Raw genomic sequence first — 57,671 nt, forward strand, 5'->3', positions numbered from 1 at the left:
CTCGAGTACTACAACACTCGACGACGTCACAGCGCACTCGGAGGACTTCCACCGGTCAGCCGGCTGGCACCAACCTGATGGCCGGGTACATCTAGACCGGTTCCCGATCCGCGTCGGCCCGTCGGCCGGCGCGGATCCGGTCGAGGACGATCACGCACAGCAGGGACACCGCACCCCAGATCACGAAGGTGACCAGGTGGGAGCCGACGGCGTCGCCACCGAAGTACAGGATCGATCGAACCGATTCCACTGCAGCGGGCATCGGCAGAACGCCGTGCAGGAACCTGAACACCTCCGGCGTCATGTACATCGACATCGCACCGTTCGAGGCCGGGACACCGAGGAACATCAGCACACCGACCGCGGGAATCACCGCGAGCAGACCGAACAATCTCGACAGCACCAGGGTGAACAGCGAGGTCGCGAAGATCGCCACGATTCCGGTGCCGAACAGCGGCAGGAAGTGCCCGTCGACGGCTCCGGTGATCGGATCGGCGATCACCCAGAGCACGGCGGACATGAACACCGCCCAGCCGGCGGCGATCGGCAGGAACCGCCGCAGGACCACCGCTGCGGGCTGAGCACTGCCCGCGACGACGACCACCATGAAACCGGCCATGATCCAGCCCATCGCGACGTAGAGCGTCACCGTGCCCATCGAGTCGGATTCCGGCAGCGGCGCGAGATTCTCGACGGTGAGCGGCACCTGCATACCTCCGGCGACCTGCTCGAAAGTCTGCTGCACGACCTGCTGCTGGCTCATACCTGCAGCCTCACTGGTGACCAATGTCGCGGTGGGTGATTGCGCGGTGGGCAGCACGAAGGCCGCGACGATCGCGCGATCGCGCACCTCCTCGCGAGCAGCGTCCAGCGAGTCGGCGACCTGCAGATCGAACAGGCCGGACATGTTCTGTTCGAGGCCTGCGACCGTCTGTTCGGCCTGCTCGGTGGTCGAGGCTACGACGGCCACAGGCATGTCACGCGGCGTGGGCTGGTACATCGCACCGAGCATGATCGACAACATCAGCACGACCATCGCGAAGGGAAAGAACGCCAGCGTGAGGTAGCGGACGCGGTTGCTCCGGGGACGCGGTCCGGACGTGAGCGAGGGCAGGGTCACCTCGGGATCGCCCGCCTCGGGGTTGCGTCGCCGCTTCAGAGCATCGACACCGAGAGTCGCGGCGAGAGCGAGCAGCGTGCCGACGACGAGCACCAGCAGGTGTCCGCCGAGTCCCTCACCACCGAAATACAGGACCGATCTCAGGGACTCACCCGCGGCCGCGGTGGGGAGGAAGCCGTGGAGCTGGACGTAGATCGACGGCAACGCGTGGATCGACATCCCGAGATTCGACGCCGGGACGCCGAGCACCATCACGAAGAGCATGCCCACAAGGACCGCCATCGGACCGAAGATCCGCGTGAGGAACAGCTGGACGGATCCGACGGCGAAGATCGAAAGCCAGGAGATGCCCAGCACGGTGACAGCGCTGCCTTGAACAGCTCCCAGGACGGGCCCGGCGACGAGCCACACCAGGGTGCCGATCAGGACGGACCATCCCGCGAGGAGGGGCACGACGCGACGGAAACGCAGCAGCTCGGGGGAATTGGACAGCATGATGCTCAGCGGCATGTACCCGGCGAGCATCAGCGCCTGGGCCATGAACATCACGCCCAGCCCGGCCATGTCGTGATCCGGCAGCGGAGCCAGATCATCGAAGGTCGCGTCGATTCCCTGGCCGAGCAGGTGAGGTGCCAGCAGGCCGGTGACCATCGACGATTGCGACGCCCCGGCGGCACCCGCCGTGTACACGGTGGCAGCGCCGGAGTCCGAAAGGGAGACCGCACCGGCGACCTCCCGTGCGAGCACGAGGTCTCGCGCCTGCTCGTCGGTCTCGACGACACGCACGTCGACCGCGTCCGGATCGGCGTTCTCGAGCGCGCGGGCAACATCGTAGGCCTGCTGCGCCGAGCCGGCGACGGCGATCGGCATGTCGTCGGGCTCGGGCGCGTGCATCGCGTACAGATAACCGGTGATCATCATCCCGACCATCAGGAAGGGCAGCAGGATCATCGCCACATAGCGGCCGATGTGCTCCTTCCTCGCCCGGGCGAGCTCGGCCTCCGTGGGCCCACCTCCCGGCGGTTCGTTCCTCTCGGACGTAAGGGTGTCGACCACTGATGAGCTCCTCGATATCCGGACACGGACCGAACGCTTCCGCGCCGTCATCGGCTCCACGGAAATACGCTGACTGACTTAAAAAGCTACGCTGTGTGTCTTAAATCGACCAAGCTGGGACACTGGTGACCTTCGTCCCACCCCCACCGAAGTCGTTCGGCCGAGAAGAGAGCAGCACAAGAGCGTGAGTACCCACGGCGACCAGGCGCGGCGAGCGCTGCTCGATTCGGCGGAAGAGTTGTTCGCCACCCTCGGCATCGACGGGGTGTCCAACCGGCGCATCGCCGAACACGCGGGCAACGCGAACCATTCCGCCGTCAACTACCACTTCGGGAGCCGGGAGGAACTGGTCCGCGCGATGGTCACCCGCTATTCCGACGACACCCGCCGACGACGTGCCGAACTCGTCCGCCTGCTCGACCATGAATCGGGACTACGCGACTATCTGAGCTGCCTCATCCTGCCGTTCACCGATCAACTCGCCTCGATGCCGGTGCCGACCTGGCGCGCACGCTTCCTGCGGCAGCTCAGAGCCGTGCCATCGATGGTCGACATCGCCGCGACCGCCACCGTCGCGGATCCGTACCTCGACGATCTGATCAAGCGGGCCAGGTCGTGCGTCGCCGAATTGCCGGACGCCGTGATCACCGGGCGGTCGTGGCTCGCGGGAAAGCTCGTCCTCGATGCGTGCGCCGACTACGAGGCACGCCTCGAAAGCGAAACGATCGAACCCGACTGGACCGGCTTCTCCCTGTTCCTCGTCGATGCGTGTGCGGGAATGCTCGAGGCACCGGTGACGTGTGGCGGCGACTTCCTCGGATCGCGCGCCGCCTCCGTTTGGCCGTGACCGGTCAAACCGCGGCGAGGGCCTCGCGTAGTCCCGGCACGGTCGTCACCGGGCGATCGCACACGAATCCCCGGCAGACGTAGGCGGCAGGAGCACCGCCGATGAGGGGGCGCCCCGCGAGCAACGGCGACGATCCGGGGTCGCCGCCCGTCACGATCGCCCCACCGGGCGCCAGCCGGCGCGCGGCGTCGAGGAGTTCACCCCCACCCGCGACCGCTACCTGGATCGGACCGCGCACGGATGCCTCGGCGACCGTCAGCCAATGCCCTGCCGCCCGCGGCACGCGGTCGAGCAGGACCGATGCGACCGACAGGGACGAGGCTGCCGCATCCGCGTACCGCGAGTCGTCGTGCACCAGTGCGGACAGCGAGAGCAGTGCCTCGGCGATGAGCGAGGCCCCCGCCGGCGTCGCGCCGTCGACCGGATCTCGTGGCCTTGCTACGAGCGACTCGGCGTCGTCTGCGGTGTCGAACCAGCTCCCGGGACGTTCCGGGTCGGCGAACCGGTCGAGGGCGATGTCGGCGAGTTCCCGGGCCCCCTCGATCCAGCGCTCCTCCCCTGTCGCCTGATGCACGGCGAGTAGCGCGGTGACGAGGGCCCCGTAATCCTCGAGCACCCCCGCCGGTGTTCCGGCTACCCCGCCCAGCGATGCGCGGCGCAGACGTCCGTCCGCCAGGTGACGCTCGAGCAGGAACTGTGCACACCCCACGGCTGCGTCGATCCATGCAGGTTCGCCGAAGGCGACTCCCGCCTCGGCGAGCGCGGTGACCGCGAAGGCGTTCCAGGCGGTGACCACCTTGTCGTCGCGACCGGGTTGCGGGCGCTGCGCACGGGCGGCGAACAGGCGGGCCCGGACGTCGGCGAGACGCTCCGGATCGTCCGGCTCATCGAGCAGTTGCAGCACCGAGCTGCCGTGTTCGAACGTGCCGCCGGGAGTGACGGTGAACATTTCCGCAGCCCACCGGCCGTCGCCGGGACCGAGAACTTCGACGAGCTGCTCGGGCGTCCACACGTAGGTGAGCCCCTCGACGCCCTCCGTGTCGGCATCGAGCGCCGAGGCGAAAGCTCCCTCGGCAGTGAGCAGGTCGCGTAACAGGAACTCGACGGTCTCCCGCGCGACGCGCTGTGGCAGTTCGGCATCCGTCACTCGGGCGAGGTGGGCGTACAGACGCAGCAGCAGTGCATTGTCGTAGAGCATCTTCTCGAAGTGCGGCACCGTCCAGGCAGCATCGACGCTGTACCGCGCGAAACCCCCGCCGAGCTGGTCGTAGATTCCCCCTCGTGCCATCGCTTCCGCGGTCCGTTCGACGAGACCGAGGGTGTCGGCGGACCGGGTGCGCTCGTATCCGCGCAAGAGCCCCTCGAGCAGGTTCGAGGGTGGGAACTTCGGCGCCCCTCCGAAGCCACCGTGTTCACGGTCCTCGTCACCGGCGACGGTGGCTGCGGCTGCATCGAGCAGAGCGGCGTCGACGATGCGACCTCCGGCGGGCAGCCCACCGCTGCTCCGGCGCAGTTCGACGGCGACTGCTTCTGCCGCCTGCGTGACGTCATCGCGCCGGGTGCGCCACGTATCGTCGATCGCCTCGAGCACTTGCACGAAGGACGGCATGCCACCGCGCGGCGTATTCGGGTAGTACGTGCCGCAGTAGAAGGGCGCTCCGTCGGGGGTGAGGAAGCAGGTCATCGGCCAACCACCGTGACCTGCCATTGCGACGGTCGCATTCATGTAGATCGCGTCGATGTCCGGCCGTTCCTCGCGGTCGACCTTGATGCACACGAAGTGCTCGTTCATCACCGCGGCGGTGGCATCGTCCTCGAACGATTCGTGCGCCATGACGTGACACCAGTGGCACGCCGCATAGCCGATCGAGAGCAGTATCGGGACGTCGCGCTCCCGGGCCTCTGCGAGCGCCTCGTCACCCCATTCCTGCCAGTGCACCGGATTCCCGGCGTGTTGGCGCAGGTAAGGGCTGAGAGCGGCGGCCAGTCGATTCGCCATGCCCCCACGCTACGGAAGGAGCGCTTACGGCGAAGGCCAGTCGTCAGCTTCCCTTGGTCGGTTCCGGGCGCTCCGGCCCCGTCGCCTTCTGCGTCCCGTCGGCCTTCTGCGCCTCCGGGTCATCTCCCGGGATCGCACCCGGCAGCGTGCCGTCGTCGACGAACTGGTCGGGCTCCGGATTCTCCGGATGGAAGGTCTCGGGTAGTTGCTTCAACCGCTTGTTCATGTTCCAGATCAACAGAGCGGTCGCGACCAACAGGACCACCACGATGGCGAGACCGAGCGGAGATGCCTTGCCGAACTCGGGGCCGGTCGGCTCCTGAGCGAGAACCTCGACCGCGAGCGTGCCTATCGTCATTTGCCCTGTCCGTCCTCGATGCCCGCGAACAGATCCGTCTCGGGAATCTCCGTGCTCACGCGGGTCTTGGCCAACTCGAACTCCTCGGTCGGCCACACCTTCTGCTGGATATCCAACGGGACCGCGAAGAACGATCCGTTGGGGTCGATCTGGGTGGCATGTGCCCGCAGCGCATCGTCACGTTTCGGGAAGTAGTCGCCACAGGTGATCTGAGTGGTCACACGCCCCATGAGATCGCCCTGCTCGGTCCGCCACTTGTTCAGCCACTGCTCCATCGGGAACGGCTCGCCACGACGCTCGTACTCGTCACGGAAGAGTTCGAGACGCTTACGGATGAAACCGTGCGAATAGTACAACTTGCGCACCGCCCACGGCTCCCCGAGTTCGGGGTGGAACTCCGGATCGGCCGCCGCGTCGTAGGCCGCGACCGACACCTCGTGGCAACGGATGTGGTCGGGGTGCGGGTACCCACCGTTTTCGTCGTAGGTCGTCATGACGTGCGGACGGAACTCACGGATGGCCCGAACGAGTCGGCGGACCGGTTCGTCGAGGGGAATCGCCGCGAACGACCCCTCGGGCAGCGGAGGCTTGGGGTCGCCCTCGGGCAGGCCGGAGTCGACGAAGCCGAGCCACTGTTGCCGCACACCGAGGATGCGGGCAGCTTCGGCCATCTCCTCCTTGCGCACCTCACTCATGCGTTCGCGAATGCCCGGTACGTCCATGGCGGGGTTCAGGATGTCGCCGCGCTCGCCGCCCGTGAGCGTGACCACCAGGACCTCGTGCCCTTCGGCCGAGTAACGGGCCATCGTGGCCGCGCCCTTGCTCGACTCGTCGTCGGGATGGGCGTGCACGGCCATGAGCCGTAGTCCGCTCACGTGTTTTCCTCCACCTCACGTCGTCTGCTTCGCCGGAACCGTCCCTGCGCCCGCGTCGCGATCGCCACGGCTCCGTCCTCTATAGTTCCACCTGATAATTCCGTCGTCAGCCGTGACCCTGCGGCGACGCCTGATCCATCCCCTCGCTGCGAGAGCAAAGTGATGAGCAACACCCTCCCCACCGACCGGTACCCGTCCTCCCGGTACCCCGGCCAACGTGTGTCGACACGCGGCAAACGCTGGGGTTTCACCGTGGGCGGTCTCCTCGCGGGGCTCGCCGTGGCGTTCATGCTGTTCCAGAACAACACGACGCCGATCGAGTCGGAGGTCGTCGCCTTCGAAATCATCGACGACAGCACCATCGACATCCAGCTCAAGGTCACGCGCGACGATCCGTCCCAGGATGCCGTCTGCATCATCCGCGCTCGGTCGAAGGACGGCAGCGAGACGGGGCGTCGCGAGGTTCTCATCCCGGCGTCGGATTCGCAGACCGTCGTGCTCACCTCGACCGTGAAGACGTCACAGCGCCCCGGCATGGGCGACAACTACGGTTGCAGCACCGACGCCCCGGACTATCTGCGCGCACCCTGATCGTCTCCCGACAGCCCTCTTCCAGCGGTTTTCCGAAGAACCGACCGTCGAGATGCTAAAATAGCGAGATACACGGTTCCACCCTTTGGGGCCGTGTATTGCTGCATAAGAGCATCAACAGACAGTACGACTGCGTTCAGCCTGTGTGTAGGGGGGCGGCGGCGGTCGTGCTGTTGCAGTCGTTGCGTGTGCACGACTTGTCCACGGAGCCGGGGGCTCCAACCCGAAGGAAGTGATCGAGGATGACCGAGACCCAGGTGACCTGGCTGACGCAGGAGTCGTACGACCGGCTCAAGGCCGAGCTGGACCAGCTCATCGCGAATCGTCCTGTCATCGCCGCCGAGATCAACGAGCGTCGCGAAGAGGGCGATCTCAAGGAGAACGGCGGCTACCACGCAGCCCGCGAGGAACAGGGCCAGCAGGAAGCCCGCATCCGCCAGCTCCAGGAGCTGCTGGGCACCGCCAAGGTCGGCGTCGCTCCGACCGAGTCGGGCGTCGCGCTCCCCGGTTCCGTCGTGACCGTCTACTACGGAGGCGACGAGACCGACACGGAAACGTTCTTGATCGCGACCCGCGAGGAAGGCGCCCGCAACAGCGAGCTCGAGACCTACTCTCCCAGCTCTCCCCTCGGTGGCGCACTGATCGACGCGAAGGTCGGCGAGACCCGCGAGTACACGCTGCCCAACGGCAACACCATGAAGGTGACGCTCGTGAACGCCGAGCCGTACCACGGCTGATCGCCGAGCGCCGTACCACGGCTGATCGCCGAGCGCCGTACCACGGCTGATCTCGCACAGCGCGAGGGCCCGACCGGATTCCGCCGGTCGGGCCCTCGCGCGTTCACGCCGGTGTTCAGAAGATCCGTCGCGCCTTCATGTCGGGGAAGACGGGCCCCACCCGCACGACGTCGCCGGTGGTCGGCGCGTGCACCATCTGCCCGCCACCGATGTAGATGGCGACGTGACCCGGCCCGCCCGCCTGCCAGTTCCCGAACAGCAGATCGCCTGGGCGTGCCGCATGCAAAGGCACCTCGGTACCCACATGCCACTGGGTTTCGGACGTGCGCGGGAGTGTGATGCCGGTCGCGCCGAAGACCGCGTACGAAGTCAGACCCGAGCAGTCGAATCCGCCCCCGGAGGGGCCGCTGATATTGCCACCACCCCAGACGTAGGGCAGACCGAGATACTTGAATGCAAGGTCGACGATGCGATTGCCGAGATCACTCGATCCGCCGCCGATCCCCAGACCCAGGAACGGCGAGAGCATGCGCGCGAAGACGGGTTCGGCGGCACGGATCTTCGCGACGTAGGGCTTCGTCTGATTCTCGTAGTCGGGGTGACCGGACGGCATACCGCCGGACCGCTTCACAGCACCGACTCCGGCGTTGTACGCGGCCAAGGTCAGATCGAGGGTGTCGCCTTCGACCAGACCGCGTTTCTTCCAGCCGTCGATCAGCTTGTAGTTGTCGCACAGCAGATTGCCGGACGCCATCACAGGATCGGCGATGCCGAGCACATCTGCTCTGCCGTCACCGTCTGCGTCCTTGCCGTACTGGTCCCATGTGCCCGGCATGAACTGGCCCGGCCCCCGCGCCCCGACCGGAGAAACGGGCGCGGTCGGTCCGTACCGGAAGCCGTTCTCGGCGGAGTAGAGGGCCGCGAGCACCGGAGCCGAGATTCCGTCGCACAGCGCGCCGGCCTTCTTCAGCCACGGCGCAAATACCGCGATCGCTCCGATGGGAGCGAGCCTCGTGCCGGGGAGGATCGCCGGGATCGAGGGGAGCGTGACCGCGGATCCGGGAATCATGGGTTCGGTCTGCAGCGTCCCTGATCCGCCGTACCGGGGGGTTTCGGCTGCCCCACCGATCGCCGGTGGCTGCACCGGCATCCCGAAGGGGCCGGGCCGGGCGGCCGGCGGTTCGGGCACCAGAGGAGCCGCTTCCGGAACGGGGGGCCGCAGTACGGCGGCCGCCTCATCGGGAAGGTGCGGTTCGATCGCTCCTGCCACGGCTGCCGTCGCGTCCTCGACCGCTTGTTGTGCGCCCTGCTGCATCGGTTCGGGCAACGACGCCACGAAGTTCTCCACGTCGGTATCGGTGTTCTCCGCAGTTGCTTCGAACGACTCGATCGCCCCGTTGACCTGATCCTTGATCTCTGCTGGTATGTCCGCTCCTTGCACAAGAGCACCCGCTGCCGTAGCCACTGCCACGATGACCGCAGAAGGGTCCACCGACATCCGCTACCCCCACATCATCATCCACCACATTCACCGTAGCTGTGAGTTCGGTCACCAGTACGGCTTCCGGATGTTCTTATCACATATATTCAGGAACACGTTCTATTTTTGTTAACGGTGAGACTTCTGTAGTTTCGTGGGTTCAGAGTTACGGCTCCGGATAGAAATCGGCAGCATCGGGCCGGGTCAGAACATCCATGAGTTCCACCGGGTCCACCGAGCCTTCGGAGAACAGGGCGACGAGCGTCTCCCGCTGGTCCTCGGTGACCGGCTCACATCCTCCTGGCATCATCCATCGCCCCTCGCCTACCGGCACGACCCGTGCGCACAGGAGGGTCCCGGGCGGCACCTCGCCCGACAACCAAGGCGTGAATACCTCCACGCGTTCATCACGGCGAACGTCGCGCAGCGTCAGCGTCTCCCCCGGCGAACTCGTCTCCACTTCGAACACCGAGCGCTCGACATCGAGCCAAGCGCGGCCGAGTTCCGCCTCGTCCTCGGGCAACAGATCCCCGCGACGCGCGAGGAAGTCGGCGAACGCTCCGGAGTCGAACAGGAGAACGTCCTCCACGAGAGGATCGGCGACCGCTTCGGCCACGGCATCATCGTCTCCGTAGCCCGAACGCGCCTCCGCCAGCGCGACCCGCCGCTCTGCCCATACGGGCTCCAGCGCATGCATGGCAGCCTTCATGTACAGCCAATCCGATCGTTCCTCGAGCGAGTGCTCGGCGCGCCCGAGATGACAGGCCTTGTACTTGCGCCCCGACCCGCACCAGCACCGGTCGTTACGTCCGAGCCCGGGAACCTCCGCCGGCCGATAGCGCTCGAGCAACTCGTAGAGGGGGTGCTCGTCCCCACCCGGCACCCGGGCGAGCAAGGAGAGGCCGCGCACCGCATCCCCGCGGTCCGACGCGAAGCGCGCCAAATCGAACAACGGCAGGTCGAAGGCGCCGTCGAGATCGGCGGAACGTTCGTAATGTCGCTCGGCCTCCACGATGCGGCCGGTCGATTCGGCCGCACGGCCCGCGAACCAGTGCGCCGCCCCCGCCACTCGCCGTGGCGCACGGTCGAGGAGCCACAGGGCGGCTTGTTCGATCGCCTCTGGCGCGAGTCCCTCCCCCACCAGCTCGTCGTAGACGGTCTCGGCGATCTCAGGATCGGACAACACCGAGTACAGACCCGACTTGCCCACAGCAAAACGCTCTTCGAGCTCACTCTCGTCACCTCGATCGAGGGATTCGACCAGTGATGCGAACAGTGCCACACCCGGGACGGCATCGACGGGGATCCCCAGCTGTTCGGCGTAGGACTCGAACATCGCCCGGTCGGAGTAGGCGTCGAAGTCGAATCCCCGAGGCGCCACCAGATCCCCGCTGCGGACCAGCCCCGCCTCGTCGAGAAGCTCGCCGATCGGCAGGTTCGGTGCCTTGAACGCCTCCGGCGTGTTGGCCAGGACGTCGAAGAACGCGTTCTCGACGCTCGCCACCTGTCCGCGAGCGATGTCCTGCTCGAGAGCATCCACGAACTCGCTCACGCCGGTGCCCGGCTCGACGTCCACAGGCGCGAACGAGAGACGGCCGTCCCGCACGGTGAGAGCGAGGAGATCGCCCGGCACGCAACTCGACAGGGCACCTTCGGGAAGGACGACAGTCTCCACGGGAACGAATTCGCCCGAGTCCGAATCACTTTGCACGCCAGTATGTTCGGATTCACCGGGCTGCACGATATCGAAGTCGTCATCCTCCGACACCAGCAGCAGAAGCGGCTCGACATCGTCGCCCGGGATCGAGTTCCGGGCGAGGTCGTCGACCGTGAGGCGGTGCGTCAGTGTCCTGCCCTCGCACAGCGCGTCCAAGGCCGCGATACGGTCGTCCGACAGCCACACCAGCAGCGGGTGGGGTTGCGACTGTTCGAGGTCGGTCACCAGCTTGTCAGCGGGACCGAATCCCTTCTCCTCGAGCTGATCTGCCAGCTCGTCGGCCGTCATGGGCCCGAGAAGACGTATCGCGTCGAGCGCGGCTCCCCAGAGGTCGGATTCGGAATATGCACTGTCCGTCACCACGTGATCGTACGGCGAACAGCCCTTGCCCACGGGCGCTCGCGCCGTGGACCCGCACATCACGCCGAAGGATGTGTCCGATCGACGGGGCGTTCCCCGCGCGCCGTGTCGGTCAGTGATCGTCGTAATGATCGTTGTGAACCGCGTGCCGATGCCCGTCGTGGATGTAGTCCATGTGGTCACCGTGGGGAACGGCCACGTGCCCGCAGCCCTCTCCGTGAGTGTGCTCGTGAGGTTCGTGGACGCGGTGCTCGGTCTGCTCACACTCGTCGAAGTGCCCGCCGTGAGTGCGGTGCAGGTGCCCGTCGTGTACGTAGTCGACGTGGTCGCCGTGCGGAACGGCCACGTGCCCGCAGCTGCCGTTGTGGACGTGGTCGTGCCCCGGATGTTCGCGGTGCTCGGTCATCACAGAAGTCCTTTCGCCGATCCGGTCCCCTGCCGCGTCCAGTGTGGCACTGCGCCCAGGCGCTTTCACCGACTTCGGAGCAGCACGAGCTCGATCGACGGACACAACACTCGCCAAAGGGACGGCGAGGCGCTGTGGCTTCACGCGATACAGGCGAGACATACGAGAAGAAGGCGCCGGGAAGGCGCCTTCTTCTCGTGCGGATCGGTGTCCGGCCGCGTCAGCCGAGGGCCTGTTCGACGTCGGCGAGCAGGTCGGCGGCATCCTCGATACCCACCGACAGGCGGACGAGATCCTCGGGGACCTCGAGTAGGGAGCCCGCAGTGGAAGCGTGGGTCATCGCACCCGGATGCTCGATGAGCGACTCCACACCGCCCAGCGATTCCGCGAGGGTGAAGATCTCGGTGCGCTTACAGAAATCCAGCGCCGCTTGCCGGCCGCCCGCAAGTCGCAAGGAGATCATGCCGCCGAAGCGGCGCATCTGCTTGGTGGCGTACTCATGGCCAGGATGCGATTCGAGACCCGGGTACAGCACCTTCGTCACGGAAGGGTGCCCCGACAGGAAATCGACGAGCTTCTCGGCGTTGTCGGAGTGCTTCTCCATCCGCACCGCCAGCGTCTTGATGCCCCGCAGCGTCAGGAAGGCATCGAACGGGCCGGGCACGGCGCCCGCACCGTTCTGCAGGAACGCGAACGCGGTGTCGAGTTCCTCGTCGTTCGTCACCAGGGCACCACCGACCACGTCGGAGTGTCCACCGATGTACTTGGTGGTCGAGTGCAAGACGACATCGGCACCGAAACCGAGCGGCTGCTGCAGGTAGGGCGAGGCGAACGTGTTGTCGACGACGAGCTTGGCGCCTCCGCTGTGTGCGATGTCGGCCAGCGCCGAGATGTCACCGATGTTGAGCAGCGGATTGGTGGGCGTCTCGACCCACACGAGCTTGGTGTTCGGCCGCACCGCCGCGCGCACCTCGTCGGCGTCGTTGATCGCGGCCGGGGTGTATTCGATGCCCCACTGCGTGAACACCTTGTCGATCAGGCGGAAGGTGCCGCCGTAGGCGTCGTTCGGGATCACCAGGTGGTCGCCGGGACGCAGCACCGAGCGGAGCAGGCAGTCCGTGGCGGCCATACCCGAACCGAACGCCCGGCCGTAGGTGCCGTTCTCGAGCGCGGCGAGATTCGCCTCGAGTGGACGGCGAGTCGGGTTGCCGGTCCGGGCATACTCGAAGCCGTTGCGCATCTCTCCGACGCCGTCCTGTGCGAACGTCGACGATGCGTAGATCGGCACGTTGACGGCACCGGTCTGGGGGTCGGGTTCGTACCCGGCGTGAATGGCGCGGGTCGCGAAACCGTGCTGGTTCTGATCGGTCATGAAAATGTGTTCCTATCGGCCTTGGGAGATGAATCCGAGCAGGTCGTGGCGGGTGATCACACCGACGGGCTTGCCGTCGTCGATCACCATGAGCGCGTCGGTGTCGCCGAACGCCTTGGTCGCGGCGTCGAGGGATTCACCCACTCCGATATTCGGCAGCGGCGGGCTCATGTGCTTCTCGACCGGATCTGCAAGATTCGCGCGACCCTCGAAGACGGCACTGAGCAGTTCCCGCTCGCTGACCGAGCCGGCGACCTCACCTGCGGTAACCGGCGGTTCGGCACCCACGACCGGCATCTGCGACACGCCGTACTCGCGGAGGATCTCGATGGCGTCGCGCACCGTCTCGGACGGGTGGGTGTGCACGAGATCGGGCAGGTCGCCGCTCTTGCCGCGCAGCACGTCGCCGACGGTCGAGTCGTCGGGCTTGCCGTCGAGCGGGGCGCGGAGGAAGCCGTAGCTGGCCATCCACTTGTCGTTGAAGATCTTCGACATGTAGCCGCGACCGCCGTCGGGAAGCAGCACCACAACCACCGCATCGGGGCCTTCGCGCTCGGCGACCTGCAGCGCAGCGACCACAGCCATGCCGCACGAGCCACCGACGAGCAGACCCTCCTCGCGGGCGAGGCGGCGGGTCATCTCGAAGGAGTCGGCGTCCGAGACGGCGATGATCTCGTCGGGGATCGACGGATCGTAGGCACTGGGCCAGAAGTCCTCACCCACCCCCTCGACGAGATAAGGGCGACCCGTCCCACCCGAGTACACCGAGCCTTCGGGATCGACGCCGACGACCTTGACCTTGCCGTTCGACACCTCCTTGAGGTACCGGCCGGTGCCCGAGATGGTGCCACCGGTGCCGACGCCGGTAACGAAGTGCGTGATCTTGCCGTCGGTGTCGTTCCAGATCTCGGGGCCGGTGGTCTCGTAGTGGCTCGCCGGACCACCCGGGTTGGAGTACTGGTTGGGCTTCCAGCCGCCCGGCAGCTCGCGGGCGAGGCGGTCGGAGACGCTGTAGTAGCTGTCGGGGTGCTCCGGCGGAACAGCCGTCGGGCACACGACCACCTCCGCGCCGTAGGCCCGCAGCACGTTGCGCTTGTCCTCGCTGACCTTGTCGGGGCATACGAACACGCACTTGTAACCGCGCTGTTGTGCGACGAGAGCCAGACCGATGCCGGTGTTGCCGGAAGTGGGCTCGACGATGGTCCCACCCGGCTTCAACTCACCCGAGGCTTCGGCGGCATCGATCATCTTCACCGCGATGCGGTCCTTGGAGCTACCACCGGGGTTCAGGTACTCGATCTTCGCTGCCACGAGTCCCGACCCGGGTTTCACCACCGAGTTGAGTTTGACGAGGGGTGTATTTCCGATGAGGTCGACGACGGAATCCGCAATGCGCATGACCCCATGTTCCCACGTCGCAACTCGGCGGCACGGGCACGGTGTGCCGACCTGGGAGAACGACGAAGACCCCGGACCGTGGTCCGGGGTCTTCGCGGGTACTGCTAGTCGTTCTGGAAGTAGCTGAGCAGTCGCAGGATCTCGACGTACAGCCACACCAGGGTGACGGTCAGGCCGAGGGCGACGCCCCACGCGGCCTTCTCCGGAGCCTGTGCGCGGATCAGCTGATCGGCCGAGTCGAAGTCCAGCAGGAAGCTGAACGCCGCGATTCCGATGCACACGAGGCTGAAGATGATGGCGAGGGGTCCGCCGTCACGCAGTCCGAGGCCACCCTCGATGAAGAAGCTCGCGATGATGTTGCCCAGCGCGAGGACGAGGACACCGACCAGGGCGCCGACGATCATGCGCGTCAGGCGCGGGGTGACCCGGATGGCGCCGGTGCGGTACACGACGAGCATGCCGAAGAACACGCCGAAGGTGCCGAGGACCGCCTGAGCGATCAGCGTCGCGCCGCCGGCTCCACCGAAGGTGATATCGGTGAACATGAACGACAGAGCGCCCAGGAAGAAGCCTTCCGCCACGGCGTAGGCGAGGACGATCGCCGGGTTGTCCATCTTGCGGCCGAACGTCGCGACCAGCACCAGGACGAGACCGATCAGACCGCCGCCGATGACGAACGGCGCGGCGAGGCCCGTGTTCGAGTGGACCAGCACGTAGGAGACGAGCGCGGAAATGGCGAGCACGCCGAGCGTGATGCCCGTCTTGGTGACGACGTCGTCGATGGTCATCGACCGCTCGGTCGTCGGCCGTGCCCACGGATCCACCTGCGGCTGACCGAATTGCTGGGTGACCTGCGCGGCGCCTGCCGTCGCAGAGCCGAACGTGGCGTATCCGCCGCCCTCTTGCTTGGGCAGGTTGCGGAACACCGGGTTACTGGTGGTGCGCACCGTGCACTTCCCTTCTGGTGGTCGATTCTGTCCGTTCAACGAGGGGCGAACTTCACAAGTTCCCGGATCGTCGAGAAACCTCGGACGAATCGGACTCTACCGGCTACGCACCGACCGGGTCACGGTGAACTTGCGATTGCGGCCCTCGATACGCGTCGAACCGACGATTCCGGACAGGGCCGGACGGTAGTCGAGGTGACGGTTGTAGACCGTCCACATCTGCCCTCCCGGGCGGAGGATCCGGGCGGCAGCATCGAACATCTTCCGGGCAGCTCCGGTGTGCACGGCCGCGCCGATGTGGAAGGGCGGGTTGCACACCACCACGTCCACCGACGCGGCGTCGATCGAGTCGGCCGCGTCGTCGCGGAGCGTGTCGATGCGGCCGGACAGCCCGTTCGCGGCGGCCGTCGCAGCCGCGGAGGCCACAGCAGCGGCGGACTGGTCGGTCGCGATCACCCGAGCATCGGGAAGCTGCCGGGCGAGCATTGCGGCAAGGATCCCGGTGCCGCACCCGAGATCCACCGCGACCCGCGCGTTCGCGTCGATTCGCGGGAAGTGCTCGAGCAGGAATCGGGTGCCGATGTCCAGTCGTGGGCCGGCGAATGCGGCTCCGTGTGCAACGACGGTGAGGTCCAGGTCCGGGAGGTGCTCGCGGACGGGATACGAGGCAGCGCCCGGTCTCGCGCCTCGCGCTGTGAGCACACGCGATTTCTGCCGTCCGCGGGAAGCACGGACTTCGGCGAAGGACGCGCCGAGGATGTCGTTCATCGCATGGCTGATGTGCTTGTCGCGTCCGCCGGCGAACACGACGACCCCGGGGTCGGCGTAGCGGGCGACGGTCTCGGCGATCTCGGTGAGCGCGGACAGCGAGCGGGGAAGGCGGAGCAGCACCACCTCGGCACCGGCGAGCAGGTCCTCGTCGAGGGCGCAGGAGCGGTAGCGGCGGGTGAGGTCCTCTCGCTCGGCATTCGCGGCGAGTGCCCGCTCTGCCACCACGGAATCCTGGTGCACGCGGATCTCTTCCGCCCCGTACCGGACTGCCGCGCCCAGGGTCAGGGCACCGTACTGATCGTCGACCACGACGACCGTGCCGGGCGATGCGGCTTCGAGTGCGGGAGCGGCTTCGTCGAGGAGCAACCGGTCGGCTCCGTCGACAGCGAACAGGTTGGGCGCTTCCACGTCCGGAAAGCGCCTCAACCTGTCGTACAGCTCGTCGATCAGCACTCGCCCTTTCCGGCGTTCTCGATGGCACGCAGGGTGTCGGCCTGCTCCTCTTCACTGAGATCCTGCCAGGCCGGGAGCTGCTGCTGGGCGTCGGCGACAGCCTGAGCCGCTGCGGCGCGGTCCTGGCCCCATTCCTCGAGCTCATCGAGGTAGGGCAGCATTGCCTCGCAGTTCTCCTCGTAGCTCTTGCCCAATTCGACCGTGGTGCCCGTCGAGCCGGCCGCCGCAGATGCCGACGTGCTCGTGGTGGTGGTGGTCTCCTCCGCCGACTCGGAGGCGTCGGAGGATCCGCACGCCGCCGCCAGCATGACCACACTTGCACCCAACAGCGCCGCGAGAGTCTTCTTCATTCGTGTCCCACTTCTGATCGCAGTGTCGTTTGACCGTTCCCGGTGAGGCACCGTGGTCCGGCCGGATCACGTTAGACCAGCGGCGACGCACGATCTGCAACGGGAGTGCAGTTTTCGGGACTATTCTGGGGAAACCGCTTTCCCGAGGTGATCGCGCCGATGTCCGACAACGATCCGGCCACCACCCAGCGCGCACAGATTGTCGAACCGGCCGAGACCGACATCGTGCGTGCGCTGCACGATGCCGGTTTCACCGATGCCACCGAGATCGGACGCGGCGGATTCGGTGTGGTCTACCGCTGTCGGCAGGAGGCACTCGACCGCACGGTCGCCGTGAAGGTGCTCGGACGGACGCCCGACCCCGCAGATCTCGAGCGGTTCCTCCGCGAACAGCGGGCGATGGGACGGCTCTCGGGGCACCCGAACATCGTCACGGTGCTGCAGGCCGGGGCCACCGACGCCGGCCTTCCGTATCTGGTGATGCACTACCACCCGCACGACTCGCTCGAGACGCGTGTTCGCCGGCACGGGGTCCTCTCCTGGCCCGAAGCGCTACGGCTCGGCATCAAGATGGCCGGCGCGCTCGAGACGGCCCACCGGTCCGGTGTGCTGCACCGCGACGTCAAGCCGGCGAACATCCTCATCACGGAGTACGGGGAGCCGCAGCTGACCGACTTCGGTATCGCCCGCGTCGACGACGGATTCCGCACCACCAGCGGGGCTGTCACCGGCTCCCCCGCGTTCACGGCACCCGAGGTGCTGCGAGGTCACGCGCCGACACCGGCGTCCGACGTCTACGGGCTCGCCGCCACCCTGTTCGCAGCCATCACCGGACACGCTGCGTTCGAACGGAAGGAAGGCGAGAAGGTCGTCGCACAGTTTCTGCGCATCACCTCCGAGCCTGTCCCCGATCTGCGCGGGGAGGGAATCCCCGACGACGTGTGCGACGTGCTCGAGCGCGGCATGGACCCCGACCCGGACGAACGGCCGCAAACCGCGGCCGAGTACGGCGACCTTCTCCGGAACGTCCAGCGGGCACACGGCCTGCCGGTCGACGAGATGGCGTTGCCGGCGTCTCCTCCGACTGCCCCGGCGCTTCCTTCAGTAGCGGGCCCCACCTCGAGAGCTCTGTCGCGTCGCACCGGTCCGTCCATCGCGCCGTCGACCAGATTCCGCCCTCCGTCGACGACGCGTCCGCTCGTCGAACGCCGCCGATTGATCTCGCTGCTGCGGGCCGGACGAGGACGCCGCCTGACCGCCATCCACGCTCCTACCGGATACGGCAAATCCATCCTTGCTGCACAGTGGCGGGACAGACTCGCCGAGGAGGGTGTGCCGGTCGCCTGGCTCACGGTCGACAGCGACGACGACGACGTGCTGTGGTTTCTCACGCATCTGGTCGAGGCGATGAAACAGATACGCCCGTCGTCGGCACGCGAGCTCGGCCGAGTCCTCGACGCCTACGGAAACGAGGCCGAGCAGTATGTACTGTGCACGCTGATCGACGATCTGCACCGATCCGACACCGCCGCAACACTGTTCATCGACGACTGGCAACGCGTCAGTTCTGCCGAGACGATCGCGGCACTCGACTTCCTACTGGACAAGGGCTGTCACCATCTGCAGTTCGTGGTGATCAGCCGCAGCCGATCCCGTCTCCCTTTGAGCCGCATGAGGATCCGTAACGAGCTGATCGAAATAGACTCGGAAGAACTGCGTTTCGATCTGGAGGAATCCAACTCGTTCCTGCGCGAGGTCGGCGGCATCGACCTGGGCCCCGACGACGTAGAAGAACTCACCCGCACCACCGACGGCTGGGTGGCGGCACTGCAACTCGCATCACTGTCGTTGCGCGACAGCGACGATCCGTCGTGGCTGATCGAGAACATCACCGGCCGGCACTACGCGATCGGAGAGTTTCTCGCCGACAACGTGTTGTCGACCCTCGAACCGCAGATGTACGAGTTCCTGCTGTCGACCTGCGTGACCGAATCCATCAGCGGCAGCCTTGCCGCCGCCCTGACGGGCAACCCGCACAGTCAGGCGATGCTCGAGGAAGCAGAGGAACGCGACCTGTTCCTCCGGCACGTCGACGACGAACGGGTCTGGTTCCGCTACCAGCACATGTTCCTCGACTTCTTGCGGCGGCGACTCGTACGCGACCATCCCGACAGGCTCGTCGACCTGCACCGCACTGCCGCGAACTGGTTTGCGCGCCATCACATGCTGCCCGAATCGGTCGATCACGCACTGGAGACCGACGATATGGAATTCGCCGTCGACCTGCTCGCCACGGACGGCATGTACCTGATGGAGCACGGACACATTGCTCCCCTGCTCGCACTGGTCGACAGATTGCCGCCACAAGCCGTCTCACGCGAACCGCGGTTGCTGCTGGCACAGGCGTGGGCGAACAGTGCGCTGCAGCGACTGGACCGCTCGCGTAGCCGGCTCGCCCTCGTGCGAGAACTCCTGGAACAGGACGCCACCGCAGGGCAGGATCCCTACGCCCTGCGACTCGAGGCCGACGCGGTCGAAGCTGCCATCCTCATGAACTCCGACCGCATCGAAGGCATCGACACGCTCGTCGCTCCGTGCCTCGACGATCCGTCGGCCGTGCATCCCTGGGTGGTCTCGGCAGCCGCGGACTTCGCTTCCTTCGCAGACATCTTCCGTTTCGACTTCGAATCCGCTGTGCGCAGACAGGAATGGGCGGCGCCGTACCACCGTGAGACACGTGGACCCTTCGCTGCGATCTACGGCCTGTGTCTGTGCGGTATCGCCGCCAACGAGCGGCTCGACGTCGAGGGAGCGGAGGAGTACTTCCGCACCGCGCTGCGGCGGGCACGACGTAACGGTGGCGTCCACACCCATTCGGGACGACTCGCCGCGGCGATGCTCGGCGAACTGCTCTACGAGCAGGGCCGGATCACCGAGGCGGAGACTCTGCTCGACGAGAGCAATCTCATGGGGATAGACGGTGGTGCAACCGATTTCATGATTGCTCGATATGCGACCGCGACGCGCCTGAAGATGATTCACGGTGATCGGGAAGCCGCCACCGAACTGCTGGACGAGGGACTGTGCGCCGCGGCGATCAACGATCTGCCCCGGCTACGGGCCCGCCTCGAGAACGAACGGGTGCGCCTGGGCCTGGATGGGGTGGCCGCGAGTGCCCGCTCGATGCCCGGCTCCGATCACCCCCACCCGGACGGCACGGTGGAGATCACCACCCAACTCGAGGACGCCACAGCCATCCGGCTGCTATGCGAGAGCGACGAACCCGGCGCCGCCGACCGTGCGGTCGAGTGGGCGCAATTGTGGGTACGCCGCACCTCGGATCTGCGTCCCCGCGCGCACCTGCAGGCCACGAGACTGCTCGTCTGCTGTCTGCACGCCGCCGGACGCACAGAGGAAGCCGAGCGCACACTCGCCGGGGTGGCGGCAGAGTGCGCGTCGCGCGGGATGGTGCGCTATGTCGTGGATGGCGGCCCGCGAGCGACCCGCACACTCGGAGCACTCCATCGACGCATGCAGGAGGACCGGTGGCCGGACGACTGGGCACAGGTCGACGCGCAGTTCCTGGAACGCGCAGCACGACTCGCCGAAGAAGAGAATCGTCCCGTGGTGTGAACACTGCGGGATTCGGGGACACTGCCGAGGTGACGGACCGAGAAGACAGACCCATCCGGACCCGGCGCTGGACGAACGGGAAGCTCGTGGACGAAGGCTTCCCCCTCTCCGCAGTGTCGGATCACCTCGCCGATGCCGACGCCCTCGTATGGGTGGACCTGTGGAACCCCCAGCATGCGGACCTGCTCGAACTCGCAGAGGAATGGGGCCTCGACCCGCACGCGGTCGAGGACTCCCTCGCGCACGGAGAACGGACCAAGGCCACCCGCTACGCCACTCACACCTTCTTCACGGTGTACGCGACACATCTCGATCCGGACTCCGAGGACGAGGAGCAGGCCCACGAGTCGCGACTCCACACCACGAGGATCTCGGCGTTCGTCCTGCCCCGCGGCATCGTCACGGTACGGCGCGGTAGCCCCTTCGACATCGACGAAGTGGTGCGTCGGTGGGACGAGAATGCCGACCTGCTGCAGTACGGACCAGGCGCACTCGTGCACGGTTTGCTCGACGCGGTCGTCGACGGGCAGTTCGAGACGATCCAGGAACTCGACGACGCCGCCGAAGACCTGGAGGACTGCCTCTTCGAGGACAACTCCTCCACACGGAAGATTCAGCGTCGCGTCTACCGACTGCGCAAGGAACTCGTTCAGCTTCGGCGGGTGGTGCTGCCGATGCGGGAGATCATCAATACCGTCATGCGCACGCGCGCCGAGAACAACCGCCACCCCGAACTCGACAGCTCGTACAACGACCTGTACGACCACGTGATGAGGGCGACGGAGTGGACCGAGTCGCTCCGCGAGATGGTGAACACCGTCTTCGAGACGAATCTGTCGCTGCAGGATGCACGCCTGAACGTTGTGATGAAGAAGCTCACGGGGTGGGCCGCGATCATCGCGGTCCCCACTGCCGTCACGGGCTGGTACGGCATGAATGTGCCCTATCCCGGCTTCGGCGAGTGGTGGGGCGTGCTGTCCGGGGTCGCGATCATCACGGTCTCGGCGGTCGTGCTGTACGTGCTGTTCAGGCGGCGCGACTGGCTGTGAGTCCCCGCGCTGCGCTCAGAGGAAGACGACGATCAGCACGATGACCATGATCACCGCGATGACCGCGACGATCACCGCCCCAGCGGAACCACGACGACGAACAGAACCGTCGCGGACCAGTTCGGGGTCGGCGTCAGGAGCATCACCGATGGGGTCGTCGTCCTCGGGACCGGGGTTGGCGGGATTCGACATCGATCTCCTCCTGGCTCGGATGTTGTCGAAGTGTGACACGGACGGATTCGTCCTGTTCGGTTTCGCTCGGTTCGGTGAGGGTATCCGCTTCTGGCAAGGTTCGATGACATAGGAGGACCGATGGCCGACTTCGTCGACAAGGCAAAGCACAAGGCAGAAGAAGCAGGCGGCAAGATCAAGGAGAACACCGGTCAAGCCACCGGTGATCGTGATCTCGAAGCCGAGGGTCGCGGCGACCAGGCCTCCAGTGGCCTGAAGCAGGCCGGAGACAAGGTTTCGGATGCCGTCGAAGATGTCAAGGACGCTTTCAAGAAGTAATCCCTGCTCGCGGTGCCGGTAGTCACGACTACCGGCACCGCGAGTGTGTGGATGTCGCCTGCCCTACCGGGCGGTTCCCTCGGTGTCGTCGAAGAAATGCCAGGTACCGTCCTGTTCGTTCTGTGCCTCCATGCGCCAGCCGAGTTCGCTGTTGTCGGCGCGCTGGTCGACGAACCAGGCATGCGCGTCGTCCGCGCTCTCGATTTCCTTGGTGTCCACGACGTTACCGGTCGGGTCGATCACTCTGTAGGTAGCCATGCCGAGTGGCTTCCCGGGCGACTCGCCGATCAAACGTGACCGGACTGCTCTGGTGTAGGGTGGTGTCATCGCTCGGCTCGCAGATGACGAGCAACCTCGCACCCACGGTGCCGGAAGGTTCCGAGCCGAACGTGAGAGTTTTCCACCGCGCCTACCGCACGGTCCCTCTTCTTCGCACTTCCTCGACGGCCGGGGTCTACCCGGCCGCACCCGAAAGGATGGCCATGAGCCAGACCAGAGAATTCGACGGTCCCCTCTTCCTCGCCCCCACCACCGGCGAAACCGACGCGGACACCGAACCCGTCACCGCTGTCGCCGAGGTGACCGGACCCCACGACTACACCTCGATCTTTTCCGCACGCGGCGCCTGACCTCGGTCAGCCGACGGCGAAGTCGGCAAGTGCCTGCGAGACCTGCTCGGGCCGGCCGTCGTTCTGTCCGGCCGCCGCAGTGAGCACGTCGATGTGGTTGTAGCCGGGAAGAGCCAGCCTGCGCTCGTTCGGATGAGCCGTTTCGGGCACCGTGATCCCCCCACCCGCCAGCAACGTCACCACCGGATTGCGGGCAGTGCCGTCCCGATGGAGATGGCCCTCGAATCGGGTTGCGGACGACAGGTCGGACGGAAGCTTCGAGGGGAAGTACCACTCGGTGAAATCCAGGGGTGGCTCCGAGAGATTCCGCGCCAGTTCCGCGATCGACGTCACCTCGGTTCCCCGGTTCGTGTACCGCGCTTCACCTGGTGACGACGCTGCTGTGCCCACCTCGTCGTAGTCGAGCCACCGGTACACGATCCCCGGATCTGCGAATACCTCGGGCGAGGTTTTCGGAGCGTCGCCGAACATTCCGGATCCGAGTACCTCCGGCGTGCTCGGGACGGGAAACAGCTTGTCGCGCACGGGTGCACCGGTGATGAATCCGACGCTTGCCTGCAGGAAGCCCAGCGGTTGTGAATTGTCGTCGAGGATTGCGCCGAGGACGGCCTCGTTGGTCGCATTCAATGTTCGTACGTCCGGGTTGCCGGTCGCGAACATCGCGTAGTCCCGCGCCAGGAGGGTCCGTAGGGTCCAGTCGACGTTCGGGTTGTTCGGCATACGCGGGACGATGCCGTTGACGCCCTCCGGGTCGAGTCGCGCGGCGAGGCCGGTCAGCGCAAGAAGATTCGTCGTCTCAGGGTTGATGACGGCGGGGAGTGCCAGTACCGGCGAGGCCGTCGATATCGACCCGGACAGCACTTCGAGCGGTGCCGACACCGCGTCCGGCAGGTCCGGAAGTGCGCCCCGTGCAGGAAGCGGGGCTCCGGCCCTGATCACCGTGTCGAGCGCGAAATACCCACCACACTGGTTGTAGCCGGCATCGTCGGTAGTCGCAGCATTGCCGTCGAAATCCCACTCCGCGAAGTAGCCTGTGACGAAACCGCCGAGAGAGTGACCGCCGCACAACACTTTCTGCTTGCGCAGAGCCTGATCCGGGAGTTCGTGGCGCAGCAGGTCGTATTGGTCGCGCAGGGTCTGTTCGAGTCCGACGTGCGAGAGCCATGCAACATCGGTGCCGGTCGCGTGGCCGGCGAACCGCCGTCCGTCGACCTCGGCGCCGTGGAAGTAGTAGTCGGTCGCGGTGTCGAGCGAGCCAGTCCGCAGTGCTGCCTGTGTGCCGGTGTGGTCTTCGAGGCAGTTCGATCGCCTGTCCAATGCCCAGAACTCGATGTGGGAACCGCGGGTGGCGGCGGCGAGCACGGTGTTTCGGGCGACGCTCTCGAATGCGCCTGCTCCCTCGAAGATCCCGGGTTGGGCGACGAGGATCCGATCCGCGTCGGCGGAGTGCTGCGGCCCGTCCGCCGATCGCCAGCGCAGATAGGACAGCCGGTCGCAGTCGGCGGGGCGCGGTCCTGCCTCCGGCGGCAGCGGTGCGGGTATCGACACCACGGATCCGAGCACCTCACCGGCCAGCGGCGCCGACGAGGCGTACGGCACCTCGGTTCGTGCGGGCGGTTGCGCCGATACTGCCGATGCCGTCAGGAAACTCCCCACCACGGCAGCAGCCACTGCGGCAACCATCGATGCGCGCATCCCATCCCCCCGATCGGTTCGTGTGCATTGAACACCACCGAACGGGTTCGTGCGCCGCAAATCCCGTCGGACTCGGGGCCGCGTACGTCGCGAACGTCAGGCAGCGTCGGCAGTCCGGTCCTGCACCGTGTATCGCGAGTACGTGATGCCGTTCCGGAATACCTTCGCGCCGAGCAGTTCCAGGCGAGGGATCTCGTACCCGTCGGGGAACAGCCGACGACCGCGGCCCTGCACGACCGGATAGACGAACAACCGGTACTCGTCGACGAGCCCCGCCTCGATCAGGGCGTGACACAGCGTGATGCTGCCGGTCGTGACGATGTCGTGGCCGGGTTGCTCCTTCAGCGCTCGGATCCGCCCGATCGGGTCCTCGGAGAGGATGGCGGTGTTCTGCCACTGCGGGTCCGTCAGGGTGGTGGACACGACGTACTTCTGCACGCGGTCGAGATAGTCGGAGATACCCGTCGAATCGTCGGTCAGCGTCGGCCAGTAACCGCGCAGGTCCTCGAATGTGCACCGACCCAACAGCAGACCGTCCGCCGCGCGGTCCTGACTGTGTAGTTCGTCGAGCAGGTCCGAGTTGTCGACATCACCCTGTCCCTGCGGGTCGAACCAGTCGCCGAGCATCTCGATCGATCCGTCGACGGTGATGTTCTGGGTGACGGCGAGTGTGCGCATGGCCGAGCCTCCTGCGCCGACGGTACTCCCCGCAGGTGCCGTACAGCCAGGACTGCCATGTCAGGACAAACCTTCGACCGGTGCCCCCAGTGGGACTCGAACCCACACTTGGCGGATTTTAAGTCCGCTGCCTCTGCCAATTGGGCTATAGGGGCGTGGGGATCACATTAGCGTTCGGGACTTCCGGCGACCGCGTCGGGTCGCGACCTTCGAACATGTCCTCGTAGACACGCTGTACGACGCTGTGCCAACCATCGGACACTCGCCGATTCGGGTGGATCGAGCCCCGGAAACCGGGGCCGAACCCACCCGAATCGGAACCTAGCCCGCGACCGACAGGGCGATGCCGTCGAGGATGTCGTGTTCGCTCACGACCAGCTCGGTGATGCCGGCGCGTCGGCCGAGTTCCTCGGCGAGGACGGCGGTGATGATCGAGCCACCCCCGATGACGTCGACGCGGCCGGGATGCATGGGGCCGAGCGCCGCGCGCTTCTCGCGAGTCGCGGCGACGAGACCGTCACATACCTCGCGCAGACGGTCGAACGGCACCGACGACAGGTGGATCTTCTCCGAGTCGTACTCGTCGAGTTCGAGGGCGAGCGCGGCGAGGGTGGTCATGGTGCCGGCGACACCCACCCAGGTGCGGGCCTGCTCGACCGGCACGCGCTCGAGTGCTTCGCGGATCTTGTCCTCCGCGACCGCCCGTGCCGCAGCGACCTGCTCAGCGGTCGGCGGATCGTCGTGCAGGCACCGTTCGGTCAGCCGCACACAGCCGATGTCGGTGGAATAGGCCGCGTGCACTCCGTCGGCGTCGCCGAGCACGACCTCGGTGGACCCGCCGCCGAGGTCGACAACGACGAAAGGTCCACGCGTGGAGTCGAGTTCGCCGACAGCACCAGCGAAGGACAGGCGCGCTTCCTCGTCGCCGGTGATGACCTCGGCCTCGGCGCCGGGGATCACGGCACCGAGCACCTCACGGGTCATCGCGAAGAAGTCCTCGCGGTTGCTCGCGTCGCGGGTCGCCGAGGTGGCCACCATACGGACCGCGGTGGCTCCGGCCTCGCGGATCAGGGCGGCGTACTCCACCAGCGCGACCCGCGTGCGTTCGATCGCTTCGGGCGCGAGACGGCCGGTGGCGTCCACGCCCTGGCCGAGGCGAACGACCTTCATGAGCCGGGTGACGTCGGTGAGCCTGCCACCATGACCGATGTCCGCGATCAGCAGACGAATCGAATTGGTGCCGCAGTCGATTCCGGCGACTCTCACTGCTCTTCTCCACGCAACTCGGCGTAGGTGGGCCAATCGGCGGGAATCGCCGTGCCGCGCAGACCTGCATCGGCGGCCAGAGCGACGGATTCGTCGCCGAGGGGGTTGACGCCGGGCCCCTTGGCCAGCGAGTGGGCAATCAGCACGTGCAGGCATTTGACGCGGTCGGGCATACCGCCGCCGGTGAAATCCGTGCCCAGCGACTCGATCGCATCGCGTTCGGTCAGGTACGACTCGTGAGCGCGCCGGTATCCGGCGGCCAGTTCTTCGTCCGTACCGAGACGCTCGGTCATCTCCTTCATGACGCCGGCGGATTCCTGCCGGCTCGCCTCTGCCGTCAGACGCGGGTCGGTCAGGTAGTAGAGCGTCGGGAAGGGAGTTCCGTCGGGCAGCTTGGGTGCGGTCTTGACCACTCCGGGTGCGCCGTCCGGACAACGGTAGGCGATTGCCAGGACTCCGCGTGGTTCGCGCCCGAGCTGGGCGGTGACGGCGTCGAGGTCTTCTTGCGCGACTGGATCGGTCACCCGGGGACATCTCCTGGTTCTGGGGGTGCCACAGGCATCTGCTGGGGCACGGGTTCGGGCTCGGGTTCGGACGCCGGTTCGGACACCGACATCCAGAGGTCGCTGTACCAGGCTCCGGTCGTCGGCCGCTCGGGCTCGCGTTCTTCGCGTTCGGGTGGAGCGTCGCCGGGAAGTTGCACCTGGTAGGGAATGTCGCCGGGCACGACGAACCGCAGTCGCTCGCGGGCCTGCGTGCGGACCCATGCGGGGTCCTCCATGCGTGCCTTCTGCTCCTCGAGGGTCGCGATGTCCTGTTCGAGCCTCACACGTTCGGCCGCGAGCTGTTCGGCTTCCGAACGTTGGCTCACATAGGTGCGCAAGGGCACCGCGAGGGTGAGGGCGAGACCGCAGACGACGAGCGCAAGCACCACGGCGCGTCCGGTGGACAGACCCAGGAAGGTGCGCTCGGTACGGGGGCGGCGCGAATCGCGGGGCGCACCGACCCGCGTGGGCCGGGCGCGCCCCGAACCACCCGGACGACCCCGACCGGGCGACGTGTGGACGGGATCCTCACGACCGGCGGGACGCGCACCCGCATTCTCTGCCGAGTGCTCGGCAGGAGCGGTAGATCCCGCCGGTCGGACGCGACCGGGGCGCCGGACACCCGACATGCCCTCGGTGCGGGTGCGCCTGGCACCGGGACGGGATCTACCGCGCTGACTCATGCCGGTGGTCAGCCCTCGACGGCGAACCGCGGGAAGGCGAGCTCGCCGGCGTAGCGAGCGGCGTCGCCGAGAGATTCCTCGATGCGCAGCAGCTGGTTGTACTTCGCGACACGCTCGGAGCGAGCGGGCGCGCCGGTCTTGATCTGTCCGCTGCCGACGGCGACGGCGAGATCGGCGATGATGGTGTCCTCGGTCTCGCCGGACCGGTGGCTCATCATCGTCTTGTAACCGTTGCGGTGCGCGAGGTCGACGGCGTCGAGCGTCTCGGTGAGGGTGCCGATCTGGTTGACCTTCACGAGCAGCGCGTTCGCGGCGCCCCGGACGATGCCGTCCTCGAGGCGCTCGGGGTTGGTGACGAACAGGTCGTCGCCGACGAGCTGCAGCTGGTTGCCGAGACGCTCGGTGAGCGCGACCCAGCCCTCCCAGTCGTCCTCGCTGAGCGGATCCTCGACGGAGACGAGCGGGTAGGCGGAGAGGAGCTCCTCGTAGAAGTCGGCGAGCTCGTCGGCGGTGCGGTTCTTGCCCTCGAAGGCGTAGCCGGTGCCCTCGGTGTAGAACTCGGTGGCGGCGACGTCGAGGGCCAGCGCGACGTCGCTGCCCAGCTTCAGGCCGGTCTTGCCGATGGCCTCGCTGATGAGATCGAGGGCCTGCTTCGTGCCGGCGACGTCGGGGGCGAAGCCGCCCTCGTCGCCGAGACCGGTAGCCAGGCCCTTGCTCTTGAGCACGGACTTGAGGGAGTGGTAGACCTCGGCACCCCAGCGGAGGGATTCCTTGAAGGTCGGGGCTCCGATCGGCGCGACCATGAACTCCTGCACGTCGACACCCGTGTCGGCGTGCGCGCCACCGTTGAGGATGTTCATCATCGGGACGGGGAGGATGTGGGCGTTCGGTCCGCCGATGTAGCGGAAGAGCTCGAGGCCGGACGACTCCGCTCCGGCCTTCGCCACGGCGAGCGACGCGCCGAGGAGGGCGTTCGCTCCGAGACGACCCTTGTCGGGGGTGCCGTCGGCGTCGAGAAGCGCCTGGTCGACGGTGCGCTGTTCAGTTGCGTCGAGGCCGATGATGGCCGGCCCGATCTCGGCGAGGACCGCCTCGACGGCCTTCTCGACGCCCTTGCCGAGGTAACGGTCGCCGCCGTCACGCAGCTCGACGGCCTCGTGCTCGCCGGTGGAGGCACCCGACGGCACTGCAGCGCGGGCGAAACTCCCGTCCTCGAGCAGCACCTCGACCTCGACCGTGGGGTTGCCACGGGAGTCGAGGATCTCGCGGGCTCCTACCTGCTCAATGATGGCCACTGGCTGATTCTCCTTCGATGGACTGTCACGCTGCGGTGTCTGCACGCTGGGGACAGCCTAACGGTCGCGACCTGGGCGCGAGGCACAGGCGCGCATGAGGGCTCCCGGCCGGGTGCCGTCAGGGCCGCACCCCCACGCCGTAGGCGGCGGCGCGGTCACGGACGAGCATCATGTACTCCGTGGACCGGTTGTAGGCCATCAGCGCGTTCGTCCAGCCTGCAGCGGTGGTCAGATCCCCACCCCGGTCGCACAGATAACGACCGGCGCTCAGAGCCGCGTCGTCGATGTTATGGGGGTCGGCGATGCCGTCGCCGTTCGCGTCCACGCCCCACTTCTTCCAGGTCTCGGGGATGAACTGCATCGGTCCGACCGCTCGATCGAGCACGGGATCGCCGTCCAGCAGGCCGCCGTCCGTGTCGCGGATCTCGGCGTTTCCGGCGGTGCCGTCGAGCGGAACACCCCGGATCGGCGGCGACGCGGTGCCGTCGGGCGCAAAGGTCGCTCCGCCGAATCGGCCGTGACTGCTCTCCACGTTGCCGATTCCGGCGAGGGTCGTCCACGACAGACCGCATCCGGGAGTGGTGACGCCCAGGACGGCTGCCGCGTGCCCGTATGCCTCGAGCGCGATCGCGGGAATGCCCAGTTGCCGGGACTGAGGTTCTGCCCAATCACCGAGTTGCGCCGCGGTGCGGCCCGGGCCGTTCACGTCGATCGGCGGGACGGGAATACCGGGCGCCGGAGGCACGCCTTCGGGGATCTCGACGGCCGGTCGCCGGGGCGCCTGCAAGGCCGACTCGACCGCCACGAGGACGACGGCGACCAGCGCGCCGAGCAGGACGACCGGCCACAGCCAGCGTCGGGGTTCTCGTTCGGACGGCACACTTCCATATTCCATACGGGACGAAAAGCGCACGTCGCAGCGTCGGATGCGGGGCCTACGGAGAAGCGGCCGCCAGTCGGTGATTCAATATGCGCCGTCGCCGCTCAGCACAGCCCTGACCGTGCGGCGGAGAATGGACAGATCGAGCAGGAAGGTCCAGTTCTCGACGTATCGCAGGTCCGCTCGCACCGACTCGTCCCAGGAGAGGTCGCTGCGTCCACTGACCTGCCAGAGTCCCGTGAGCCCCGGCTTGACGAAGAGCCGGCGGGCAGCGCCGTCCTCTCCGTATCGAACCACCTCGGATTCGAGCGGCGGACGTGGTCCGACCAGCGACATATCGCCCTTGACCACGTTGAGCAGTTGCGGCAGTTCGTCGAGAGAGTGGCGCCGGATGAATCGGCCGACCCGGGTCACCCTCGGATCCTCGCGAACCTTGAACAGCACTCCGGCGCCGATGTCCTCACCGGCGATCTCTTCCCTGCACCCCTCGGCGCCGACGACCATGCTGCGGAATTTGTACATCGTGAACGGAGCTCCGCCGCGCCCCACTCGTCGCTGCCGGAAGAGGACCGGTCCGCTGCTGTCGGCTTTGATCCCGAGCGCGAGGGCGAGCAGCACCGGGGCGAGCACCACGAGGATCAGTACGGCGACGACCCGGTCGAAGACGTTCTTCACGATCCACGCCGGCCCGCTGTAGCAGGGCGCGCTCATCTGCAACAGCGGAAGTCCCGAGAGCGGTGCGATGTGCAAGCGCGGACCGACGATGTCCATGAGGACGGGTGCGATGAGGAGGTCGGCGCCGATCCGCTCGAGCTCCCAGCTCAATTTCCGCGTCCTCGCGTGCGGCCATCGTCCGGAGGGCAGGAGCGCGACGGCTTCGAAGCCGTGTTGTTCGGCTACGGCCAGGACCGCACGGTCGGTGCCGAGCACCGGGACGCCGTCGACGGCCACCGGCAGGCTTGCGGAGGCGTCCCCAGCAGCGAGGCAGATCCCGTCGATCCGCCAGCCGGCCTGCCGGAGACATTCTGCGCGGGAAACCAGCTCTCGCACCTCCTCCACGTCTCCGGTCACGAGTACCGGATGCAAGCATCTTCCCCGAGCGCGCGCTCGGGACAACCGACTACGCAGAATTCTCCGCCCCAGCAGGGTCAGCACCAGCGCAATGAGGAGCGAACCGAACGTCCAGGACTGGCCTGCCGCCGTTCCCCAGCCGTAGCCTGCGACGGCGAGTGCAGCGACTGCGAAGACGTATGCACGGATCACCCTCCGGAACTCCTCCGTCCCGTACCCGAGAACCCTTTCATCCCAAACTTTCTGGACACCCATGGAGAGCAGGGCAGCAACCAGCGCAGCAACGATGACGACGGGCGTGCGCCACGAATCGATCTCGTCGAGGGAGTGGTACCCGAGTGTCACGATCACGTGGGCGAACACGAGAGCGAACAGGTCACAGAGGATCACAGCGAATCTGTAGCGCGATTCGATTCGCGGCCGACGTGTCGCCGGCCGAGCAGCTGCGACGGGCCGATCCTCCGGCAGTGCTTCGGAGGATCGGCCCCTTCGCTCCTCCTCGCCTCCGCCCCCCACACAGGGCGTCGAGACACCACCGCCGGAATCCGTGTCGAGAACCGCAGGGAAATCGTTCTCACGCTTGTACATTCAAGGTCACCCCAGTCCGGAGCCACAGTTACCCCGACCGGTTAAACCGTACCTTGAGATTGTTTTGAGTGCAATAAAAGACTCTCAGAATCCTGTGCGTGGCCGCCGCGCCTTCGGGGCATTCGTGCCCGTCCGCAGGTCCGGATGCCAGGGCAACCGTACGTTCCCGGCATGGAGCATCCACCGGAGCCGGTCCGCAGAAACCGGCCGGCTCAACAGAAAGCCCTGAGCTCGTGAGCAGCCCAGATCCAGCAGTTGCCTCACGGCGCCCACGGACTCGACCCCTTCGGCCACCACCTGGAGTCCGAACGAGGAGGCCAGGCCCACGATGGAATCGACGATGACCCGGTCTTCCTCGCTGTATTCGAGATTCCGCACGAAACCCTGGTCGATCTTGAGAGCGTCGACCGGGAGCGCCTTGAGATGACCGAGCGAACTGTAACCGGTGCCGAAATCGTCGATCGCCACCCACACCCCGAGCCGTTCGATTCGGCGAAGCGTGTCTCTCGTGCGCTGCAGATCACCCACCACCACACTCTCGGTGATCTCGAGGCACAACTCCGAACCGGCGAGGCCGAATTGCCGAAGGACGGATCTCACCGTCGTGTCGAAATCCATCGACACCAATTGGACAGGGGAAACATTGACGCTCATCGTGATCCGGAGGTCGGGGATCTCACGCTTCCATTCCGCCAGTTGCGCGCACGCACGAGTGATCACCCATTCGCCGAGCTCACCGGCCAGATTGGTTGCTTCGGCGACCTCGACGAACTCCGCCGGCTGGAGCACACCCAGCGGTGACTGGTTCCACCTCACCAACGCCTCGACACCGAGTATCTCCCCTGTACGAAGATCGATCTCCGGCTGGTATTCCAAGGTCAGATGATCGTCGTCGATCGACGTACGAAGATTCATCTCGATGATGGTGCGCCGCCTGCCTTTCTCGTTCATGTCCTCGGTGAACACACCCACGCCGTTGCCGCCCTGCCGCTTTGCCACCATCATCGCTTGGTCCGCATGACTGAGCAGGGTCGCCGAATCCACTTCGCCCGGCATTCCGAGGGCTACGCCGATACTGACCCCCCGGCCGACCGTCCGGCCTCCGAGGACGACGGATGCTCCCACGGTCTCCTGCAATGCCTCTGCTCGTGCCATCGCCTCCTCGAGCGGCGACGAGCCCGCCAGGACCACCACGAACTCGTCGCCACCGAGCCTCGCGACGAGGTCGCCGGGTTTGCTTCTCTCGGAAAGTCGCTCGGCGATACGGCAGAGATACGAATCGGCGGCATCGTGCCCGAGGAAGTCGTTCAGCGCCTTGAGCCGGTCGAGGTCCAGAAACAACACCGCCACCGGTCCCCCACCGTCCACTCCGAGCCGTTCGTCGAGAGTCTCGAACAGCGCGCGCCGGCTCGCGAGACCGGTGAGGGCGTCCTGATAGGCAGCCCGGCGGAGATCTTCCTCCGCTCGGATACGCGCTTGAACCTGCGCGAGCAGCACCGCGATCATCGTCAGGGTGTCGACCTCGTCTTCGCTCCACGGCTGCGTCGCCCGTTTCACCAATCCCAGAGTGCCGATGGTGATCCGACCGTCCAGGATCGGGACCGCCGCCAACGACACCCCGGAAGCCGAAAGCGTGCGAGTCGCACAGCCCTCGACATCGGTGTCCGCGCAGGAGCAGTTCGTTTCACAGCCCACGATCAGAAGCGGATCCTTCATGTCCTCGGTTGCAGCCAGCACCGGGTCCGCGCCGCGGAAACAGACCACGCCCAGCGGGTCGGGGTCGGGCACATGCCGGCGGGGAGGCCATTCCGCTACCAGGATCGTTGCACCGATGTCATGGTCGTTGTGGCGCAGGAAGCACGCGTCGGCACCGAGAAGCTCTACGAGGTCGCGCAGTACGAGACCGACGGCCGCGCGATACGACGCAGAATCCGCGGGCATGAGTCGCGACGCGATCCGGGTGACCAGACTTTCGGTGATCCGCTTGCTCCCCGGCATCGTGTCCCCGCCGTCGCGGTTCACAGCTGGAGAAATTCGTTGCCGTGGAGCTCACGATCGGTCCGCGGGTCGTCGTCCCGGCAGTCGAGCACGCGGGGCGCGAACAGCGGCTTCGGCTCCGAGGACGACCCTTTCGGTCTGCGGCCCGCCGAGCGCCCCCCGACGCGTGCGCTCGACGGGCCAGGCATGTTCACACCACCGAGATGTACAACTCGGGCTCGCCTCGCTCGGGCATGTACGCCACTTCCTGCGAGTAGGAACGCGTGATCGCCCCGTCCTTCTCGGCAATCTCCACCTGTCGCCACAGATCCTTGTACGGATCCCGGGACGGACCGTCGGGCACGAAGTGTGCCGCGTACCGTTCTGCGACCCGAATCATCGAGTCCCCGACCTCCAGGTCTTCCGGGCTGTCCAGCCTGCTACCGAAGACGGCAGACCATCCCACCCGAGGATGACAGGTGAAGACGACCACGACATCGCGAATCTTCCTCAGACGCAACCGCTCCAACGTGAAATCGATCAAGTCTCCCGATTCGCCGAAAACGCCCGGCTCGGCGCCGGGGACCACCAATCCGCCTACGAGACAGGGTCCCGCCTTCACCACCGTGAACGTCATCGCTCCTCCCCGTAACCAGGGTCGACGATGGCGACGTAGAGTTCGATCCCGAAGGCGTGAGGGTAGGTCTCGAAATCGCCGGTGAAAGCCCGCTGGATGGCCCCCTCCTCCTCGGCTTCCCAGATCTGACGCCAGAGATCGTCGAAGACGTCTGTGAATCGATTGCCCACGGCGGAGAACTTCGCGTAGGTCCCGGCCGGAACACGGGAGATGACGTAACCCTCCGGTACGTCCTCGATCGACTCGCAACAAAAGCCCACGGTCTGCGTGTAGTACGAATCTATGTCTTCCGCGTGATCGGTGTACGTGGCCGCGAGCGGCCCGTACGTCTCCCCGTTCAGCAGAGCCGACCATGCCTCCTCGAGGCGCGGATCACGGAGTTTGCCGAGAGCTCGGCGAGGACTTCTGACGGGCACACCGGCCACCAGGGTTTCGCGGCGGTCCACGATTTCGTACGGCATCGGGCAGAACCTCCAAACGCGTCCATTTTCCCCCCTCGTTCGCGTGCACTGCCCGACACCGGCACAACGAATAGGACGCCTATGAGAGTAGAGCGTGGATCGAGCGGTTTCAAACGTTCACAAAAACCAAACTTAGGTCTTTTTTTAGCTTGTTTCCCTTCCTCGAGTATGGTTTATTTGTGGCCATCGAGTTCGGGCGCCGGCTCGGACGAGTCCTTCCAACGAGGGGGCACCCGCATGAAGTGCCGACTGTGCAACTCGGACCGCCTGACGAGCATCCTGGATCTCGGGGCAACGCCACCGTGCGAACGATTTCTCACGCGTGAGGAACTCGACCTCCCCGAATGCACCTATCCGCTGCATCTGCGCCTGTGCGAGCACTGCCTACTGCTGCAGATACCTGCGTTGATCACTCCGGAGGACACCTTCACCGAGTATGCGTACTTCTCCTCGTACTCGCAGTCGTGGGTCGATCACGCCCGCCGTTTCGTGCACGACGCGCTCGGAAGTGGGCGGCTCCGGCCGGACTCGACCCTCATCGAAGTGGCGAGCAACGACGGCTACCTCCTCCGCCACGCTGTGGACGCCGGCATCAGGTGCCTGGGCATAGAACCGTCGGTCAACGTCGGAGAGGCAGCCAGGGAAGCCGGCGTGCCGACTCTCACAGGCTTCCTCGATGTCGAACTGGCCGAGCATATTCGGTCGGATCACGGACCCGCGGATCTCGTCGTGGCCAACAACGTCTATGCCCACGTGCCCGACCTCGTGGGGTTCACACGCGCCCTGCGCCTGCTCATGGCGGACGACGGCTGGTTGAGCATCGAGGTACACCACGCTCTGAATCTCGTGTCACTCGGGCAGTTCGACACGATCTACCACGAACATTTCCAATACTTCACCGTGTTGTCGGCCGAACGGGCCCTGGCATCCGGAGGACTCCGGATCGTCGACGTGGAGCTGCTCGACACGCACGGCGGATCGATCCGACTCTGGGCACGCCCCGAGCAGGTAGCGAAGAATCGAAACCCTCGTGTCGCAGAAGTTCTCGAGATCGAACGGCGCGCAGGTCTCCACGATCCGACGGGCTATTTCACACTCGAACCGCTCGCGCGCGACTCACGACTCGACCTGTTGCGCTTCCTCCTGCAGTGCCGGGACGAAGGCCTGTCCGTCGCCGGCTACGGCGCCCCCGGAAAAGGCAACACGCTGCTCAACTACTGCGGAATCCGGCCCGATCTGTTGCCCTACACCGTCGACCGGAACCCGTACAAGTACGGACGGTTCACGCCCGGGACCCGCATCCCCATCGAGCCCGTCGAGCGGATCGCCCGGGACCGCCCGGACATCGTCCTCGCTCTGCCCTGGAATCTCGAGCCCGAACTCACCCGCCAACTCGCCTACATCGAGGATTGGGGCGGACGCCTCGTCTTCCCTCTCCCCACCATCCACACGACCATCGGTTCCCCCGAAATGTCTTGGAGGGCTACATCATGAAGGTAGTACTGTTCTGCGGCGGCTACGGCATGCGCATGCGTAACGATGGTAACGACCAGATCCCCAAGCCCATGCAGATGGTCGGTCCTCGCCCGATCCTGTGGCACATCATGCGGTACTACGCGCACTTCGGTCACAAGGAGTTCATTCTGTGCCTGGGGTACGGCGCCTCCAAGATCAAGGAGTTCTTCCTCGACTATCACGAGGAGCAATCGAACGATTTCGTCCTGCACGGCAACACCGTCGACTGCCTCAGCACCGACATCAGCGACTGGCGGATCACCTTCGTCGACACCGGACTCGAGTCGGCGATCGGCGAACGTCTGCGCCGGGTCCGCAAACATCTCGGCGATGACGAGTACTTCCTCGCGAACTATGCGGACGTGCTGACCGACGCCCCGCTCGACACGATGATCGAGGCATTCCATGCATCCGGTGCCACGGCATCCATGCTCGTCGTGCCGCCCCAATCGTCGTTCCACTGCGTCGATGTCGCAGAGAACGGCGAGATCAAGGAGATCACCCCGGTGAGCAACTTCCCCATCTGGGAGAACGGCGGATACTTCGTACTCAACCGCAAGATCTTCGATCTGCTACCGCCCGGCGGCGACCTCGTCGCAGACGTGTGCGGGCCACTGGCCGGTCAAGGAAAGCTGTTCGGATATCGGCACCTCGGGTTCTGGAAGCCTGCCGACACCTTCAAGGAACGAGCGGAGCTCGACGACAACTTCGCGCGCGGTATCCACCCGTGGACGGTGTGGGAGACACCTGCGGTGACTGCGTGAGCCCCAGAACTGTCATCGTCGACGAACTCGGGAGAAGCTGATATGCGCGTACTCGTCACCGGCCATCAAGGATATCTCGGCTCCGTCATGGTGCCCGTACTCACCGCCCACGGCCATGACGTCGTCGGTCTCGACACGGGACTGTTCTCGGAGTGCACCCTCGGGGACGCCCCCGACGATCCTCCGGGTCTTCCTGTCGATATCCGGGATGTGGAGGTGGAGCACCTCGTGGGATTCGACGCCGTCGTTCACCTTGCGGCGCTGTCGAACGATCCACTGGGCGCATTTTCGCCCGAGGTCACCTACGCCATAAACCATTTCGGCTCCGTCCACCTCGCGCGACGCGCAAAGGAAGCGGGGGTCCGCCGATTCCTCTACGCGTCGACCTGCTCGGTCTACGGCAGCGCCGGTGACGACCTCGTGGACGAGAACGCCCCGCTACGTCCGCTCACCCCGTACGCCGTCAGCAAAGTCCGGGTCGAGGACGACGTGGCGTCCCTCGCCGACTCCCACTTCTGCCCCGTCTTCCTCCGCAACGCCACGGCGTTCGGATTCTCGCCGCGACTTCGTGCAGACATCGTCGTCAACAATCTCGTCGGCACCGCGGTTCTCACCGGCGAAGTACGTGTGCTGTCCGACGGGACTCCGTGGCGGCCCCTCGTCCACGCTCAGGACATCGCGCTGGCGTTCGCGTGTGCACTCGACGCTCCGCAGGACGACGTGCACTGTGCCGCTTTCAATGTCGGGACCGAGGCCAACAACGTCAGGGTGCGTGACATAGCGCAGTCCGTCATGCGAGCGGTCCCCGGATCCTTCGTCACCATCACCGGCGAGACCGGACCCGATCCCCGGTCGTATCGAGTGGACTTCTCGGCGATCCGCCGGGCCATGCCCGCCTTCGTACCGGGGTGGAGCGTCGACGCCGGAGCCGACGAACTGTTTCGCCGTTTCGTCGCCGACGGCCTCACCGCGGACGACTTCGCCCAGCGGTTCACTCGACTGGCACACCTTCGGCGGCTTGCAGATTCGGGACGTCTCGACCCGACTCTCCGCCCTCGGACTGCGAGCGTGCACAGCGAATGACCAGATGCCGCGCGTGTGGCCACGAGCACCTCGAGCGTGTCCTCGATCTCGGAGCAGTCCCGCCCGCGGATCACTTTCCGCCGGCAGATTCGTCCCCCTCGGCCGCCGAGTCCACTCACGAACTGGCGATGGACATGTGCGCCGGATGTGGACTCGCTCAGCTCGCCGATGACGACACCGTCCCCGACGAACCGCGAGGAATCGAACTGGAAGCCCTGCGGGAACAGGCCCGGAAGGCCGTCGAGGCCGTCGAGAAGTCGGGTCGGCTCCAGGGTCGTACCGTGATCGAGTTCGGCAGCCCGCACGGAGGCACCTGGCTTCCGCTCCTCCTCGAGCGCGGCGTCCACCCCGCCTCACCGGGGACTCCCGCGTCCTTGGTCCTCGACTGCTTCGGCATCATGCACGAAGCCGATCAACGCGGCGCCTTCCTCACCCGCGCGGCGTCACTCGCTCCCGACGGCCTGCTCCTGCTGCAGTTCCACACCCTCTCCGCCATCGTCTCGCAGGGGCAATGGAACGCTCTGCGCCACGGTCACTACGCGTACTACTCGCTGACCGCGTTGCGACGCCTGCTCGAAGATGTGGGACTGCACATCGCCGAGGCGTGGACGTTCGAACTCTACGGCGGCACGGTTCTGGTGGCCGCCCAGCAAGACCCGTGGACGAATGCGGGGCTGAGCGCGCGGCGCCTGCTCGCTGCCGAACGCACGACCGATATCACGAACCCCGCGACGGTACGCACCCTGCAACGTCAGGCCGACCGGCAAGCCGACGAACTCGCCACCTGGCTGAGGGAGATGGCTGCGGAGAACCGCTGCGTGTTCGCGTACGGGGCTGCCTCACGAGCAGTGGCGCTGTTCGCGCGCGCCGGCATCGATCGCTCTCTCGTGTACGCCGTGGCCGACGGCTCGCCTGCGAAAGCGGGACGGCGCATGCCCGGCACGGACATCCCGATCGTCGACCTCGATACCCTGCGTCACATGTCGCCCGACTGCATTCTGCTCACCGTCCCCGAGCTGCTGTCGGAGGTCCGCTCCCAGTTCCCGCAATTCGACGGACGCTGGTTCCTCCCGTCCGACAGCAGGAACGGTGTCCGGCAGGTCGGTTGAGGCACACCGTCACGAAGCAGGCGCAGCCGGACGTCCGGCCCGAGGCGTCCAGTATCGACGCCACGCCTGCTCGTCGAGTCCGCCGTGCGGGATGCCGTCCGCGTGTGCGGCACTCTCCGCCGCACGTATCGACGCCGCGAATGCGAGGATCGCCGACCGGAGCGCCGACTCGGTGTCGCCGGTGCCCGTGATACGCACGATTTTCAGGTCTTCCGGCACGAGATCCTCGGGGAAGCCCGCTCGGCTCGCACGTTCGAGTATCTTGTCGGCAAGCGAAAGGGCGGGCTGCGCCGTCGCGATCCCGTCCAGACAGGACGCACGAGCCTTCTCGGCCTTCTTCGCCACCTCCCACGCCGCCTCCTGCTCCGCGACATCGAGCGGGCCGGTGTGCCCGTTGGTCAGGTGCGGGCTGCGTGCGGCGAGCTTGGCGACGAGCGTCGCGGCGACGTCGTCGACGGTGAACTGCCCGTTCTCCTCGGCGATCCGCGAATGGAAGAGCACCTGCAGCAGCAGGTCTCCGAGTTCCTCGCGCAGTTCGTCGGGGTCACCGGACTCGATCGCGTCGAGTACCTCGTAGGTCTCCTCGACCAGATAGCGGCGCAGGCTCTCGTGCGTCTGGGTCACCTCCCAGCCCCCGAACGACCACAGTGTGTCCATCACGGCCGCGGCCTCGACGAGAGCCCGGTAGTCGCTCATGCGTTCACCGAGGCCGCGCTGCTCAGGTCCACGAATCCCTGTGGCTTGCCGTCGAGGGCCAGCAGGAAGTCCGCAATGTACTGGAGCAGTGCCACATCCCGGACCCGATCCGATCCGACGCCACCGGTGCGCGGGATCGGAAGCTGCACCTGGCCGCTCGTCGGACGGTACTGCGCTCCCGGATACAACCGCTTGAGTCGCATCTGCTTCGAATCGGGCAGGTCCATCGGCGAGATCCGGATCTGGGTGCCGGTGACCGCGACCTCCTCGAGCCCGTACTCACGGCACAACAACCGCAGTCTGCCGACGGAGACGAGGCGCTGCACCTCCTCCGGCAGCGGACCGTAACGGTCGACGAGTTCGTCGACGACCGTCGCGATCGCGGCGTCGTCGTTCGCGGCGGCGAGCTTGCGATAGGCTTCGAGACGCAACCGGTCGGATGCGACGTAATCCGCAGGGATGTGTGCGTCGACGGGAAGGTCGATCCGCACCTCCTTGGGTGCTTCTTCGGTGGTGACGGTTCTGCCGTCCGCCGCGGCCCGGTACGCCTCGACGGCCTCGCCGACGAGCCGCACGTACAGATCGAATCCGACTCCGGCGACATGCCCGGACTGTTCGGCACCGAGAACGTTTCCGGCACCGCGGATCTCGAGGTCCTTCATGGCGACGGCCATACCCGCACCGAGGTCGGAGTTCTGGGAGATCGTGGCGAGCCGGTCGTAGGCGGTCTCGGTGAGCGGCTTCTCCGCGGGGTACAGGAAGTACGCATAGCCACGTTCACGCGATCGCCCCACGCGCCCACGCAACTGGTGCAACTGTGACAGGCCCAGCGAGTCCGCCCGCTCGACGATGAGTGTGTTGGCGTTGGAGATGTCGAGACCGGTCTCGACGATCGTGGTGCACACGAGGACGTCGAACTCACGCTGCCAGAAGCCTTGCACCGTCTTCTCGAGCGTGTCCTCGTTCATCTGCCCGTGGGCGACCGCGACCCTCGCCTCAGGAACGAGATCGCGAATCTTCTTGGCGGCCTTGTCGATGGAGCTGACCCGGTTGTGGACGTAGAAGACCTGGCCGTCGCGCAGCAACTCCCGCCGGATGGCGGCGGCGACCTGCTTGTCGTTGTAGGCACCCACGTAGGTCAGGATCGGATGCCGTTCCTCTGGAGGAGTGAGGATGGTCGACATCTCGCGGATCCCCGCCATGCTCATCTCCAGGGTGCGCGGGATCGGTGTCGCCGACATCGTCAGTACGTCGACGTGCGTGCGGAGCGCTTTGATGTGCTCCTTGTGCTCGACACCGAAACGCTGCTCCTCGTCGACGATCACGAGACCGAGATCCTTCCAGCGGATACCGGTCTGCAGCAGTCGGTGGGTACCGACCACGATGTCCACCGTGCCGTCGGCCATGCCCTCGGTGATCGCACGGGAGTCGGCGGCGTCGGTGAACCGGCTCAGACCCTTCACCGTCACCGGGAAGGCGGCCATCCGCTCGGTGAATGTCTGCAGGTGCTGTTGCGCCAGCAGTGTCGTGGGGACGAGCACCGCGACCTGCTTGCCGTCCTGTACCGCCTTGAAGGCCGCACGCACGGCGATCTCGGTCTTGCCGTATCCGACGTCGCCGATGACCACGCGGTCCATCGGCACCGGCTTCTCCATGTCGGCCTTCACTTCGGAGATGACCGTGAGCTGATCCTGGGTCTCGGTGAAGGGGAAGGCGTCCTCCATCTCCTTCTGCCATGGCGAGTCGGGTGCGAAGGCGTGGCCCGGCGAGGCCTGCCGCGCCGCATACAGCCGCACGAGCTCACCCGCGATCTCGCGAACTGCCTTGCGCGCCTTGCGTTTGGTGTTGGCCCAATCGGAACCGCCGAGCTTGCTGACGGCCGGCAGCTCGCCGCCGACGTAGCGCGAGAGCTGGTCGAGCTGTTCCATCGGGACGAACAGCTTGTCGCCGGGCTGTCCGCGTTTGCCGGGGGCGTATTCGATGACGAGATATTCGCGGCGAGCGCCTCCGATCGTGCGCTCGACCATCTCCACGAACTTGCCGATACCGTGCTGGTCGTGGACGACGAAGTCGCCTGCGTTCAATGCGAGCGGGTCTACCTGGTTGCGGCGTTTGACAGGGGTCTTGCGTCCCTCGGTGACCACGCGATTGCCGGTGAGATCGGCTTCGGTGACGATCACCAGGCCCGGCACCACATTGTCGTCGTTGCCTGGGAGGACCACACCGTCGTGCAGGCAACCCCGCATGACGCCGACCTGCCCGCGCACGGGTTCGGCACCCGGTTCGAGCGTCGCGGCAGGGACCTCGTTCTCCTTCAGCCGTTCGAGGATCCTCTGCCCGGTACCTGTTCCGGCCACGACGATCGCCGCGCGGCCACCGGAGGTGACATGTGCGCGCAGGTTCACGAACAGCATCGACAGCAGTTCCTCGGAACCCCGGACTTCGGGAGCCGGCTGCACGTCGAGCACGATTTCGGTGTCGGCTCCGGAGGCGAGCGGGCCGAGCGTCCACCACGGCGTTCCTGCGGCTTGCGCGGCCTCGCGCACCTGACGCAGGGATCGATAGGCCGACGCGCCCAGGTCGAGCTTCCTGCCGTCCGCGCCGTTGAGATTGGAAGTGTCCAGTGGGACCGCGCCACCGAGCGAGGCAGCCGTCCACGAAGCCTCGAGGAACTCCTGCCCGGTGCGGGCGAGATCGCTCGCTCGGGTGCGTACCTTCTCCGGATCGCAGATCAGCACGTGGGCGCCGGCGGGCAGAACATCGGTGAGCAACTGCAGCTCACCGGGTTGCAGCACCGGCAGCAAGGCTTCCATGCCCTCCACAGGGATGCCCTCGGCCATCTTGTCGAGCATCTCGACGAGTGCCGCATCGGCGGGGTTGTCCTGGGCGAGTTGCGCGGCTCGCGCTTTGACCTCGTCGGTAAGCAGCAGTTCGCGACACGGAGGCGCGACGAGCACCGGCACCTCGACGTCGGTGATCGAGCGCTGGTCGGCGACGGAGAACGGGCGCAGTTCGGTGACCTCGTCGCCCCAGAACTCGACGCGGACCGGATGATCGGCGGTCGGGGGGAAGACGTCCAGGATGCCACCGCGCACGGCGAACTCACCGCGCTTGCCGACCATATCGGCTCGTGTGTAAGCGAGTTCGACGAGCCGCTCGACGAGTTCCTCGAAGTCGTGCTCGGTGCCGACCCGCAAGGTGATCGGATCGATCTCACCGAGGCCGGGCGCCATCGGCTGCACCAGCGATCGCACGGTGGCGACCACGACCCGCAGTTCGGGTCCGAGATCGCGGTCGTCGGGACGGGCGAGCCGGCGCAGGACGTGCAGGCGGCGGCCCACCGTGTCGGCGCTCGGCGACAACCGCTCGTGCGGCAGGGTTTCCCACGAGGGGAACTGGGTGACGGTGCCGCCGAGCATCTCGGTGAGTTCGGCGGTGAGATCGTCGGCCTCACGCCCGGTCGCGGTGACCACGAGCAGAGGTGCCTTCTCGGCCAGCGCCGCAGCGACGAACGGACGTGCGGCCGACGGTGCGACGATTTCCTGTTCGGCGGAACCGGCGAGTTCGCCGATCCCGCGCAGTCGGTGGTCGGCCAGCGCGATCCGCGCCAATCCGGACAGTGGGGCAGCGGCCGGGGGCACAGCAGACAAGGAATGCGCTCCTGAGTGTGAGACGAGAACCGTGTCGAGTCTATTCCGCTGTCCCCGGTGCGTCACCGCGCCGGGGCGCGAGGATGGTCACCGCGCCGGGGCGCGAGGATGGTCACCGCGTGGGCGCGAGCAGGTCCGCGCTGCTGGCGCCGAGTTCGCGCCTCGCCCAGCCGGCCAGTCGGGCGAGCAGTTCGTCGTCACCGGGTTCGCGGCGAGCCGCGTCCTCACGCGGGAGCCAGCGACGCCGCACCATTCTCAGGAGGGCGTTGCGGGCGCGGGTGGGGTCCCCGTCGAGCGCGAAGGTGACGAACGCGTCCGGTGTCCACGCTTCGATGCCCGACCTTTCCAATGCATCGGTGAGTGCGGGGTCGGCGGTGATCACGGCGTCGGCGTGGCTCAGCAGCGCCACCGAGGTCACATGTGCTTCCCTCGGGCCGGTGACATGTGGCACCTCGCGCAGGACGGTGGTGGGCCAGACCACCCGGGCGTCGGGGAAAGCACGATCGAGTTCGGCGAAGAGGAAGTCGCGGGCGGGCCGCAACAGTTCCTCCGGCAGCAGGCGGTCGACCTCGGCGATAATTCCGTCGCTCCAAAAGGGTTGGTAGAGACCTTCTTCGGCCAATGCCAGCGCTACATCACGCAGTCGGGGGCGTGCGAGCACCGTCGCGCCGAGCACCACTCGAACCGGCATCATCACCCTTCGTCGATTTCGTCGGCCCGTCGACGTGGCCGTCAGAACGGGTCGTACAGCCCCTCACGCCGCGTGAGGTCGGCGAGACCGTCGAGGACCGCCGTGACCACCTGTGCCTGCCGCTCCGCGAGTTCGAGGACGTCGGACCGGGACACGCGCCGGTGCAGACCGTGGAAATCGGCGGCGAGCGCGCCCGTGTCCACCAGGCGAGCGACGTAGCGGCGCGAGCAGCCGAGGACGTCCGCGGCCTGAGCGATCGTCAGCAGCGACGGGACGGCGCGGATCGTCACGGCGGCATCGGGGCCCAGTTCGTCGAGCAGGTCCGCCAGCGCTGCAGGGGCCTCGCCTGCCGGAAAAGGCCCGGATCTCACGACGGCAACCGCAGCCGGCGCTCCACGAACTGCTGGAAGTACTCGAGCTTGCCCGCCGGTACGAGCGCGGGCAGTGTCATCCGCCACAGTGCGCCCGTCTGCTCGGCGAGCCGTTCGGTCGTCTTGAGGGCGTTCGCCACGATTCTGGCGCCCATCCCCTGCTCGAGTATCAGCAGAGTGACGGCGTGGACATCGACGCCGTCGACCAGATCGCCTTCCTCGGCCGCCCTGCGTCCCAGTTCCTCCAGGCTGTGCTGCCACACCTCGAACGGCCGGTGCTCGGTACCTCGGTAGTCACCGATCTCGAACAACAGCCGGAACATCGCCCGCACCACGGGGTCGCTGTCGGACATGTCGACATGCAGGACGGACAGATCGATCAGCGTCTCGAGCGCCGGCGAACGTCGGTCCATCTTCGACGCGGCCGCGGCCACGAAGCGCAGATAGCCGGCGTCGATCACGCCACGCGCGAGTTCTTCCTTCGAACCGAAATGGAAGTACAGCGCACCTTTGGTGACACCGGCCTCTTCGATGATGTCGCCGAGATTGGCGTCGGCATATCCGTCGCGCACGAATACCGCCGCGGCACCCTGGAGCACCGATTCGCGTGTCACCTCAGCGCGTACTTGTCGTCCCACCACTGCCTGCCTTGTTTCATATGGAATAACTCGAGGATAACGCCGCTTACCTGAAAGTAGGGCGTAGACGGTTCGTAAAACGAAATCCCTATTCGGAAATCGGGGGCTCTCCGAGCTTGGGGTCCGCTTCCAGGGCCATCAGCCCGTTCCAGCACAGGTTCACCAGGTGTGCCGCCACATCCTCCTTCGAAGGAGTGCGACGATCGAGCCACCAGGTCGCGGTGGTGGCGACCATCCCGACGAGTGCCTGGGCATACAGCGGAGCGAAATCCGGATTGAGCCCCCTTCGGGAGAAATCGCCGGACAACAGCTCCCCCACCTGCCGCATCGCCTCGTTGAGCAAACTCGAATAGGTGCCCTCCTCCGCAGACATCGGAGAGTCGCGAACCAGGATCCGGAAACCGTCGGTGCGTTCTTCGATGTAGGTGAGCAGTGCGAGTGCTGCGCGCTCGACGCGGATACGCGAGCGGTTCCGAGTGAGACTCTCGGTGACCATCGACATCAGGATGGTCATCTCCCGGTCCACCACGACCGCGTAGAGGCCTTCCTTCCCGCCGAAGTGCTCGTAGACGACCGGCTTGGAGACCTGCGCGCGCTGGGCGATCTCCTCGATGGACGCTCCCTCGTAACCTCGCTCGGCGAAGAGCGCACGCCCGATCTCGATGAGTTGTTCACGACGTTGCGTTCCCGTCATCCGGATCCGCGGCGTGCGCTCGGTTCGCTTCTGCGGCGCCTGCGACACGTGTCCTCCTTCCGACCGGGGCCTCGCTCGATCGGGTCCGAAGGGTCGGCCGATCGAACACAGCCTATCGACTCCCGTCCGGACGACCCCCAGGTTCGACGTCGGGGGCGGTCTCGTGCGAGGATCGGGGGCGCACGCCCGCCGGTCCGCCCGTGGGGGTGCGGCAGTCCGCCGTGGTGTAATCGGCAGCACCTCTGATTTTGGTTCAGATAGTTCAGGTTCGAGTCCTGGCGGCGGAGCGGGAATCGTCCGGGGAGCCGCTGCGCTTCCCGGTGCACGCAGAAGACCGCGTGCAGCAAACGTGTCGAGGGAGCTACATGCAGGTGCAGACCGCGATTGTCGTACTGGCAGCCGGAGCAGGAACCAGGATGCGGTCGAAGACACCGAAGGTGCTGCACACCCTCGGTGGGCGCACGATGCTGGCGCACGCCCTGCACACTGCCGCCGCGCTCCGGCCCGCCCATCTCGTCACGGTCGTCGGACACCGCCGGGAGGAGGTCTCGGCAGAGGTGAGCGCCGTCGCCACCGTTCTCGACCGTGAGATCCGGGTGACCGTCCAGGAAGATCAACTCGGTACGGGACATGCGGTGGAGTGCGGTCTGGACGCACTACCCGGCGACTTCGACGGCACCGTCGTGGTCACGGCGGGTGATGTCCCCCTGCTCCGTACCGACACGCTGAACGAGTTGCTCGCAGTCCACCTCGACGCCGAACCGGCAGCCGTCACCGTCCTCACCACGACGATGGCCGACCCGACGGGCTACGGACGGATCGTCCGTACCACCGACGGCGACGTCGCCGCGATCGTCGAGGAGAAGGACGCGTCGCCGACACAGCGTGCGATCCAGGAGATCAACGCGGGTGTGTACGCCTTCGACGCCGTCGCACTGAGATCCGCCCTCGGGAAACTGAGCGCCGACAACTCCCAGGGCGAGCTGTACCTGACCGACGTCGTCAAGATCGCCCGCAAGGAGGGCCGCACCGTCCGCGGGGTGCACACCGATGACGCCGTGCAGGTCTCCGGTGTCAACGACCGCGTGCAGCTCGCCGCACTGGGTGCCGAACTCAACAGGCGCCTGCTCGAGCACTGGATGCGCGAGGGTGTCACGGTGATCGATCCGTCTTCGACGTGGCTCGACGTCGACGTCGTTCTCGGCAGCGATGTGACCCTCCATCCCGGTGTGCAGCTGCACGGCCGCACGATTGTCGCCGACGACGCGGAGGTCGGCCCCGACACGACTCTCACGAATGTGCAGGTCGGTGCCGGTGCCAGCGTCGTGCGCACCCACGGCTCCGACTCGGTGATCGGCGCGCAGGCGACGGTCGGCCCGTTCACCTATCTACGTCCCGGCACCGAGCTCGGCGCGTGCGGCAAGCTCGGCGGTTTCGTGGAGACCAAGAACGCGCAGATCGGCGCGCATTCGAAGGTTCCTCACCTGACATATGTGGGGGATGCCGAGATCGGCGAGCACTCCAACATCGGAGCCTCGAGCGTGTTCGTCAACTACGACGGTGTCCAGAAGTACCGCACCGTGGTGGGGTCCCACGTCCGGACCGGGTCCGACACGATGTTCGTCGCTCCGGTCACCGTCGGTGACGGCGCCTACACGGGAGCCGGAACGGTGCTTCGCCGCGACGTTCCCCCGGGGGCGCTCGCGGTGTCGGGCACGCCACAGCGCAATATTGAAGGATGGGTCCAGCGAAACCGCGCCGGGACCCCGGCTGCCGAGGCAGCATCGAAAGCACAGCAGCAGCAGCACGACGACGATCGGCAGAAGGACGGCCAGGACCAGTGACCAATTGGATCGACAATCAGAAGAACTTGATGCTCTTCTCCGGCCGGGCCCATCCCGAGCTGGCGGAGCAGGTCGCGAAAGAATTGGGCGTCCCTCTCACCCCGCAGACTGCTCGCGACTTCGCGAACGGTGAGACCTTCGTGCGCTTCGAGGAGTCGGTGCGCGGTTCGGACGCCTTCGTGCTCCAGAGCCACCCGTTCCCGTTGAACCAGTGGGTGATGGAACAGCTCATCATGATCGACGCGCTCAAGCGTGGTTCGGCGAAGCGGATCACCGCGATCCTGCCGTTCTACCCTTACGCCCGTCAGGACAAGAAGCACCGTGGCCGTGAGCCGATCTCGGCCCGCCTGATCGCCGATCTGCTCAAGACCGCCGGCGCAGACCGCATCATCACGGTCGACCTGCACACCGATCAGATCCAGGGTTTCTTCGACGGCCCGGTCGACCACATGCACGCGCAGGGCCAGCTCGCCGAGTACATCCGCGGCAAGTACGGCGTCGAGAACATCTCCGTGGTCTCCCCCGACTCCGGTCGCGTGCGGGTGGCCGAGAAGTGGGCAGACACCCTCGGTGGTGCACCGCTCGCGTTCATTCACAAGACTCGCGATCCCTTGGTGCCCAACCAGGTCAAGTCGAACCGCGTGGTCGGTGAGGTCGAGGGTCACACCTGCATCCTCATCGACGACATGATCGACACCGGCGGCACCATCGCCGGCGCCGTGAAGATCCTGAAGGAGGCCGGCGCGGGCGACGTCATCATCGCAGCCACCCACGGCGTGCTCTCCGACCCGGCCGCCGAACGCCTCGCCGCGTGCGGGGCCAAGGAGGTCATCGTCACCAACACACTGCCGATCCCGCCGGAGAAGCAGTTCGACAACCTCACCGTGCTGTCGATCGCTCCGCTGCTCGCGCAGACCATCCGTGAGGTGTTCGAGAACGGATCGGTGACCTCGCTGTTCAACGGGGTCGCCTGACACTTCACTGCACGACGGGGCAGACTGTCCGGGTGTTCACCGGATTTCCCGTCGCGGCCCTCGACTTCTACGACGATCTCGAGGCCGACAACAGCAAAGCATTCTGGGCCGCGCACAAGGCCGTCTACGACAGCTGCGTGCGCGGCCCTATGCTTGCCCTGCTCTCGGAACTCGAGGAGGAGTTCGGGGAGGGGAAGGCCTTCCGCCCCTATCGGGACGTCCGGTTCAGCAAGGACAAGCTGCCGTACAAGACCCACCAGGGCGGATTCGTCTCCGTAACACAGAGCGTCGGCTACTACGTCGAGATCGACGCTGCGGGATTGCGTGTCGCGGGTGGGCTTTTCCACGGGTCGTCTCCCCAGATCGCCGGTTACCGGGCGGCGGTCGATCACGACCGCCGCGGACCCGAACTCCAACGGATCGTGCGCCGCCTCGAGCGGTCGGGATACGAGATCGGGGGCGATCGGTTGAAGTCCCGGCCGCGCGGTGTCGACGGCGACCATCCCCGCATCGAGCTGATGCGCCATCGTTCTCTCTGGGCCGGTCGCACAGAGGTCTCGCCGCCCTGGATCGACACCCCGCGCACGCTCGAGGAGGTGCGTTCGGCATGGCGCGAATTCCGGCCGCTCGTAGGCTGGCTGTCCGACGCGACTACAACCTGAACGGACAGACCGAGTGGTATGCAAATGCCGTGTGCCGCATAGGTTTGACGATGTACGGAACCGGGAATGATCTTCGTCACTGTTGCGCGAAATCGCCGCAGGTCGCGAAAGACCCCCCTCTCCTACGTAACTCCGCTGTCACCTAAAGTGGCACCTCGTGACCGACGCGCAAACTCTCGAAACCCCTACGGAACACGCGACAATCCGAACGGTCCGACGATGGTCGCCGGGTGCGTGCGTCTGGTGTGGCGATACCGACTCGGTCGAACTCTTCCGCAACGAACCCCGCTGTGCCACTTGCCGTAAGCACGAAGTCGTCATCGACGAAGCACGCAAGTTCATGGGTATGTACGGACTGCGCCCCATCGGCGGCACCCTGCAGTCCGACGACGAGGAGGAGTACGAGCACCGGCTCGCCGCCCGGGAGGCCCGTCGCGCTCTCAACGACATCCGTCTCGCCGAGCAGCCCGACCCGGCACTCGTCCGCAAGGCCCTGCGCCCCCGTGCCGCGGCTGTCGCCGAACATCACGCGAGCACCGCCGCGAAGAGTCCTGCACGACCGGCCGCCACGACGAACCGGAGTTCGTCGTCCTCCTCTGCGTCGTCCAAGTCGACGAAGACCGCCGCGCCGGTCAAGACGGGCGCTGTCGATGTCGAGGAGATCCAGACTCGCGCTCTCGCACTGCTCGACCAGCTCTCCGCGATCGACGCGCAGCTCACCCTCGTCGCCGAACAGAGCGGTCTCGCCGCACGCGCACGACGCAGCGACCTCGAGAAGCAGAAGGCGACGATCCTTCGCACCCTCGCGGCGCTCGAGAAGGCACGGCTGAGCGCCTCCGGGAGTTAGCCGGGCCGTAGATGACACGAGCACGCCCCCGCGCCGCCGGGTCGTCCGCTGCTGTGTCGGGGCTGCGGTCGTTACCGCGCCTCAGAACAACACACCAGGTAGTCTGTGACGAACCAAGGGCCTGTCGGGGGCGTTGCTCGGGCGTCGACGCCTGCGCATTCAGGGCTGAAGTAGCCGAAGGAGTGCGCGTGAGTGTTTCCGACACCCCTCGCGTCGGTGCACCCGCGTGGCGTTCGCTTGCCGCGGCCCTGGCCCGTCCCCGCTTGTTCGAATGCCTCGACAGGTGCTCCACGCTGACAGTGATCGACGCTCCCCCAGGCTTCGGTAAACGCACGCTTGTCGCGGGATGGCTCCATCAGGGCGGGGCACCGGACCACACGATCGTCTGGGTTCCCGAGCTCACCGGCTCCACCGACCTCCCGGAATGTGTGCTGGAGGTCCTCGTCCACCATCCTGCCGTCGACGTCACCGCAGACGGTTCCCCACTCGAGCGGGTGGTCCGGACGTTCCGCGATCTGGGGTCGCCCTCCCTGCTCGTTCTCGCCTGTGTCTCTGCCCGGAGCGCGGCTGTTGTGCTCGCGGAGACTCTCCGGCTGCTCGACCATTGCCCCCTGCTCGACGCGATCGTCTGTCTGCCGGGCAACAGCACCGACATGAGCGAGGTCGTCATCCGCGGGATAGGCGCCACGTACATCCCCGCCTCCGACCTCGTGTTCACAGTCGACGAGACCACGAAGCTGCTGCGCGACGCCGGACCCGAACGCACCGAGACCGAGTGTGAGACCGTCTGCCGTGTACTCGGGGGTGTGCCCGCCCTGGTCTCGGCGGCCACGGCTGTGGCGCGTAGCCGGCCTCAGCGATTGATCGATTCGCGCGGGCTACCGACCCCCGCACTGGAACGCCTCGTCCGCACCTATGTCGAGAATCGACTCGGCGAACTCGACCGCCCCCATCGCGATTTCGCGTGCGCCGTGGTCGCGGCTCACAGTGTCACCGCTGACGAAGCTGCCGAGTTGACCGGCGTGGTGGATGCCGGCACACGACTGGCCACCCTCGCCGCGGCAGGGCTCGTGATGGCTTTGCCCTTCCACGATCCCCGGATCTGGCGATGGCCCGACGCGGTCCGGTCGTACGTCCTGGAGGTCTTTCGCCGGGAACATCGTGGGCACGCCGACGCCCTGCTCGTCGAACTCTCTCGCGCGCGCCGCGAAGCAGGAAAACCCGCCGAAGCGGCGATCTATGCCGTCGAGGCCGGCGACTGGAAAACCGCCGTGACGATCGTCGAAGAATCCTGGGCACGCATGGTGGACGACTCCTTCGACGTTCTCGTCAAGGTGCTCAGACAGATCCCGGATCAGGAACTCGACGACCACCCGTCGGTCCTGGCCGGTCGCGCGCTGTTCACGCAGATGCTCGACGAGCATTCGATTCTGCACTCCTCCTTGCCCTCGGACCCGGACGAACTCTTCGAACTCGGGACGAGGCCGGGGGCCGCCCAGGCTGTCTACGTGGCGACGGCACAGACTCTGGCCCTGCGCGTCTCGGGCCGATTCGTCGAAGCCGCGCAATCGACCCGGACGTTGCGGACGCTCGTCGGGACGATTCTCGAGCATCGACCCGACGACCTCGGCCCGCAGCTTCCGATACTGCGCGTGCAGTGGGCGATCACCTTCCAGCTCGCGGGACATCTGACCGAGTCCACGACCGTGTTCCGCCGAGCATATCGAGGTGCCTACGCCGCGAACATCGCGTTCGTCGTCCAGAATGCCGCAGGAAGCTCCGCGCTGAACTGGGCCGTGACCGGGGAAAACCCTCGCGCGCGGGAATGGCTGCGCGTCGAGAGCCGTGCGGAGCCCACCGAGGGCCGCTGGGGGGAGACCGTCAAGGTGGGTGGCCGGGTCGCCTCTGCGCTCATTCATCTGGACTCGCTGGATCTCGACGAGGCCGCCGCGTGTCTCGACGAATTGGGCATCCCCCGCGTCTCGGAGGAACTCTGGGGATTCGTCGCCTACGCCCGGGCCTACTACGACCTGGCGACGGGGAATGCCTACGACGGACTCACCGCACTGCACCGATCGATCGCGTCGCATCGCGACCTGTACGGGCATGGGGCGTTCGCGCGTATCCTGCTCGGAGCTGCGGAGATCGATCTACATCTGGCGCTCGGACACGGCAATCTGGCGCGCGCCCTCGCCGGTGAAAACCCGTGCGAGCATCCGATGCTCGTCGTAACGAGCGGACGCGTCGAGCTGTTCACCGGTCGTCCCGGCGCCGCACTGAAAAAGCTCAAGCACATCTCGTGGACGGAGTGCGGATACCCGCGCGCACATCTCGAGTCGTTGCTCATCGCGGCGAACGCCCACCTCCTCCTCGGCGACGAGACGGCCGCGGTGCGCAGTTGGCAGAGAGCCTGCACGCTCGCCGAGTCCCTCGGTAACCGCCGTGCCTTCTCCACGATTCCGCAGGATGTCATCCGAAATCTCGTAGACCTCGGCGGCCCTGCGATCCCGGGAAACCCGGTCGAATCCGTTTTCACCGAGCCTGTCACCCACGTCGAACTCTCCCCGCGGGAGACGGATGTCCTGGACCTGCTGGCCCAGGGATCCTCCCCCGCCGACATCGCCAAGAAACTGTTCGTCTCGCACAACACGATCAAGACCCAATTGCGCAGCATCTACCGCAAACTCGGAGCCCACACCCGCGCGGAGGCGATCGGCCGGGCGCGTGATCTCAGGCTGTTGCCCGTCCACCGGCCGCGGTAGCCGAACCCACAGCCATCCCGGCCACGAGCCGCCGATCGAGCGCCCACACGATGCATGCAAGCACCGCCAATCCGACGCCGAGCACGCACACCGCCGACCAGCCGCCGACCGTCCACGCCGCCGCGCCGAGCGCCGACCCGGACGCCGCCCCGACGAAATAGGACGTCATGTAGACGGAGTTCACGCGGGAGCGCGCATCGGGATCGAGCGCGTACACGATGTTCTGGTTGGTGATGTGTACGAGGTTCAACGCGAGGTCCACGAGGACCATCCCGACGACGAACCACACGAGCGAGACCCCTCCGGCGGCGAGTGCTGCCCATGATGCGATCAGCGTGAACACCCCCGCCGTCGTCGTCGGTGGTCCGTAGCCACGATCGACGAGACGACCCGCGGCCGTCGCGGCGAACGCTCCGGCCACTCCGGCCAGGCCCACGAGCCCGATCTGCAGGTCGCCGAGGCCGAACGGCGGGTCCGACAGCAGGAATGCCATCGTCGAGAACAGGGCGCTCACCGACGCGAAGCTCAGTGCCCCGAGCAGCGATCGGGTACGCAACCGCGGGTGCGCGACGATCAACGTCCCGAGGGACCGCAGCGTGCTGCCGTAACCCTGCCGGGTGGCCGGCGGCGTGGCCGGCAGCACCCGCCAGAGCGCGAGGGCGACCACTACCATCGCGACCGCACTCACCCGGTAGACCGTTGTCCAGCCGTCGCCGAGGTCGGCGAGGATGCCCGCGACACTGCGGGCCACGAGGATGCCGACGAGCAGCCCGCTCATCACGGTGCCCACCGCACGTCCACGATGCTCGGGCGTGGCGAGGGTCGCAGCGAACGGCACCAGCACCTGCGCCGCGACGGAGAACAGGCCGGCGATCGCGGTACCCACAACGAGCACGCCGATGTTCGGCGCGAATCCGCTCGCTCCCTGCCCTGCTGCTGCGAACAGCATGAGCATCACGGCCAGTCGACGCTGCGGGAACATGTCGCCGAGCGGCACGAGGAACAGCAGGCCGAGGGCATAGGAGACCTGCGCGACCGTCACCGTCGACGCGGCGGCCGATCGGGAGGTGTCCAGCGCTTCGGCGATGGAGTCGAGCAGCGGTTGGTTGAAGTAGTTGCCACCCACGCACAGACCCGTCGCCACTGCCATGAGCAGCAGGACCGGAGTCGTGAGCACAGGACGGGAGGCAGTCATGGTTTCCAGCCTCCCGCGCCGGCGCGGCAGGTGTCGAATCCGGAGGATCTCACCTACGCTCGGCGGCGAGCAGAACGAACCGTGCTTCCGGGTCCACCCATTCGTGCCGGACGACGAATCCGGCGTCGGCGAGTTCCTGCCTGAGCCCCGCGAGCCGGAACTTGGCGGAGATCTCGGTGCGGATCTGTTCCCCTTCGCCGAAGGAGATCTCGAGGTCGAGACCCGGAATGCGGACGTCCATCGCCTCGGTCGCCTCGAGACGCATCTCGATCCACTCGTTCTCGGCGTCCCAGACGGCGCGGTGCACGAACCTGTCGGGATCGAAATCGGCACCGAGACGGTCGTTGAGGACCCGGAGGACGTTCCGGTCGAATTCCGCGGTCACTCCGGCCGCGTCGTCGTAGGCGGCGAGCAGGGCATCGAGGTCGGTGACGAGGCCGGCCCCGAGCAGGAGCCATTCACCGGGCCGGAGGATCCCGGCCGTCCCCGTGAGGAACTCCGCGCGGTCGGCCGGGACGAGGTTGCCGATCGTGCCACCGAGGAAGGCGATCGCACGGGTGCCTCCGGACGGAAGGTGCGCGAGCGAATCGGTGAAGTCGCCGACCACGCCGTGCACCGACAGGGCCGGATATTCGGCCGACAACCTGGTGACGGCCGAGCGCAGGGCCGGTTCGGAGACGTCCTGCGGTACATATGTACGGAGATACGGCACGAGAGCGTCGAGCAGCACGCGGGTCTTCTCCGACGCGCCGGAGCCGAGTTCCACGAGCATCTCGGGACGGACGGAGTCTGCGAAATCGGCGGCGTGCTGCCTCAGCAAGGCGAACTCGGTGCGCGTCGGGTAGTACTCCGGAAGGCGCGTGATCTCCACGAACAGTTCGCTGCCTCGTGCGTCGTAGAGCCAGGTGGGCGACAGATACTTCGGCTCGGACGTGAGTCCGCGCCGGGCGTCCTCGCGCAGCTTGTCGTCGAGGTCTTCGGGGCGCAGATGCACGTCGACGATCACGGTGAGCCGACCTCCAATGGTGAGACGATGAGTTTGCCCGGCACCGCGACAGCGAGATGGCGGTCGGGTACGGGTTGCCAGCGACTGTCGTCGTCGAACGGTTCGGAGGCCACGATCGCGACCTGTTCGTCCACGAACGTCCACAACGAGTGGTACCAGGCCGTAGCCCAGATCCCGGACTCGTTGCAGAGCAACATGTTCAGCCGCGAACCGGGCGCGAGCGCCAGGAGGTCGTGGGTGAGCGAGATCAATGCCGGTTCCGGATCGGCCGAGCGCAGCCGCGACTGGAGCAGCAGCCACACGGCGGCCGCGTCGGTGGGCGATTCGAGTCGCAGCAGGTCGGCGACGGGCAGCGTCCCGGCGAGTGTGACGAGCGAGCCCGGCCATCCCCGCACGACACCGTTGAGGCTGAAAGCCCAGCGGTCGTCGGTGAAGGGCGCCGCAGCCGATCGTTCGACCGGCATGCCCTCGGTCGCCGAACGGGCCGCCGCGACCACCGTGCGCGCCCGCACCGCCTCCAGTCCTTCGCCGACGAAGGGGTCCGACCAGATCGGCGAGGCCGAACGGTATCTACCGAAGGCTCCGTCCGCGGTCCACCAGCCCACCCCGAAACCGTCGGCGTTGATCGTCCCTCCACCACGCATGTCGGTGGGCGCCCAGGACTGACGGATCAGCGAGTTCGTGCCGGTCGACAGCAGCGCGGCGATATCGGTCTCGGGTCCGATGTACGCGAGGTGTCTACACATCGCCCGTCCCGTATGCGACGCGCAATCCGGCGAAGATCTGCCGGCGGACGGGTAGATCCCAGTTACGGAAGGTTCCGCGGCACGCGATATCGCCGGTTCCGAACGATCCTCCGCGCAGCACTCGGTGGCCGTCGCCGAAGAACACCTCGGAGTATTCACGGTAGGGAAACGCCCGGAAGCCGGCGTAGCCCACGAACGGTGATGAGGTCCATTCCCACACGTCGCCGATCAGTTGGTGCACTCCGAGGGGCGAGGCTCCGCACGGGTAGGCACCGACCACGGCCGGACCGAGATGGCGCTGACCCAGATTGGCGTGCTCGGGACCGGGATCCTCGTCGCCCCAAGGGTATCGTCGACTGCGCCCGGTCGCGGGATCCCACCTCGCCGCCTTCTCCCATTCGATCTCGGTCGGCAGGCGCCCACCGGCCCAGCGCGCGAACGCCTCGGCTTCGTGGAAGCACACGTGCACCACGGGCTCGTCAGGGTGGATCGGCGCCGTTCTACCGAAAGCTGTTCTTTTCCAGCCACTCTCGGGGTCTCGGTGCCAGAACTGCGGAGCTTGGAGACCGGCTTCGATGCGATGCGCCCAGCCCGCCTCGCTCCACAGTTCGCGCCGATCGTAACCGCCGTCCTCGACGAACTCGAGATAGCACCGGTTCGTGACGGGCGCCGTGTCGAGTTCGAACTCGGGCACGAAGACCGTGTGGGCGGACCGTTCGTTGTCGAGCGCCCACGGATCGGTGGACGTCCCCATCTCGAACTCGCCCGCGGAGATCCGTACCCGATCGACAGCCGGTGGCGTGGCCACGCGCGGCGCTTCCGGAGCGTCGAGCAAGGGAGGACCCTGGCGCAGTTGGTGTGTCGCGAGCATCGTCTCGCCGTGCTGCTGTTCGTGCTGCGCGACCATCGCGAAGACGAATCCTTCGCGGGTCAGCTCGTCGTCGAATGCGCTTCGATCGAGCACTTGCCACGTGAGTTCGCGGACGGCACGCGCATATCCTCGAGCAGCCTCGGGATCGAGGAGCGGCAGCCCGGTGCGGCTCGCGCGAGGATGCCGGAAGGCGTCGTAGAGATCGTCGATGTCGCCGCGCACCGCTGCACGACGACCCGCCACCCGCACGAGCCACCTTTCCTCCTGATTCGCGATGTGCGCGAGATCCCACACCAGTGGGCTCATCAGCGGCGAATGCTGGGCGACGAGTTCGGCTTCCGGTATCGCGGTCAGGACTTCGGTGCGGGCACGCGCCTGCTCGAGGTGGCGCCTGAGCGCAGCACGAACCGCTGTCACCGCGTCTCCTCACCCGGAGCCAGGCCACGTAGGCACCGCGCCGCCGCCGCGTCGAGTGCGGCGGTGAATCGCATGTCGCGCGAGGACTCCGCCGCGAGCGAGAGCAGACTCGCTGCGGCAGCCCGCAGTTCGAACGAACCGAGGCCGACACGGGCCGATTCGCGCCACATGTCCCGCACCGGGGCGACGATCGCGCATGCCTCCGCTGAGACGTCGGGTGCGGAGAGCAGCGCTTCGAACGCCGCGACGGGCACCTGCCACGAATCGCCCGGCTGGGCATCGAGATACCGCACTTCGAGATGCCCGCACGGCCGGACGGGAGGAAACAGCGTCGTCATGTGATAGTCGAGGTCGTCGACGGTGGGGCGCCGGCGGATGTCGGAGTCGAGCTCACCCGCGAGCCAGGCCGCGAAGGTCGCTCCGGGCGGAGGGTGCCATTCGGGCAGATCGGAGCGCACGCACATGAGCGGAGCGTCGAGAACCCACGCCGGGTAGTCGGCGGGATCCGGAACGTGGGTGAGGGCGGGGTCGAGTTCGAGCCAGGCACGCATCCGCTGCGACACCCAATCGCCGTCCGGAGCACCCCGCAGCCGGGGAGAGCACGCAAATGCGGCGATCATTGCCGGTCCGACGGCGTGCAGCAGGTCCCAGCGGCGCCGCACCTCCGCATCGTCGGCGCCCGCATCCACACAGACCTGCACC

The 57,671-nt window shown here is 66.6% G+C and carries 52 protein-coding genes and 2 tRNA genes (1 of these 54 running past the window's edge); 17 read left to right on the plus strand and 37 right to left on the minus strand.

Going from position 1 to position 57,671, the window contains the following annotated elements; genetic code table 11:
* Positions 1-91 precede the first annotated feature (91 nt).
* Positions 92-2,176, minus strand: a complete 2,085-nt coding sequence (locus ABZ789_RS16500; RefSeq protein ID WP_358425524.1) for an ABC transporter permease — start codon at positions 2,174-2,176, stop codon at positions 92-94.
* 184 nt (positions 2,177-2,360) lie between these two features.
* On the opposite strand from ABZ789_RS16500, the gene ABZ789_RS16505 reads away from it, so the two are divergent.
* Positions 2,361-3,023: a TetR family transcriptional regulator gene (locus ABZ789_RS16505; protein ID WP_358425527.1), complete on the plus strand. Its 663-nt coding sequence runs from the start codon at positions 2,361-2,363 to the stop codon at positions 3,021-3,023.
* Positions 3,024-3,027: 4 nt separating this feature from the next.
* Here ABZ789_RS16505 and ABZ789_RS16510 read toward each other — a convergent pair whose 3' ends face one another.
* Genes ABZ789_RS16510 through mca form a run of 3 tightly spaced genes read right to left on the minus strand, consistent with a single transcriptional unit; the run spans position 3,028 to position 6,237 of the window.
* Positions 3,028-5,022, minus strand: coding sequence for a thioredoxin domain-containing protein (locus ABZ789_RS16510; RefSeq protein WP_358425530.1), 1,995 nt, complete (start codon positions 5,020-5,022; stop codon positions 3,028-3,030).
* 43 nt (positions 5,023-5,065) lie between these two features.
* Entirely contained in the window at positions 5,066-5,380 is a 315-nt protein-coding gene (locus ABZ789_RS16515; protein WP_358425533.1) for a hypothetical protein, read from the minus strand.
* Positions 5,377-6,237: a mycothiol conjugate amidase Mca gene (gene mca, locus ABZ789_RS16520; protein WP_358425895.1), complete on the minus strand. Its 861-nt coding sequence runs from the start codon at positions 6,235-6,237 to the stop codon at positions 5,377-5,379. Before mca ends, ABZ789_RS16515 begins: the two co-directional genes overlap by 4 nt.
* A 180-nt stretch (positions 6,238-6,417) precedes the next feature.
* Between mca and ABZ789_RS16525 the strand changes: the two genes are divergently transcribed.
* Together ABZ789_RS16525 and greA are read left to right on the plus strand one after the other, a co-directional pair.
* Positions 6,418-6,846 carry a DUF4307 domain-containing protein gene (locus ABZ789_RS16525; protein WP_358425535.1) on the plus strand — a complete coding sequence of 143 codons (429 nt, stop codon included), beginning with the start codon at positions 6,418-6,420 and terminating at the stop codon, positions 6,844-6,846.
* Between the two features lie 242 nt (positions 6,847-7,088).
* Positions 7,089-7,583: a transcription elongation factor GreA gene (gene greA, locus ABZ789_RS16530; protein WP_358425538.1), complete on the plus strand. Its 495-nt coding sequence runs from the start codon at positions 7,089-7,091 to the stop codon at positions 7,581-7,583.
* 115 nt (positions 7,584-7,698) lie between these two features.
* Here greA and ABZ789_RS16535 read toward each other — a convergent pair whose 3' ends face one another.
* The 8 genes from ABZ789_RS16535 to ABZ789_RS16570 all read right to left on the minus strand — a co-directional run bounded on the left by ABZ789_RS16535 (position 7,699) and on the right by ABZ789_RS16570 (position 16,837).
* Positions 7,699-9,081 (minus strand): NlpC/P60 family protein, encoded by a 1,383-nt coding sequence (locus tag ABZ789_RS16535; protein ID WP_358425541.1) that lies wholly within the window; start codon positions 9,079-9,081, stop codon positions 7,699-7,701.
* Between the two features lie 148 nt (positions 9,082-9,229).
* Entirely contained in the window at positions 9,230-11,140 is a 1,911-nt protein-coding gene (locus ABZ789_RS16540) for an SEC-C domain-containing protein (RefSeq protein ID WP_358425544.1), read from the minus strand.
* Between the two features lie 112 nt (positions 11,141-11,252).
* Entirely contained in the window at positions 11,253-11,546 is a 294-nt protein-coding gene (locus ABZ789_RS16545; RefSeq protein WP_358425547.1) for a hypothetical protein, read from the minus strand.
* A 220-nt stretch (positions 11,547-11,766) separates the two neighbouring features.
* Positions 11,767-12,918, minus strand: coding sequence for a cystathionine gamma-synthase (locus tag ABZ789_RS16550; protein ID WP_358425550.1), 1,152 nt, complete (start codon positions 12,916-12,918; stop codon positions 11,767-11,769).
* A 12-nt stretch (positions 12,919-12,930) separates the two neighbouring features.
* On the minus strand, positions 12,931-14,316 hold the full coding sequence (locus ABZ789_RS16555; protein WP_358425553.1) for a cystathionine beta-synthase: 1,386 nt from the start codon (positions 14,314-14,316) through the stop codon (positions 12,931-12,933).
* A gap of 104 nt (positions 14,317-14,420) precedes the next feature.
* Positions 14,421-15,263, minus strand: coding sequence for a Bax inhibitor-1/YccA family protein (locus ABZ789_RS16560; RefSeq protein ID WP_358425556.1), 843 nt, complete (start codon positions 15,261-15,263; stop codon positions 14,421-14,423).
* 96 nt (positions 15,264-15,359) lie between these two features.
* Positions 15,360-16,487 (minus strand): methyltransferase, encoded by a 1,128-nt coding sequence (locus ABZ789_RS16565; RefSeq protein WP_358425559.1) that lies wholly within the window; start codon positions 16,485-16,487, stop codon positions 15,360-15,362.
* The gene (locus ABZ789_RS16570; RefSeq protein ID WP_358425562.1) at positions 16,481-16,837 is read right to left on the minus strand and encodes a hypothetical protein; all 357 of its coding nucleotides are present in this window, start codon (positions 16,835-16,837) and stop codon (positions 16,481-16,483) included. The genes ABZ789_RS16565 and ABZ789_RS16570 overlap by 7 nt, the downstream gene beginning before the upstream one ends.
* Positions 16,838-16,996: 159 nt before the next feature.
* Between ABZ789_RS16570 and ABZ789_RS16575 the strand changes: the two genes are divergently transcribed.
* Positions 16,997-20,470: a protein kinase gene (locus ABZ789_RS16575; protein ID WP_358425565.1), complete on the plus strand. Its 3,474-nt coding sequence runs from the start codon at positions 16,997-16,999 to the stop codon at positions 20,468-20,470.
* Positions 20,467-21,519, plus strand: coding sequence for a magnesium transporter CorA family protein (locus ABZ789_RS16580; protein ID WP_358425568.1), 1,053 nt, complete (start codon positions 20,467-20,469; stop codon positions 21,517-21,519). Before ABZ789_RS16575 ends, ABZ789_RS16580 begins: the two co-directional genes overlap by 4 nt.
* A gap of 15 nt (positions 21,520-21,534) precedes the next feature.
* Here the strand turns inward: ABZ789_RS16580 and ABZ789_RS16585 are convergent, their stop codons facing one another.
* Complete coding sequence (locus ABZ789_RS16585) at positions 21,535-21,711, minus strand: hypothetical protein (RefSeq protein ID WP_358425571.1); 177 nt, start codon at positions 21,709-21,711, stop codon at positions 21,535-21,537.
* A gap of 120 nt (positions 21,712-21,831) precedes the next feature.
* Between ABZ789_RS16585 and ABZ789_RS16590 the strand changes: the two genes are divergently transcribed.
* Complete coding sequence (locus tag ABZ789_RS16590; protein ID WP_358425574.1) at positions 21,832-22,029, plus strand: CsbD family protein; 198 nt, start codon at positions 21,832-21,834, stop codon at positions 22,027-22,029.
* A gap of 63 nt (positions 22,030-22,092) precedes the next feature.
* On the opposite strand, the gene ABZ789_RS16595 is transcribed toward ABZ789_RS16590, so the two are convergent.
* Entirely contained in the window at positions 22,093-22,287 is a 195-nt protein-coding gene (locus tag ABZ789_RS16595) for a hypothetical protein (protein WP_358425577.1), read from the minus strand.
* Between the two features lie 224 nt (positions 22,288-22,511).
* Between ABZ789_RS16595 and ABZ789_RS16600 the strand changes: the two genes are divergently transcribed.
* Positions 22,512-22,658, plus strand: a complete 147-nt coding sequence (locus ABZ789_RS16600; RefSeq protein WP_358425580.1) for a hypothetical protein — start codon at positions 22,512-22,514, stop codon at positions 22,656-22,658.
* A gap of 6 nt (positions 22,659-22,664) precedes the next feature.
* On the opposite strand, the gene ABZ789_RS16605 is transcribed toward ABZ789_RS16600, so the two are convergent.
* From ABZ789_RS16605 to ABZ789_RS16660, 12 genes are all read right to left on the minus strand, one after another.
* A complete protein-coding gene (locus ABZ789_RS16605; RefSeq protein WP_358425583.1) occupies positions 22,665-24,329 on the minus strand; it encodes a hypothetical protein in 1,665 nt (554 codons plus the stop codon).
* A 120-nt stretch (positions 24,330-24,449) separates the two neighbouring features.
* Positions 24,450-25,031 (minus strand): dihydrofolate reductase family protein, encoded by a 582-nt coding sequence (locus ABZ789_RS16610; protein WP_358425586.1) that lies wholly within the window; start codon positions 25,029-25,031, stop codon positions 24,450-24,452.
* An 81-nt stretch (positions 25,032-25,112) separates the two neighbouring features.
* A tRNA-Leu gene (locus ABZ789_RS16615) sits at positions 25,113-25,186 on the minus strand.
* A gap of 166 nt (positions 25,187-25,352) precedes the next feature.
* Entirely contained in the window at positions 25,353-26,297 is a 945-nt protein-coding gene (locus tag ABZ789_RS16620; protein WP_358425589.1) for a Ppx/GppA phosphatase family protein, read from the minus strand.
* A complete protein-coding gene (locus tag ABZ789_RS16625; protein WP_358425592.1) occupies positions 26,294-26,821 on the minus strand; it encodes a DUF501 domain-containing protein in 528 nt (175 codons plus the stop codon). Before ABZ789_RS16625 ends, ABZ789_RS16620 begins: the two co-directional genes overlap by 4 nt.
* On the minus strand, positions 26,818-27,525 hold the full coding sequence (locus tag ABZ789_RS16630) for a septum formation initiator family protein (RefSeq protein WP_358425595.1): 708 nt from the start codon (positions 27,523-27,525) through the stop codon (positions 26,818-26,820). The genes ABZ789_RS16625 and ABZ789_RS16630 overlap by 4 nt, the downstream gene beginning before the upstream one ends.
* Positions 27,526-27,533: 8 nt before the next feature.
* Entirely contained in the window at positions 27,534-28,820 is a 1,287-nt protein-coding gene (eno, locus tag ABZ789_RS16635) for a phosphopyruvate hydratase (protein ID WP_358425598.1), read from the minus strand.
* A gap of 118 nt (positions 28,821-28,938) precedes the next feature.
* The gene (locus ABZ789_RS16640) at positions 28,939-29,715 is read right to left on the minus strand and encodes a lytic murein transglycosylase (RefSeq protein ID WP_358425601.1); all 777 of its coding nucleotides are present in this window, start codon (positions 29,713-29,715) and stop codon (positions 28,939-28,941) included.
* A gap of 69 nt (positions 29,716-29,784) precedes the next feature.
* The gene (locus ABZ789_RS16645; RefSeq protein ID WP_358425604.1) at positions 29,785-31,161 is read right to left on the minus strand and encodes a sugar transferase; all 1,377 of its coding nucleotides are present in this window, start codon (positions 31,159-31,161) and stop codon (positions 29,785-29,787) included.
* A gap of 282 nt (positions 31,162-31,443) precedes the next feature.
* Positions 31,444-33,357, minus strand: a complete 1,914-nt coding sequence (locus tag ABZ789_RS16650; protein WP_358425898.1) for a bifunctional diguanylate cyclase/phosphodiesterase — start codon at positions 33,355-33,357, stop codon at positions 31,444-31,446.
* A gap of 190 nt (positions 33,358-33,547) precedes the next feature.
* Positions 33,548-33,973 carry a hypothetical protein gene (locus tag ABZ789_RS16655; RefSeq protein ID WP_358425607.1) on the minus strand — a complete coding sequence of 142 codons (426 nt, stop codon included), beginning with the start codon at positions 33,971-33,973 and terminating at the stop codon, positions 33,548-33,550.
* Positions 33,970-34,434, minus strand: coding sequence for an effector binding domain-containing protein (locus tag ABZ789_RS16660; protein ID WP_358425610.1), 465 nt, complete (start codon positions 34,432-34,434; stop codon positions 33,970-33,972). The genes ABZ789_RS16655 and ABZ789_RS16660 overlap by 4 nt, the downstream gene beginning before the upstream one ends.
* Before the next feature lie 237 nt (positions 34,435-34,671).
* On the opposite strand from ABZ789_RS16660, the gene ABZ789_RS16665 reads away from it, so the two are divergent.
* Genes ABZ789_RS16665 through ABZ789_RS16680 form a run of 4 tightly spaced genes read left to right on the plus strand, consistent with a single transcriptional unit; the run spans position 34,672 to position 38,905 of the window.
* Positions 34,672-35,928 (plus strand): class I SAM-dependent methyltransferase, encoded by a 1,257-nt coding sequence (locus ABZ789_RS16665; RefSeq protein WP_358425613.1) that lies wholly within the window; start codon positions 34,672-34,674, stop codon positions 35,926-35,928.
* Positions 35,925-36,713, plus strand: a complete 789-nt coding sequence (locus tag ABZ789_RS16670; protein WP_358425616.1) for a glucose-1-phosphate cytidylyltransferase — start codon at positions 35,925-35,927, stop codon at positions 36,711-36,713. The genes ABZ789_RS16665 and ABZ789_RS16670 overlap by 4 nt, the downstream gene beginning before the upstream one ends.
* Before the next feature lie 42 nt (positions 36,714-36,755).
* A complete protein-coding gene (locus ABZ789_RS16675) occupies positions 36,756-37,796 on the plus strand; it encodes an SDR family oxidoreductase (RefSeq protein WP_358425619.1) in 1,041 nt (346 codons plus the stop codon).
* Entirely contained in the window at positions 37,793-38,905 is a 1,113-nt protein-coding gene (locus ABZ789_RS16680) for a class I SAM-dependent methyltransferase (protein WP_358425622.1), read from the plus strand. The genes ABZ789_RS16675 and ABZ789_RS16680 overlap by 4 nt, the downstream gene beginning before the upstream one ends.
* Positions 38,906-38,914: 9 nt before the next feature.
* Here the strand turns inward: ABZ789_RS16680 and ABZ789_RS16685 are convergent, their stop codons facing one another.
* The 6 genes from ABZ789_RS16685 to ABZ789_RS16710 all read right to left on the minus strand — a co-directional run bounded on the left by ABZ789_RS16685 (position 38,915) and on the right by ABZ789_RS16710 (position 45,645).
* Entirely contained in the window at positions 38,915-39,601 is a 687-nt protein-coding gene (locus ABZ789_RS16685) for a MazG family protein (RefSeq protein WP_358425625.1), read from the minus strand.
* Positions 39,598-43,251 (minus strand): transcription-repair coupling factor, encoded by a 3,654-nt coding sequence (gene mfd / locus ABZ789_RS16690; protein WP_358425627.1) that lies wholly within the window; start codon positions 43,249-43,251, stop codon positions 39,598-39,600. Before mfd ends, ABZ789_RS16685 begins: the two co-directional genes overlap by 4 nt.
* A 112-nt stretch (positions 43,252-43,363) precedes the next feature.
* Complete coding sequence (locus tag ABZ789_RS16695; protein ID WP_358425630.1) at positions 43,364-43,945, minus strand: PIN domain-containing protein; 582 nt, start codon at positions 43,943-43,945, stop codon at positions 43,364-43,366.
* A 38-nt stretch (positions 43,946-43,983) separates the two neighbouring features.
* Positions 43,984-44,313: a helix-turn-helix domain-containing protein gene (locus tag ABZ789_RS16700; RefSeq protein WP_358425633.1), complete on the minus strand. Its 330-nt coding sequence runs from the start codon at positions 44,311-44,313 to the stop codon at positions 43,984-43,986.
* Positions 44,310-44,951, minus strand: a complete 642-nt coding sequence (locus ABZ789_RS16705) for a ScbR family autoregulator-binding transcription factor (RefSeq protein WP_358425636.1) — start codon at positions 44,949-44,951, stop codon at positions 44,310-44,312. Before ABZ789_RS16705 ends, ABZ789_RS16700 begins: the two co-directional genes overlap by 4 nt.
* Positions 44,952-45,039: 88 nt before the next feature.
* Entirely contained in the window at positions 45,040-45,645 is a 606-nt protein-coding gene (locus ABZ789_RS16710) for a TetR/AcrR family transcriptional regulator (protein WP_358425901.1), read from the minus strand.
* Positions 45,646-45,860: 215 nt separating this feature from the next.
* On the opposite strand from ABZ789_RS16710, the gene ABZ789_RS16715 reads away from it, so the two are divergent.
* The 6 genes from ABZ789_RS16715 (at position 45,861) to ABZ789_RS16740 (ending at position 52,734) form a co-directional block, all read left to right on the plus strand.
* Positions 45,861-45,932 (plus strand) — tRNA-Gln (locus tag ABZ789_RS16715).
* A 78-nt stretch (positions 45,933-46,010) separates the two neighbouring features.
* Positions 46,011-47,489 carry a bifunctional UDP-N-acetylglucosamine diphosphorylase/glucosamine-1-phosphate N-acetyltransferase GlmU gene (gene glmU / locus ABZ789_RS16720; protein ID WP_358425639.1) on the plus strand — a complete coding sequence of 493 codons (1,479 nt, stop codon included), beginning with the start codon at positions 46,011-46,013 and terminating at the stop codon, positions 47,487-47,489.
* A complete protein-coding gene (locus ABZ789_RS16725) occupies positions 47,486-48,463 on the plus strand; it encodes a ribose-phosphate diphosphokinase (RefSeq protein ID WP_358425642.1) in 978 nt (325 codons plus the stop codon). Before glmU ends, ABZ789_RS16725 begins: the two co-directional genes overlap by 4 nt.
* Before the next feature lie 32 nt (positions 48,464-48,495).
* Complete coding sequence (locus ABZ789_RS16730; protein ID WP_358425645.1) at positions 48,496-49,125, plus strand: DUF2461 domain-containing protein; 630 nt, start codon at positions 48,496-48,498, stop codon at positions 49,123-49,125.
* A gap of 157 nt (positions 49,126-49,282) precedes the next feature.
* Positions 49,283-49,972 (plus strand): hypothetical protein, encoded by a 690-nt coding sequence (locus ABZ789_RS16735; protein ID WP_358425648.1) that lies wholly within the window; start codon positions 49,283-49,285, stop codon positions 49,970-49,972.
* A 188-nt stretch (positions 49,973-50,160) separates the two neighbouring features.
* A complete protein-coding gene (locus tag ABZ789_RS16740) occupies positions 50,161-52,734 on the plus strand; it encodes a LuxR C-terminal-related transcriptional regulator (protein WP_358425650.1) in 2,574 nt (857 codons plus the stop codon).
* Here the strand turns inward: ABZ789_RS16740 and ABZ789_RS16745 are convergent.
* The 5 genes in view from ABZ789_RS16745 to egtA are tightly spaced (at most 49 nt apart) and all read right to left on the minus strand, a layout consistent with a single transcriptional unit that may run on beyond the window.
* Complete coding sequence (locus ABZ789_RS16745; protein WP_358425653.1) at positions 52,703-53,929, minus strand: MFS transporter; 1,227 nt, start codon at positions 53,927-53,929, stop codon at positions 52,703-52,705. The genes ABZ789_RS16740 and ABZ789_RS16745 overlap by 32 nt on opposite strands.
* 49 nt (positions 53,930-53,978) lie before the next feature.
* The gene (egtD, locus tag ABZ789_RS16750; RefSeq protein ID WP_358425656.1) at positions 53,979-54,935 is read right to left on the minus strand and encodes an L-histidine N(alpha)-methyltransferase; all 957 of its coding nucleotides are present in this window, start codon (positions 54,933-54,935) and stop codon (positions 53,979-53,981) included.
* Positions 54,932-55,681, minus strand: a complete 750-nt coding sequence (gene egtC, locus ABZ789_RS16755; RefSeq protein ID WP_358425659.1) for an ergothioneine biosynthesis protein EgtC — start codon at positions 55,679-55,681, stop codon at positions 54,932-54,934. Before egtC ends, egtD begins: the two co-directional genes overlap by 4 nt.
* A complete protein-coding gene (egtB, locus tag ABZ789_RS16760; RefSeq protein WP_358425662.1) occupies positions 55,674-56,969 on the minus strand; it encodes an ergothioneine biosynthesis protein EgtB in 1,296 nt (431 codons plus the stop codon). Before egtB ends, egtC begins: the two co-directional genes overlap by 8 nt.
* Positions 56,966-57,671 carry the 3' portion of an ergothioneine biosynthesis glutamate--cysteine ligase EgtA gene (gene egtA, locus ABZ789_RS16765; RefSeq protein WP_358425664.1) on the minus strand. It continues 524 nt past the right edge of the window, so 706 of the gene's 1,230 nt are visible here — the last part of the coding sequence; its start codon lies beyond the right edge, outside the window; its stop codon occupies positions 56,966-56,968. The genes egtB and egtA overlap by 4 nt, the downstream gene beginning before the upstream one ends.

This window comes from Rhodococcus sp. NPDC047139, assembly GCF_040643435.1.
In the GTDB taxonomy this organism is placed as follows: domain Bacteria; phylum Actinomycetota; class Actinomycetes; order Mycobacteriales; family Mycobacteriaceae; genus Rhodococcus.

What these genes read in the sequence shown, in the direction of transcription:
- ABZ789_RS16510 (WP_358425530.1), bottom strand. Translation starts at nt 5,022, where the DNA reads ATGGCGAATCGACTGGCCGCCGCTCTCAGCCCTTACCTGCGCCAACAC.
- ABZ789_RS16515 (WP_358425533.1), bottom strand. Translation starts at nt 5,380, where the DNA reads ATGACGATAGGCACGCTCGCGGTCGAGGTTCTCGCTCAGGAGCCGACC.
- mca (WP_358425895.1), bottom strand. Translation starts at nt 6,237, where the DNA reads ATGGCCGTGCACGCCCATCCCGACGACGAGTCGAGCAAGGGCGCGGCC.
- ABZ789_RS16525 (WP_358425535.1), top strand. Translation starts at nt 6,418, where the DNA reads ATGAGCAACACCCTCCCCACCGACCGGTACCCGTCCTCCCGGTACCCC.
- greA (WP_358425538.1), top strand. Translation starts at nt 7,089, where the DNA reads ATGACCGAGACCCAGGTGACCTGGCTGACGCAGGAGTCGTACGACCGG.
- ABZ789_RS16535 (WP_358425541.1), bottom strand. Translation starts at nt 9,081, where the DNA reads ATGTCGGTGGACCCTTCTGCGGTCATCGTGGCAGTGGCTACGGCAGCG.
- ABZ789_RS16545 (WP_358425547.1), bottom strand. Translation starts at nt 11,546, where the DNA reads ATGACCGAGCACCGCGAACATCCGGGGCACGACCACGTCCACAACGGC.
- ABZ789_RS16550 (WP_358425550.1), bottom strand. Translation starts at nt 12,918, where the DNA reads ATGACCGATCAGAACCAGCACGGTTTCGCGACCCGCGCCATTCACGCC.
- ABZ789_RS16555 (WP_358425553.1), bottom strand. Translation starts at nt 14,316, where the DNA reads ATGCGCATTGCGGATTCCGTCGTCGACCTCATCGGAAATACACCCCTC.
- ABZ789_RS16570 (WP_358425562.1), bottom strand. Translation starts at nt 16,837, where the DNA reads ATGAAGAAGACTCTCGCGGCGCTGTTGGGTGCAAGTGTGGTCATGCTG.
- ABZ789_RS16575 (WP_358425565.1), top strand. Translation starts at nt 16,997, where the DNA reads ATGTCCGACAACGATCCGGCCACCACCCAGCGCGCACAGATTGTCGAA.
- ABZ789_RS16585 (WP_358425571.1), bottom strand. Translation starts at nt 21,711, where the DNA reads ATGTCGAATCCCGCCAACCCCGGTCCCGAGGACGACGACCCCATCGGT.
- ABZ789_RS16590 (WP_358425574.1), top strand. Translation starts at nt 21,832, where the DNA reads ATGGCCGACTTCGTCGACAAGGCAAAGCACAAGGCAGAAGAAGCAGGC.
- ABZ789_RS16595 (WP_358425577.1), bottom strand. Translation starts at nt 22,287, where the DNA reads ATGGCTACCTACAGAGTGATCGACCCGACCGGTAACGTCGTGGACACC.
- ABZ789_RS16600 (WP_358425580.1), top strand. Translation starts at nt 22,512, where the DNA reads ATGAGCCAGACCAGAGAATTCGACGGTCCCCTCTTCCTCGCCCCCACC.
- ABZ789_RS16610 (WP_358425586.1), bottom strand. Translation starts at nt 25,031, where the DNA reads ATGCGCACACTCGCCGTCACCCAGAACATCACCGTCGACGGATCGATC.
- ABZ789_RS16630 (WP_358425595.1), bottom strand. Translation starts at nt 27,525, where the DNA reads ATGAGTCAGCGCGGTAGATCCCGTCCCGGTGCCAGGCGCACCCGCACC.
- ABZ789_RS16640 (WP_358425601.1), bottom strand. Translation starts at nt 29,715, where the DNA reads ATGGAATATGGAAGTGTGCCGTCCGAACGAGAACCCCGACGCTGGCTG.
- ABZ789_RS16650 (WP_358425898.1), bottom strand. Translation starts at nt 33,357, where the DNA reads ATGCCGGGGAGCAAGCGGATCACCGAAAGTCTGGTCACCCGGATCGCG.
- ABZ789_RS16655 (WP_358425607.1), bottom strand. Translation starts at nt 33,973, where the DNA reads ATGACGTTCACGGTGGTGAAGGCGGGACCCTGTCTCGTAGGCGGATTG.
- ABZ789_RS16660 (WP_358425610.1), bottom strand. Translation starts at nt 34,434, where the DNA reads ATGCCGTACGAAATCGTGGACCGCCGCGAAACCCTGGTGGCCGGTGTG.
- ABZ789_RS16665 (WP_358425613.1), top strand. Translation starts at nt 34,672, where the DNA reads ATGAAGTGCCGACTGTGCAACTCGGACCGCCTGACGAGCATCCTGGAT.
- ABZ789_RS16670 (WP_358425616.1), top strand. Translation starts at nt 35,925, where the DNA reads ATGAAGGTAGTACTGTTCTGCGGCGGCTACGGCATGCGCATGCGTAAC.
- ABZ789_RS16675 (WP_358425619.1), top strand. Translation starts at nt 36,756, where the DNA reads ATGCGCGTACTCGTCACCGGCCATCAAGGATATCTCGGCTCCGTCATG.
- ABZ789_RS16680 (WP_358425622.1), top strand. Translation starts at nt 37,793, where the DNA reads ATGACCAGATGCCGCGCGTGTGGCCACGAGCACCTCGAGCGTGTCCTC.
- ABZ789_RS16685 (WP_358425625.1), bottom strand. Translation starts at nt 39,601, where the DNA reads ATGAGCGACTACCGGGCTCTCGTCGAGGCCGCGGCCGTGATGGACACA.
- ABZ789_RS16695 (WP_358425630.1), bottom strand. Translation starts at nt 43,945, where the DNA reads ATGATGCCGGTTCGAGTGGTGCTCGGCGCGACGGTGCTCGCACGCCCC.
- ABZ789_RS16710 (WP_358425901.1), bottom strand. Translation starts at nt 45,645, where the DNA reads ATGACGGGAACGCAACGTCGTGAACAACTCATCGAGATCGGGCGTGCG.
- glmU (WP_358425639.1), top strand. Translation starts at nt 46,011, where the DNA reads ATGCAGGTGCAGACCGCGATTGTCGTACTGGCAGCCGGAGCAGGAACC.
- ABZ789_RS16745 (WP_358425653.1), bottom strand. Translation starts at nt 53,929, where the DNA reads ATGACTGCCTCCCGTCCTGTGCTCACGACTCCGGTCCTGCTGCTCATG.
- egtC (WP_358425659.1), bottom strand. Translation starts at nt 55,681, where the DNA reads ATGTGTAGACACCTCGCGTACATCGGACCCGAGACCGATATCGCCGCG.